Annotated in this window: 46 protein-coding genes and 1 tRNA gene; 22 read left to right on the top strand and 25 right to left on the bottom strand. The window is 35.1% G+C overall.

Annotation, left to right across the window (positions count from 1 at the left end; translation table 11 throughout):
• Together P8M54_RS03485 and P8M54_RS03480 are read left to right on the top strand one after the other, a co-directional pair.
• The coding region (locus P8M54_RS03485; RefSeq protein ID WP_300285219.1) for an alpha-amylase family glycosyl hydrolase at window positions 1-2,409 on the top strand (2,409 nt) is incomplete at its 5' end.
• A 60-nt stretch (window positions 2,410-2,469) separates the two neighbouring features.
• On the top strand, window positions 2,470-2,652 hold the full coding sequence (locus P8M54_RS03480; protein WP_300285216.1) for a hypothetical protein: 183 nt from the start codon (window positions 2,470-2,472) through the stop codon (window positions 2,650-2,652).
• A 393-nt stretch (window positions 2,653-3,045) separates the two neighbouring features.
• On the opposite strand, the gene P8M54_RS03475 is transcribed toward P8M54_RS03480, so the two are convergent.
• Window positions 3,046-3,121: transfer RNA gene (locus P8M54_RS03475), tRNA-Phe, on the bottom strand.
• 99 nt (window positions 3,122-3,220) lie between these two features.
• On the opposite strand from P8M54_RS03475, the gene P8M54_RS03470 reads away from it, so the two are divergent.
• The 9 genes from P8M54_RS03470 (at window position 3,221) to P8M54_RS03430 (ending at window position 10,962) form a co-directional block, all read left to right on the top strand.
• Entirely contained in the window at window positions 3,221-3,955 is a 735-nt protein-coding gene (locus P8M54_RS03470) for a type III pantothenate kinase (RefSeq protein WP_300285213.1), read from the top strand.
• The gene (locus tag P8M54_RS03465) at window positions 3,948-5,198 is read left to right on the top strand and encodes a hypothetical protein (RefSeq protein ID WP_300285210.1); all 1,251 of its coding nucleotides are present in this window, start codon (window positions 3,948-3,950) and stop codon (window positions 5,196-5,198) included. Before P8M54_RS03470 ends, P8M54_RS03465 begins: the two co-directional genes overlap by 8 nt.
• Window positions 5,199-5,288: 90 nt before the next feature.
• Window positions 5,289-5,804 carry an LPS export ABC transporter periplasmic protein LptC gene (gene lptC / locus P8M54_RS03460; protein ID WP_300285208.1) on the top strand — a complete coding sequence of 172 codons (516 nt, stop codon included), beginning with the start codon at window positions 5,289-5,291 and terminating at the stop codon, window positions 5,802-5,804.
• 19 nt (window positions 5,805-5,823) lie between these two features.
• Window positions 5,824-6,018, top strand: coding sequence for a hypothetical protein (locus P8M54_RS03455; protein WP_300285205.1), 195 nt, complete (start codon window positions 5,824-5,826; stop codon window positions 6,016-6,018).
• A gap of 3 nt (window positions 6,019-6,021) precedes the next feature.
• Entirely contained in the window at window positions 6,022-7,281 is a 1,260-nt protein-coding gene (locus P8M54_RS03450) for a hemolysin family protein (protein WP_300285202.1), read from the top strand.
• Between the two features lie 107 nt (window positions 7,282-7,388).
• Window positions 7,389-9,488, top strand: coding sequence for a peptidylprolyl isomerase (locus P8M54_RS03445; protein WP_300285199.1), 2,100 nt, complete (start codon window positions 7,389-7,391; stop codon window positions 9,486-9,488).
• 312 nt (window positions 9,489-9,800) lie between these two features.
• Window positions 9,801-10,097, top strand: coding sequence for a hypothetical protein (locus P8M54_RS03440; RefSeq protein WP_300285196.1), 297 nt, complete (start codon window positions 9,801-9,803; stop codon window positions 10,095-10,097).
• A 120-nt stretch (window positions 10,098-10,217) separates the two neighbouring features.
• Window positions 10,218-10,403 carry a hypothetical protein gene (locus tag P8M54_RS03435; RefSeq protein WP_300285193.1) on the top strand — a complete coding sequence of 62 codons (186 nt, stop codon included), beginning with the start codon at window positions 10,218-10,220 and terminating at the stop codon, window positions 10,401-10,403.
• A 142-nt stretch (window positions 10,404-10,545) separates the two neighbouring features.
• Complete coding sequence (locus P8M54_RS03430) at window positions 10,546-10,962, top strand: hypothetical protein (protein ID WP_300285190.1); 417 nt, start codon at window positions 10,546-10,548, stop codon at window positions 10,960-10,962.
• Between the two features lie 69 nt (window positions 10,963-11,031).
• Here P8M54_RS03430 and P8M54_RS03425 read toward each other — a convergent pair whose 3' ends face one another.
• Together P8M54_RS03425 and P8M54_RS03420 are read right to left on the bottom strand one after the other, a co-directional pair.
• Entirely contained in the window at window positions 11,032-11,952 is a 921-nt protein-coding gene (locus tag P8M54_RS03425) for a GYDIA family GHMP kinase (RefSeq protein WP_300285188.1), read from the bottom strand.
• Between the two features lie 147 nt (window positions 11,953-12,099).
• Entirely contained in the window at window positions 12,100-13,416 is a 1,317-nt protein-coding gene (locus P8M54_RS03420) for a hydroxymethylglutaryl-CoA reductase, degradative (RefSeq protein WP_300285185.1), read from the bottom strand.
• Between the two features lie 181 nt (window positions 13,417-13,597).
• Here P8M54_RS03420 and P8M54_RS03415 point away from each other — a divergent pair, with 181 nt between their 5' ends.
• The 4 genes from P8M54_RS03415 to P8M54_RS03400 all read left to right on the top strand — a co-directional run bounded on the left by P8M54_RS03415 (window position 13,598) and on the right by P8M54_RS03400 (window position 19,487).
• A complete protein-coding gene (locus tag P8M54_RS03415; protein ID WP_300285182.1) occupies window positions 13,598-15,766 on the top strand; it encodes a S9 family peptidase in 2,169 nt (722 codons plus the stop codon).
• A 92-nt stretch (window positions 15,767-15,858) separates the two neighbouring features.
• Window positions 15,859-17,373, top strand: a complete 1,515-nt coding sequence (locus P8M54_RS03410) for a peptide MFS transporter (RefSeq protein ID WP_300285179.1) — start codon at window positions 15,859-15,861, stop codon at window positions 17,371-17,373.
• A 30-nt stretch (window positions 17,374-17,403) separates the two neighbouring features.
• Window positions 17,404-18,945, top strand: coding sequence for a peptide MFS transporter (locus tag P8M54_RS03405; RefSeq protein WP_300285176.1), 1,542 nt, complete (start codon window positions 17,404-17,406; stop codon window positions 18,943-18,945).
• 89 nt (window positions 18,946-19,034) lie between these two features.
• Entirely contained in the window at window positions 19,035-19,487 is a 453-nt protein-coding gene (locus P8M54_RS03400; protein WP_300285221.1) for a thioredoxin family protein, read from the top strand.
• A 2-nt stretch (window positions 19,488-19,489) separates the two neighbouring features.
• Here P8M54_RS03400 and P8M54_RS03395 read toward each other — a convergent pair whose 3' ends face one another.
• From P8M54_RS03395 to surE, 5 genes are all read right to left on the bottom strand, one after another.
• Window positions 19,490-21,526 (bottom strand): ComEC/Rec2 family competence protein, encoded by a 2,037-nt coding sequence (locus tag P8M54_RS03395; protein ID WP_300285174.1) that lies wholly within the window; start codon window positions 21,524-21,526, stop codon window positions 19,490-19,492.
• Between the two features lie 39 nt (window positions 21,527-21,565).
• On the bottom strand, window positions 21,566-22,063 hold the full coding sequence (locus tag P8M54_RS03390) for a C40 family peptidase (RefSeq protein WP_300285171.1): 498 nt from the start codon (window positions 22,061-22,063) through the stop codon (window positions 21,566-21,568).
• 13 nt (window positions 22,064-22,076) lie between these two features.
• Entirely contained in the window at window positions 22,077-23,192 is a 1,116-nt protein-coding gene (lpxB, locus tag P8M54_RS03385; RefSeq protein WP_300285168.1) for a lipid-A-disaccharide synthase, read from the bottom strand.
• A gap of 80 nt (window positions 23,193-23,272) precedes the next feature.
• The gene (locus tag P8M54_RS03380) at window positions 23,273-23,545 is read right to left on the bottom strand and encodes a hypothetical protein (RefSeq protein ID WP_300285165.1); all 273 of its coding nucleotides are present in this window, start codon (window positions 23,543-23,545) and stop codon (window positions 23,273-23,275) included.
• A complete protein-coding gene (gene surE / locus P8M54_RS03375; RefSeq protein ID WP_300285162.1) occupies window positions 23,538-24,317 on the bottom strand; it encodes a 5'/3'-nucleotidase SurE in 780 nt (259 codons plus the stop codon). The genes P8M54_RS03380 and surE overlap by 8 nt, the downstream gene beginning before the upstream one ends.
• A gap of 177 nt (window positions 24,318-24,494) precedes the next feature.
• Between surE and P8M54_RS03370 the strand changes: the two genes are divergently transcribed.
• Together P8M54_RS03370 and P8M54_RS03365 are read left to right on the top strand one after the other, a co-directional pair.
• Entirely contained in the window at window positions 24,495-26,741 is a 2,247-nt protein-coding gene (locus P8M54_RS03370) for a carboxy terminal-processing peptidase (RefSeq protein ID WP_300285159.1), read from the top strand.
• 113 nt (window positions 26,742-26,854) lie between these two features.
• Window positions 26,855-27,688: a DNA/RNA non-specific endonuclease gene (locus P8M54_RS03365; protein ID WP_300285157.1), complete on the top strand. Its 834-nt coding sequence runs from the start codon at window positions 26,855-26,857 to the stop codon at window positions 27,686-27,688.
• A gap of 8 nt (window positions 27,689-27,696) precedes the next feature.
• Here the strand turns inward: P8M54_RS03365 and rodA are convergent, their stop codons facing one another.
• The 6 genes from rodA to purH all read right to left on the bottom strand — a co-directional run bounded on the left by rodA (window position 27,697) and on the right by purH (window position 34,906).
• The gene (gene rodA / locus P8M54_RS03360) at window positions 27,697-28,932 is read right to left on the bottom strand and encodes a rod shape-determining protein RodA (protein WP_300285155.1); all 1,236 of its coding nucleotides are present in this window, start codon (window positions 28,930-28,932) and stop codon (window positions 27,697-27,699) included.
• A gap of 12 nt (window positions 28,933-28,944) precedes the next feature.
• A complete protein-coding gene (gene mrdA / locus P8M54_RS03355; protein WP_300285153.1) occupies window positions 28,945-30,882 on the bottom strand; it encodes a penicillin-binding protein 2 in 1,938 nt (645 codons plus the stop codon).
• Window positions 30,879-31,385, bottom strand: a complete 507-nt coding sequence (locus tag P8M54_RS03350; protein WP_300285149.1) for a rod shape-determining protein MreD — start codon at window positions 31,383-31,385, stop codon at window positions 30,879-30,881. Before P8M54_RS03350 ends, mrdA begins: the two co-directional genes overlap by 4 nt.
• Entirely contained in the window at window positions 31,378-32,202 is an 825-nt protein-coding gene (gene mreC / locus P8M54_RS03345; RefSeq protein ID WP_300285145.1) for a rod shape-determining protein MreC, read from the bottom strand. The genes P8M54_RS03350 and mreC overlap by 8 nt, the downstream gene beginning before the upstream one ends.
• Before the next feature lie 94 nt (window positions 32,203-32,296).
• The gene (locus tag P8M54_RS03340; protein WP_300285142.1) at window positions 32,297-33,325 is read right to left on the bottom strand and encodes a rod shape-determining protein; all 1,029 of its coding nucleotides are present in this window, start codon (window positions 33,323-33,325) and stop codon (window positions 32,297-32,299) included.
• A gap of 54 nt (window positions 33,326-33,379) precedes the next feature.
• Window positions 33,380-34,906 (bottom strand): bifunctional phosphoribosylaminoimidazolecarboxamide formyltransferase/IMP cyclohydrolase, encoded by a 1,527-nt coding sequence (gene purH / locus P8M54_RS03335; protein WP_300285139.1) that lies wholly within the window; start codon window positions 34,904-34,906, stop codon window positions 33,380-33,382.
• A gap of 197 nt (window positions 34,907-35,103) precedes the next feature.
• Between purH and P8M54_RS03330 the strand changes: the two genes are divergently transcribed.
• On the top strand, window positions 35,104-36,354 hold the full coding sequence (locus P8M54_RS03330) for an ABC transporter permease (RefSeq protein WP_300285136.1): 1,251 nt from the start codon (window positions 35,104-35,106) through the stop codon (window positions 36,352-36,354).
• Between the two features lie 116 nt (window positions 36,355-36,470).
• Here P8M54_RS03330 and accD read toward each other — a convergent pair whose 3' ends face one another.
• The 3 genes from accD to P8M54_RS03315 all read right to left on the bottom strand — a co-directional run bounded on the left by accD (window position 36,471) and on the right by P8M54_RS03315 (window position 41,135).
• Entirely contained in the window at window positions 36,471-37,325 is an 855-nt protein-coding gene (gene accD, locus P8M54_RS03325; protein WP_300285133.1) for an acetyl-CoA carboxylase, carboxyltransferase subunit beta, read from the bottom strand.
• A gap of 111 nt (window positions 37,326-37,436) precedes the next feature.
• Entirely contained in the window at window positions 37,437-38,504 is a 1,068-nt protein-coding gene (gene fbaA / locus P8M54_RS03320) for a class II fructose-bisphosphate aldolase (RefSeq protein WP_300285130.1), read from the bottom strand.
• Window positions 38,505-38,570: 66 nt separating this feature from the next.
• Window positions 38,571-41,135, bottom strand: coding sequence for a BamA/TamA family outer membrane protein (locus tag P8M54_RS03315; protein ID WP_300285127.1), 2,565 nt, complete (start codon window positions 41,133-41,135; stop codon window positions 38,571-38,573).
• Window positions 41,136-41,172: 37 nt separating this feature from the next.
• Between P8M54_RS03315 and P8M54_RS03310 the strand changes: the two genes are divergently transcribed.
• Complete coding sequence (locus tag P8M54_RS03310; protein ID WP_300285125.1) at window positions 41,173-41,904, top strand: RNA methyltransferase; 732 nt, start codon at window positions 41,173-41,175, stop codon at window positions 41,902-41,904.
• A gap of 20 nt (window positions 41,905-41,924) precedes the next feature.
• Here the strand turns inward: P8M54_RS03310 and P8M54_RS03305 are convergent, their stop codons facing one another.
• From P8M54_RS03305 to P8M54_RS03290, 4 genes are all read right to left on the bottom strand, one after another.
• Complete coding sequence (locus P8M54_RS03305; protein ID WP_300285122.1) at window positions 41,925-42,626, bottom strand: porin family protein; 702 nt, start codon at window positions 42,624-42,626, stop codon at window positions 41,925-41,927.
• Window positions 42,627-42,643: 17 nt separating this feature from the next.
• Window positions 42,644-43,375 (bottom strand): bifunctional demethylmenaquinone methyltransferase/2-methoxy-6-polyprenyl-1,4-benzoquinol methylase UbiE, encoded by a 732-nt coding sequence (ubiE, locus tag P8M54_RS03300; protein ID WP_300285118.1) that lies wholly within the window; start codon window positions 43,373-43,375, stop codon window positions 42,644-42,646.
• A 573-nt stretch (window positions 43,376-43,948) separates the two neighbouring features.
• Window positions 43,949-44,431: a dihydrofolate reductase gene (locus P8M54_RS03295; protein WP_300285115.1), complete on the bottom strand. Its 483-nt coding sequence runs from the start codon at window positions 44,429-44,431 to the stop codon at window positions 43,949-43,951.
• 9 nt (window positions 44,432-44,440) lie between these two features.
• Window positions 44,441-44,776: a 2TM domain-containing protein gene (locus P8M54_RS03290; RefSeq protein ID WP_300285112.1), complete on the bottom strand. Its 336-nt coding sequence runs from the start codon at window positions 44,774-44,776 to the stop codon at window positions 44,441-44,443.
• A 236-nt stretch (window positions 44,777-45,012) separates the two neighbouring features.
• Here P8M54_RS03290 and P8M54_RS03285 point away from each other — a divergent pair, with 236 nt between their 5' ends.
• Window positions 45,013-45,309 (top strand): isoamylase early set domain-containing protein, encoded by a 297-nt coding sequence (locus P8M54_RS03285; RefSeq protein ID WP_300285109.1) that lies wholly within the window; start codon window positions 45,013-45,015, stop codon window positions 45,307-45,309.
• 6 nt (window positions 45,310-45,315) lie between these two features.
• On the opposite strand, the gene P8M54_RS03280 is transcribed toward P8M54_RS03285, so the two are convergent.
• The 4 genes from P8M54_RS03280 to P8M54_RS03265 form a co-directional block, all read right to left on the bottom strand.
• Window positions 45,316-46,140, bottom strand: a complete 825-nt coding sequence (locus tag P8M54_RS03280) for a thymidylate synthase (protein ID WP_300285106.1) — start codon at window positions 46,138-46,140, stop codon at window positions 45,316-45,318.
• A gap of 69 nt (window positions 46,141-46,209) precedes the next feature.
• On the bottom strand, window positions 46,210-46,836 hold the full coding sequence (locus P8M54_RS03275; RefSeq protein WP_300285104.1) for a bifunctional nuclease family protein: 627 nt from the start codon (window positions 46,834-46,836) through the stop codon (window positions 46,210-46,212).
• Window positions 46,837-47,000: 164 nt separating this feature from the next.
• Window positions 47,001-47,969: an electron transfer flavoprotein subunit alpha/FixB family protein gene (locus P8M54_RS03270; protein WP_300285100.1), complete on the bottom strand. Its 969-nt coding sequence runs from the start codon at window positions 47,967-47,969 to the stop codon at window positions 47,001-47,003.
• 98 nt (window positions 47,970-48,067) lie between these two features.
• The gene (locus P8M54_RS03265; protein ID WP_300285097.1) at window positions 48,068-48,814 is read right to left on the bottom strand and encodes an electron transfer flavoprotein subunit beta/FixA family protein; all 747 of its coding nucleotides are present in this window, start codon (window positions 48,812-48,814) and stop codon (window positions 48,068-48,070) included.
• Between the two features lie 268 nt (window positions 48,815-49,082).
• Between P8M54_RS03265 and P8M54_RS03260 the strand changes: the two genes are divergently transcribed.
• Together P8M54_RS03260 and P8M54_RS03255 are read left to right on the top strand one after the other, a co-directional pair.
• A complete protein-coding gene (locus P8M54_RS03260) occupies window positions 49,083-50,060 on the top strand; it encodes a pyruvate dehydrogenase complex E1 component subunit beta (protein ID WP_300285094.1) in 978 nt (325 codons plus the stop codon).
• 74 nt (window positions 50,061-50,134) lie between these two features.
• The coding region (locus P8M54_RS03255) for a DUF5686 family protein (protein ID WP_300285092.1) at window positions 50,135-52,593 on the top strand (2,459 nt) is incomplete at its 3' end.

The raw sequence follows: 52,593 nt of genomic DNA, 5'->3' as shown, positions 1-52,593 counted from the left end.
GTAGCATCAGGTGGGACTTTAAATATTGCTGCAACTAACAGTGGTGGAAATGCGAGTTACAATTTAAAAGCAAATGGTGTTAGCATTAATACCAACGCAAGTACTGCGAGCTATTCGTTTAATCATACTTCTATTCAAGGAAATCAAAATTACTCTCTTGAGGTAACTCAAGGATCAATTACCATAGTAAAAAAGTTTTCGGTTATTGTTAATCCCGGAACTTTAACTGCGGCCTTGCCGGTAGGTCTTTTAGATGGAATTAATTACAATTCTACTGATGCTACTAAAGCCACATTAGTATTAGATGCGCCGTTAAAAGATGTTGTATACGTGGCTGGAAGTTTTAATAATTGGCAGCCTACAACTGCTTATGCGATGAAAAAAGACCCTACGACGGGCAAGTTTTGGTTAGAGCTTACTGGTTTGGTTTCCGGGGTTAATTATAGTTATCAATATTGGGTTGGAGAAACAACACCGCTTGTCAACTCTCCTGCTTTAGTAAAAACAGCCGACCCTTATTCGACTTTAGTTTTGTCACCTTATGATGATCCTTTTATTCCAGCTGCTTCGTATCCTAATATGCCGGTTTATCCAGCTGGGCAGGAACGCGAGGTTACTGTTTTACAAACAGGACAAACACCTTATGCTTGGAGTGCAGCAACCACTAATTTTGTAAAGCCAAAAAAAGAAAAATTGGTAGTTTATGAACTTTTAGTTCGTGATTTTGATGCTAAGCGCACCTATCAAGACCTGATTAATAAGATGGACTATTTTAAAAATCTTAAAATTAACGCCATCGAGCTTATGCCAGTTATGGAATTTGAAGGAAATGAAAGTTGGGGTTACAATACGTCCTTTCATATGGCTTTGGATAAGTTTTATGGTCCATCAAATAAGTTGAAAGAATTTATTGATTTGTGTCATCAAAATGGGATTGCAGTGATTTTTGACGTGGCTTTAAACCACGCTTTTGGCAGAAACCCAATGGTTAGAATGTGGATGAACGATCCTGATGGTGATGGCTTTGGCTCACCTACAACCGAGAACCCTTATTTTAATACAGTGGCAAAACATAGTTATAATGTAGGTGAGGATTTTAATCATTCTGCTGCACTTACAAGAAATTATGTAAAAAGAGTGGTGAAGCAATGGATTCAAGAATACAAAATTGATGGATTGCGTTGGGATTTAACTAAAGGCTTTACGCAAAATTGTACTGCTAATGATGAAAATTGCACCAACAGCTATCAACAAGACAGAGTCGATGTTTTGAAAGAATATGCAGATTATTCTTGGAGTTTAGATCCAACTCACTATGCTATTTTTGAGCATTTAGGTGGTAATGTTGAGGAACAGCAATGGGCTAATTATAGAATTGCAGAAACACCAAGCAAAGGTGTAATGATGTGGGGCAAAATGACGGATAATTATAACGAATTATCGATGGGTTACCCATCAAATATATCTGGAATGACTAGTTCTAGTCGTGGTTTTACAGCGAATCGCTTGATGGGCTATGCTGAGAGTCATGATGAAGAGCGTTTGATGTACAAAAATCTTCAGTTTGGCAATAGTGCAAATTCATCGCATAACGTTAAAAATTTAAATGTAGCCCTGTCAAGAATGTCAGCAATAGGTGCGGTCTCTTTATTGATTCCTGGACCTAAAATGATTTGGCAATTTGGAGAGTTAGGCTGGGAGTATTCGATCTTTACCTGCAATAACGGTAGCGTAAATACACCCACTGACGCCATTGGTGGTGATTGTAAGTTAGATACGAAACCACAGTCGCAATGGACAAACAATTGGTTAGGAGTGACAGAAAGAAGTGCAGTTTACAATAACTGGGCTAAAATGATCACTATGAAACAAGTAGAACCTGTGTTTTCGGGTAGTGTTGTAGTCTCTAACACGAACTCTCTTTATCCCAATATTAAGATTACCAATAGTAATTTACAAGCAACCCAATTAAAGGACGTGCTAATCATTGCTAATTTTGATGTAAATACACAAAGTGTCAATACCGGTTTTCCCTATGCAGGAACTTGGTATAATTTGATGGATAATACGGCTATTACTGTGACAAATACAAGCAGTCCAATTTCTTTAGCAGCTGGTGAATACAGAATTTATGGAAATAAAACAGCTTCTCTGGCCATTGCTGATTTTGAAAAAAACAGTACCGAGGTTAGTTTATATCCTAATCCGGCACCCGGTTATTTCTTGCTTAATACTGCTGCTAAGCAAGTGCTGGTTTATAATTTAGCGGGTCAATTGATAAAAGAGTTTAAAGGTGATTTTAGCAGTAATCATACTTATGCGATAGATGATTTAACAACTGGGAATTATGTAGTTCAAGTTGTTGGTGATGATAATACGACGGCTTCTTTGAAGTTAATCAGAAAGTAGTTTTTTTAGTTATTTTTGAATGTTTAAAGGTCTTTTCAGTTGATGAAAGGGCCTTTTTTCATGCATTCAATTGGTTACTATTTAATCATTGATGTAGTCCGCTTGAGGCTTACAGGAGTTGTAGGGTCATTAGATCGCAATAGTAGCAAGATTAAACTCCTAACTATTGACTTTGGAATATCATCTTTTATAGCGCAAATTGCTGCCTTGAATTTGTTAAGAAGTCCTTTGGGTACCATTTAATTCTGAATGCCCTCATTGGGTTAGGATTTGGGCCAATTTAGGATTGATAGCGCTATTTGGATTGCAACTTTTCTATCATGAGCACTACATTGGTCTTTTTATATTCAAAAATTGGCATTTAGTCTCTATTTACTGTGTATTTAAACGAAAAACAAAACTTTAAAAATTCGATTGAAGTAGCGTTGATCTCATGTTGATAACAAGGAAGAGTCTGTTTTTTAGTTTGCTTTTTTCTGCAATAGTACAAAGTATCGGTATTCTTTTTTTTTAGATTTCAGCGATGGTTTTCTTTTTGTAAGAATTTTTTAAGATCATATTTATAATCACAAGGCTTCAGTCCGTTTTGTGGCTAGGGAGTAAAAACAAAAAACCCACTAATTGCTTAGTGGGTTTTGGTGGTACCTCCAGGGATCGAACCAGGGACACATGGATTTTCAGTCCATTGCTCTACCATCTGAGCTAAGGTACCGTGCTTGTTGCGGGTGCAAATATATAACCTTTTTTAGTTTGTGCAAAACATTTTTTAAAAAAAATTGATTCGTATCTTTGCCAAATCAAAAACCAATTTATGATTTTAACTATTGATGTTGGAAATACGAGAATTAAAGGTGCTGTATTTGAGGGCGCTACCGCTTTGGAATATTTTGTTTTTGATCCGGCAGCATTGGAAAAAAATATTTTAAATATTTTAAAAAAATATCAAAAAGTGGATTATTTGGTGGTTGCATCCGTTGGTATTTTAGAAAAGCAGTCCTTTTTGCAATTTGAAAAGGAAGTTAATGTACATTTTATATCCCATGATGATGTTTTTCCGTTTTGTAATTTATACGAAACACCTAAGACCTTAGGGATAGACCGAATGGTACTGGCGGCGGGAGCTGTGATTCAATATCCTAATTGCAATCGACTCGTTATTGATGCGGGAACCTGTGTTACCTACGATTTTATTGATGCAAATGATAATTATTTAGGCGGTGCCATAGCTCCTGGTTTGCGCTTACGCTATGAATCACTTCATGCCTTTACAGCCAAGCTTCCGTTATTGACGATTGCTGCATCTGCTGATTTAATAGGTAAGTCCACTGCGGGGTCAATTCACTCAGGAGTAATTAATGGTTTGGTCTATGAAATCGATGGTTTTATAGATGAATATAGGACGTTGGCTTCAAAATTTATAATAATTTTAACGGGCGGCGACACAGAATTTTTGGCTAAACGATTAAAAAATACCATATTTGCCAATTCAAATTTTCTTTTAGAGAGCTTGAACCAAACATTTCAATATAAAATCGACAATGATTAAAAAAATTAGTATCGCTGTTTGCTTGCTTTTGTCAGTAGTTTCATTTGCTCAGCAAGGAACTGCTTCGCCTTATTCGTATTATGGTATTGGTGACGTAAGATACAAAGGAACTGCTGAAATACGCTCTATGGCAGGTATAGCTGTTGAACAAGACAGTATTCACTTAAATATGGATAACCCGGCTAGTTATGCCAATTTAAAACTAACCACTTTTGCTGTTGGTGGTTCTTATTTAACTACCAAAATGAAAAACGCTAGTGTTACTGAAAACGCTAGGCGTACTGCAATTGACTATTTAGCTGTTGGTTTACCAATGGGGAAATTAGGAGTAGGTTTTGGATTGATTCCGTATTCTTCTGTAGGGTACCAAATTGAATCTTTGAATACTATCGATGGAGGTAGTAATAGTCGATATGATGGTAATGGTGGCCTTAATAAAGCCTTTTTAGGTGCAGCATATAAAATATCTCCTAAGTTTAGTTTTGGTGCCGATGTACATTATAACTTTGGTAAAATCGAAACTTCAGGATTGGTTTTCGTAACTGATGTGCCTGTTGGAACAAGAGAACTAAGTACAGCTAACTTGTCAGGAGTTGATTATTCGATTGGAGCGATGTACCAAACTAAAATCAGTAAGAAAATTAGTTTTTTTAGTAGCGTAAGCTATAAAATGGAGAGTAACTTAACATCTAATAATACAAGTAGTATTTCTGCAGTTAATTATAACGCCAATTTTAACTTCACTACTGTAGATTCCGAAGATGAAATAACCGACAAAAAGATATTAAAATTACCAAGTAAACTTTCCGTTGGAGCTGGCTTTGGGGAGGCACGTAAATGGATGATCGGTGCGCAAGCTGTGTTAGGGAGTGTAGGTGATTTAGTAAATACATATAATCAATCTAACGATGTTTCGTATGAGAAGTCTATGAAATATAGTTTGGGCGGATATTATGTGCCTAATTACAATTCCTTTACCAACTATGCGAAGCGTATTGTGTACCGAGCTGGTTTGAAATACGATAAAACGGGTCTTATGGTGAAATCAGAATCGATCAATGATATTGGATTTACGCTGGGATTAGGTTTGCCAATTACAGGTACATTCTCTAATGTGAACTTTGGTTTTGAAATGGGAAAAAGAGGAACGACTTCCGCAGGTTTAATCCAAGAGAATTATGCCAACTTTAGCATTGGATTATCTTTAAATGACCGATGGTTTGAAAAAAGAAAATTCCAATAATAGAAAAACAGGGATGGTTAGTTATTGCACTTAATTTGTCATTTTTGACCTATGATTTCATTTAATAAACATAAAACAGTTCAGATAGTCATGGCTCTTGCCGTGACTCTCTTTTTTGGGTGCGAAAGTAATTTTAAGGAAGTTCAAAAAATAAACTTTACAGAGTTTACTCCTAGCGGCGATGCAGACAAGGTTAATCTGAAATATACCGATTCAGGTTTGATTAAAGTTGTTTTGGTAAGTCCTAAAATGTTAGATTTTGCTACTGTCGACTTTCCTTTCACAGAATTCCCTAAAGGTGTTGATGTTACTTTGTACGATGATAAAGGAAAAAAAACAAGAGTAACTTCTAATTATGCAGTATCTTACAAAGGAACTGGAATTATTGATCTTCAAGGAAACGTGAAAATTGTTGCCGAAAATGGTCAGAAGCTAGAAACAGAACAGCTGTATTTTGACCAAAAAAACGAATGGTTTTATACCGAGAAAAAGTTTAAATTTACAGACCTTAAAGGAACATCTAACGGTCAAGGAATTGACTTTAGTAAAGATTTTAAAGTGATCAATTCGCAACGAATTATGGGCGAAATTGAATCGTCAGAATAAATATCAAATTACACTTATTATGAGTTATTTAAAATACACCCCTTTTTTATACCTAATTGTAGCCATCGCTTTTTTATATGATGCAATTAATAAATGGAACGATCCTGCTGCAACTCCTTACTTAAGCATTGCTTTTGCCGCAGTTTGTGTTTTCATGTTTTTCTTTAGGAGAAATTTTGCCAATAAACTGCATAACAGAAATAACAAATCCTAATCTATGGAAATTAGTATTATAATATTGTGTTTAATACTAAGTGCTTTTTTTTCTGGAATGGAAATAGCATTTATCTCTTCCAATAAAATCTATCTGGAAATAGAAAAAAAGCAAGACGGATTTATTTCTAAGATACTGACCAAACTTACTGAAAAGCCTTCTAAATTTATTGCTGCCATGCTTATTGGTAACAATATTGCGCTTGTTGTATACGGTTTTTTCATGGGTGACTTGCTTATGGTATTGATAGAGAGGTGTGGTTTTCATTTTTCTGAATTACTGAATTTGCTGGTGCAAACGGTTTTGTCAACTTTAATTGTTCTATTGACAGCGGAGTTTTTACCCAAGGTTTTTTTTCAAATTTATGCCAACTCCTTGATTAAGTTTTTTGCTATTCCGGCCTATTTTTTTTACGTTTTCTTCTATTTTATTTCTTCTTTTTTTATTTGGGTTTCGGATTTTATTTTGAGAAAATTTTTCGGAACAGCGGGAGACCAAACACAACTTTTTTTTAGCAAAGTAGAGTTAGGGAATTACATAACCGAGCAAATGAGTACTGTGGAGGATAATGAAGAGGTGGATTCTGAAATTCAAATGTTTCAAAATGCCTTGGAGTTCTCAGGTGTGAAGGCTAGGGATATTATGTCGCCGCGTACGGAGATCGTAGCAATTGATTTGTTTGATACGGTTGATGAATTGAAGGACTTGTTTGTTCGAACGGGCTATTCTAAAATAGTGGTATATGAAAACTCGCTAGATGATATTATAGGCTATGTGCATTCCTTTGATTTGTTTAAAAAACCTAAAAACATCAAGTCAGTAGTTATTCCGGTGGAGTTTGTTCCTGAGACCATATATATAAAAGACGTACTTGATTTACTTACTAAAAAAAGAAAAAGTGTAGCAGTGGTAATCGATGAGTACGGTGGTACGTCAGGTATTATTACTGTTGAAGATATTGTCGAAGAGCTTTTTGGAGAAATTGAGGATGAACACGATTCTAGTGAAACCTTGATTGAGGAAGAATTGGGTGAGGATACCTACTTGTTTTCGGCTCGATTTGATGTAGAGTATTTAAACCAATCGTATAAATTACAAATACCTGAAAGTGATTCCTATGGTACTTTAGGGGGATTTATAGTGGATTTCACAAATGACATTCCGTTAAAAGGAGAGGTTATTACCATCGGAATCTATCATTTTGTTATCGAAGAAGCCACAAATAAGAAGATTGAATTGGTTAGAATGACTGTGAAAGACTGATTTTTTTTCGAAAAAGTTTTTTTTTGCAAAATAAAACGCTACGAGTATAATTATTAATTAGATAATTGTATTTTCGCAAACTGAATATAAAATTAACAACAATAAAAATGGCAGTTTTATCAAAAATTAGACAACGTTCCGCTTTAATGATTGCAGTAATCGCATTTGCTTTATTCGCATTTATCATTGGTGATTTGTTCAAAAGTGGTAGTTTCAATAGTACATCTAAGGATGTAGGAAGCATCAATGGAAAAGATATCTCCTTTGAGGATTTTAGAATTAAAGTAAGTGAAGTTGAAAAAAGTGGTCAAGGGATCACGTCTACCGCAGCAGCGACTAGAGTTTGGGATCAAGAGGTTTCGATTGCTCTATTAAGTTCTGAATTTGAAAAACTAGGTTTAAGAGTTGGTGAGAAACACATTCTTGAAGTGCTTAAAGCAGATCAAAATATTGGAAAAAACCCAATGTTTTTAAATTCTGCAGGGATGTTTGATATTGCAAAATTCAAAGAATTTTTCAAGTCAAATCCAGCTCAAGCGCAATTCTTGAAAGACAGAGAGAAAGATGCTGAGCTTAACGCAAAGTATCAAATATACAATACATTAGTTAAGTCTGCGCTTTATACAACTGAAGCGGAAGGAAAATTACAGTATGAAATGGAAGCTAACAAAGTGAGTTTTGCCTATGTTGCTGGATTGTACTCTACAATAAAAGATAGTGATGTTAAGGTTTCAGATGCTGAGATCTTGGATTACATGAAGAAAAACGAGAAAAAATTCAAAACTGATGAAACTCGTGAAGTAGAATATGTTTTAATCGAAGACAAAGCTTCTAAAGAAGATGAGGCTGAGGTAAAATCTAAAATTAATCAGTTGTTGACTGGAAGTGTTGTTTACAACCAAGCAACTGGTAAAAATGATACTTTAGCTGGATTTAGAACCGCTAAGAATGTAGCTGAATTTGTGAATTCAAATTCTGATGTACCTTACGATTCTAGTTATGTAGCTAAAAAAGATTTACCAGCTGTTGATGCTGAGCAATTGTATAACTTAGCTCCAGGTCAAGTATATGGTCCTTATATTTTTGGAAACTACTACTGTATTTCTAAATCAATGGGTAAAAAATTAGGAGTGAATGCTAAAGCAAGTCATATCTTAATTAGTTACGAAGGGACTACAGTGCCAAATCAAAAAGAGAGCAGAACTAAAGAAGAAGCGAAGGCTAAGGCTGAATCTATCCTAGCGCAAGTAAACGCTAATCCAGAAAGTTTTTTAATGTTGGCTTTTCAAAATTCTGATGATTCATCTGCACAACAAGGTGGTGATTTAGGTTATTTTGGTCCAAACCAAATGGTAAAACCGTTTAATGATTTTGTTTTCAATAATGGAATTGGAAAAGTTGGTTTAGTTGAAACAGACTTTGGTTACCACATTATAAAGATTACAGATAAGCAAGACGGAATTCGTTTAGCTACTGTGGCTCAAAAATTAGAAGCTTCAGAAGCGACTGCTGATAGAGTATTTACACAAGCGACTAAGTTTGAAATGGGAGCAGTAGATAAAGATTTCAATGCTTTAGCAAAAGAAATGAAGCTAACTGTTTCTGGACCAGTAACAGTGGGAGTAATGCAAGAAAACTTTGGACCTTTAGGAAACCAAAGAACAATTGTAAGATGGGCTTTTGAAGACAATTCTAAAATTGGAGCTGTTAAAAGATTTGAAGTGGCTAATGTAGGTCACGTAATTGCAAGAGTTAAAAGTATTGACAATTCAGGATTGGTTGCTGTTTCTCAAGCAAGATCATATGTAGAGCCAATTCTTAAAAATAAAAAGAAAGCAGAATTAATCAAAGCTAAGATGACAGGTTCTTCTTTAGAAGCGATTGCTACTGCTACCGGATCAAAAGTAGAACAAGCAACTGATGTTACTCTTGCTAATTCAGTTTTAGCTGGTGGTGTAGGTATTGAGCCTAGAGTAGTAGGAAATGCATTTGCATTAGCTGCTAACAAATTATCAGCGCCAATCGAAGGTGCAACGGGTGTGTATGTAGTAAAAAATATCAGTACTACTAAAGCTCCTGCTGTTAAAGACGTAAGTCCTTATGTTGGAAAACTGAAAGGCCAAACAGCTGGTGATGTTAACAGAGTTTTACCTGCATTAAAAGATAAAGCTAAAATCGAAGACAATAGAAGACAATTTAACTACTAAGAATACCTAGTTAATTATTATTCACAAAAAAACTCGATACTTAGTATCGAGTTTTTTTATGCTTTTAAATGATATTAATTCTTGTAAGAAATATTCTTTGTAAAATTATTTTTATGTAATTTTAGCACTGTTAAGAACTGATGGATTTAGAGGAGTTTAGACTAGAAAATCTTTTGTTTATTGTGTTTCAGTACAACTGTATGTAATCAATACTCGTTTTATAAAGTATTTAGTATAAAAATGATTGTTTTTTATAAGCAAGATAATTATCAGTGTTAAAACAAATTCAATGTCTTTCAGAACCGTACAAGTATGAAATATTTAAAAATGCTCTTTTTGTTAATTCCCCTTGTATTTAGTTCGTGTAGTGTTCCACGTTATATGGTAGACAATACGGGACTAAATACGGGATTAGATTTCACAAAAGGAAAATGGTTACTCAATTTTGTTGATGCAACAGCAGGTACTCAAAATAAGATTACTACAATGGCAATTTCGCACTTTTCAAAAGTTTTAAACGAAAGGTTTGTCTACGTGGCAGACGGGATTGGCTTGCTGCTTCCTAAAAAAACCAACATGAATCCCACCCCATTGGTGATTAATGAGTAAAAAAGGGGAACTGGTTTTGATTATTTTATAAATATTAAAGCACAGGACACTAAGAAACAATTGGGTAGTATTGATTTATCTAATCATCGCTTTAATTTTGGAGGAGTCAATGAAAGTGAGGTGATGTTAGAAGTTTATGATCTTAACACTAGTGACATCATTTATTCGCAAAGAGTTATTGCTTTTGTGGCTAGAGGAAATGATAATGATGATATTCATTTTGCGAAATCAAATGATGCGTTAATTCTTGGAGCCTATAAAAGGATGATAAATGAACTCATGAAAAAATCAATTACAATCAAATAATATAAGAAATGAAAATGAATTTTTTTTTACGCTAATAATACTAGCTATTTGTCAAATAGGAACTGCGCAAAGTGCAGGTGTCGAAAAATCAGTTTATACTATTCAGACTGGTTTTCTTGGGATTTGGTTTAATCAAGAGGCTATGATCTCAAAAGAGGTTGTTGTAAGATCAGAAGTAGGATTTGATGGAGGTATTCGTGGAGGTGATTTGGTAGGGAAAACGCTCTTTGGTTTAGCACCAGTTTTAGCAGTCGAACCTAGATGGTACTACAATATCATTCAAAGAGAAGTTAATGGTAAAGAGAGTAAAAACAACAGTGCTAATTTTTTAGCCATAGGAATAGAGTACCATCCCGATTGGTTTGTAATAGGTAATAGTAATGATCTCAGTGTGGCTGAGCAAATTTCAGTAATTCCTAAATGGGGTATTAGAAGAGCAATTGCAAATAGTTCCTTTAATTATGAATTGGGTTTAGGCATTGGTAAACGATACTATACTGTTTTAAAAGAGTGGGAAACAGCAGCTGACTTGCATGTAAGAATAGGATATTCATTTTAAAAAAGCTGCAATTCTTTATTTTAAACTCCCAACTATTCAAATAGGAATATTTGGGAGTTTTTTATGCTTTTAGTTCCTTAAAATCATTTCATCATACGGCAGTATAATTTCATAACCCTTGCTTTTAAAATACGCTGTTGGATTTTCTTGAGATACAGCCATTACAAAGTCGCCACCCCAAGCGCCAAGGCTTTTTATTGCACCATCAAAATCCGAAAATAAGCTTTCTTTAACGGTATCCGTTTCTAGTGTGTAGCTCATGGTAGCCTCATGCTTTTCGATCGCTGTGGCGAATTGTTCCAGCGTTGTGGCGTGTAAAAATTCGGCGGTTATTTGATCTATAGCGGCCACTTTTTTTAGTAGTTCAGTTGTTTTGTTGGTCTGGTACGTATTGATTGCCGTTTTACTACTTTGTTTTTTATTGAGGTATACAAAGTAAATGTTTTTAGTAAAATCAGGAGCAAACGGAATCACCGTAACGGTGGGTTGGTTGTTTTCTAGCTGGTAAAGAATAGGCGTGTTGTTTTGTGCACAAGCAATATCATAACCGCTTCCGCCAAAGCTAGTGTTGAGTAGCGTAAAGGCATTAACTTGTGTCCACTGCGCAATATTATTGATTAGGGTAGACGAGGTGCCTAATCCCCATTTTCGTGGAAAGCTAAGCTTGGTGGCTACTTTAAAACCTTTGCTGTTGTTTAGGAAAGCCGGATTGAGCGTATACGCTTGGTGTAAAATGGTAATTAGAGTAGATTGAACCGTTTCGATGGTTGCTACTGTTGGTTTTTTGATGTCTGAAAACGGAATTGTTGCTTCAAACCATATTTTTGCATCACTGTCATAACTAATCCATTGGATTTCGTTATTCGAGCCCGGTTCTATTTGTAAACTTTGCCCAAATTTAGTTGGTAACGCGAATGCTTTTGCGCCATCAAGTACAAGATATTCTCCGGTGATTAATAGTTTTCCGTTACTGTAGAAGGTTTGTTTCATTATCGCTTAATTTGGTTTTGAAGCAGTTTTTTTAGCCCCGATAGTAGTGGAAATCCTTTTAAGACCTTGTTGTTGTAAAACAACAGGGTCTTAAAAGATTGGAGCGGATAGCGGGATTAGCTCCTGAAAAACAGGATAGTTATTGCTTTATTTTCTTAAGTTTTCGATTAAGTCCACCACCGCACTGTGCGACACGGCTTGGTCTTTAAAGTGATTCCTTATGGCTGTGCGCTCCACATCGGTAGCGTTGAACTGGTTTAAAATATTGTTTAAGTGCATTTTCATGTGGCCGTCTTGAATTCCAGTTGTCGTCAAGGAACGTAAAGCGGCAAAATTTTGAGCTAAACCAGCAATGGCAACAAACTGCATGAGTTCCTGTGCTGACGGTTTTTCAAGCATTTCTAGTGACAATTTAACCAAAGGATGCAGAGAAGTTAGTCCGCCTACGGTTCCTAAAGCTAAGGGTATTTCCATCCAAAAGTGGAAGTTTCCGTTTTCTATTTTGGCATGGGATAAACTGCTGTATTGGCCTGATCGAGCGGCATAAGCGTGTATTCCTGCCTCGACTGCACGAAAGTCATTTCCGGTAGCTAAAACCACCGCATCGATACCATTCATAATGCCTTTATTGTGTGTCACGGCTCTAAAAGGTTCTACTTCGGCAATTTGAACCGCTTGTACAAAGCGCTGGGCAAAGTCAAGAGGATTGTCAATGTGTTTTTCTTTAAGATCTTCAATTGGGCAAGTAACTTCGGCACGAACGATGCAATTGGGTACGTAATTAGAGAGGATGCTCATGATAACCTGAATCTCTTTCTCGGTTTCTGAAAAGAGTCCATAGTTTAGAGCTTCATCCTTTAAAGTCTTGGCAAATTGTTCTAGGCAAGAGTTGATGAAATTAGCTCCCATGCTGTCTTTAGTTTCAAAAGTAGCATGCAATTGATAATAATTAGGAAGTAAATTAGTCTTGTCCTCTAGCGTTATATCTAAGATTCCACCACCTCTTTTTTGCATGTTTTTAGTAATGTTCTCGGTATCGGTGAAGAATTTTTGTTTCGTTTCCACAAAAAACAAGGCCAATTTCGAAGGGTCGCCATGGTACATAAAGTGAACCTGACCTATTTTTTCGGTGTTGAGAACCGTTGCTTTGAAACCACCTCGGGTAGACCAAAATTTAGCTGACTTTGAAGCGGCAGCAACCACAGAACTTTCTTCAATTGCCATAGGAATGGTGCTGTATTTTCCGTTTATGAGGAAATTTGGAGCCACTCCAAGCGGAATATAGAAGTTGGTAATCGTATTTTCGATAAATTCATCGTGTAGTTTTTGGATTTTCTCGTCTGAATTCCAATAGTTTTTTAATAACTGTATCGCTTCATCGGGTGTGGAAAAGTATTCCTTAGCTATCCAATTTATTTTTTCTTCTTTAGATAATTTTGAAAATCCTGCAACGGCGTTATTCATTGTCAATAGATTATAGTATAATTAGTTGCAAAGATACATTTTTAGGTGTTTTCTTTTGCAATAAACCAAGTAGATTAAAGTGATTTTAAAGTTGCTGATTTTAATTTTTAACATAACAAATGTTAGATAATTGTAAAATTTTCACTAAAATTGGGCTACTTTTTACATATCAAACAATAATATGAAGTCAAAACATTTTTCGGTCTTATTTTTATTTTTATGTGTCAGTATTTTTGCACAGCAAAAAATTACTGTAGAACAAATTTATAATGGCACCTTTCGTGCACAAGGAATGGATGAATTGCAATCCTTGAAAAACTCCAATCAATATACGGTACTTAATTATGATCGTGCTTCTAGAAGTATGCAAATTGATTTGTATGATTTTGCAACCTTAAAAAAATCAGCTACGTTAATTGATACAAAAGACCATAAAGGACTGCCATCTATAGACGGATACACTTTTGACGCTAGTGAAAAGAAAATGCTTTTAGCTACTAATTCCAATCAAATTTTTCGCCACTCATTTACGGCCGATTACTATTTGTATGAGATAGGTTCGAAGCAGTTAACGAAACTGTTTGATTTTCAAATTCAAGAGCCTACTTTTTCTCCTGATGGAAGTAAAATTGCGTATGCCAGAGAAAACAACTTGTTTGTATATGATTTAGCAACTAAAAAAACAACGCAAATCACTACTGACGGAAAGAAAAATGCTGTTATCAATGGTATTACTGATTGGGTATATGAAGAAGAATTCGCTTTTGTGAAAGCTTTTGATTGGAGTGCTGATAGTAAGAAGTTAGCTTACATTCGTTTTGACGAAAGTGAAGTTCCAGAGTTCTCTATGTCGATGTTTCAAAAAAATCTTTATCCAACGGTAGAGACTTTTAAATATCCAAAAGCAGGAGAAAAAAATGCCGTGGTCTCTTTGCATTTAGTCGACATCAACACAAATGCAACAAAAAAAGTTGACTTAGGTAAATACAATGATTTTTATATTGCAAGAATGCAATGGACGAAGGATGCTAACGTGGTTTCGGCTCAGGTATTGAACCGCCATCAAGATAATTTAGATTTGCTTTTTATTGATGGAAATTCAGGAAAAGCTACTGTAGTTTTAAATGAGAAGGACAAAGCCTACGTTGATGTTACTGACAACCTTACTTTTTTAAAGGACAACAGTTTTATTTGGACTAGTGAGAAAGATGGTTTTAATCATATTTACTTATATGACAAATCAGGGAAACTTAAAAATCAAGTGACCAAAGGTAATTGGGAAGTTACTTCATACTATGGATTTGATGAAAAATCTAAAACTGTTTTTTATCAATCTACCGAAAATGGTTCAATTAATAGAGCTATTTATAGTATTGGCTTAGACGGGAAAAACAAAAAAGGACTTTCTACGAAAACAGGAACGAACGGAGCTACTTTTAGTCCTAACTTCCAATATTTTATCAATACTTTTTCAAGTGCTACCCAACCAACATTGTATACTTTAAATGCAGCAAAAGACGGAAAGCAATTGCAAGTTATTCAGGATAATGCAGCGTTAACAACTAAGTTAAAAGCATTTGACTTGCCTTCAAAGGAGTTTTTTGTACTTAAAACAGAAAAAGGAAATGAATTGAATGCTTGGATTATTAAGCCTAAAGATTTTGATCCTTCTAAAAAATATCCTGTATTTATGTTTCAATATTCAGGCCCAGGATCACAACAAGTTATGAATGCATGGTCTAGCTCTAACGACTATTGGTTTATGATGTTAACGCAACAAGGGTATATCGTTGCTTGTGTTGACGGTCGTGGAACGGGATACAAAGGAGCTGATTTCAAAAAAGTAACGCAATTAGAATTAGGGAAATACGAGGTAGAGGATCAAATTGATGCTGCTAAAGTTATTGGAAATTATCCTTATGTTGATAAAAGCAGAATTGGAATTTTCGGATGGTCTTACGGAGGTTTTATGGCTTCTAATTGCATCTTGAAAGGGAATGATGTGTTCAAAATGGCTATCGCCGTTGCGCCAGTGACGAATTGGAGATTTTACGATAGCATTTACACCGAGCGTTACATGCAAACGCCACAAGAAAATGCAAGTGGATACGACCAAAACTCTCCAATTAATCATGTCGATAAGCTGAAAGGGAAATACCTTTTAATTCACGGAAGTGGAGATGACAACGTGCATGTTCAAAATTCAATGCAAATGATGGAAGCCTTAATTCAGGCTAACAAACAATTTGACTCACAAATTTATCCAGATAAAAATCATGGAATTTATGGCGGAATGACCAGGATTCAGCTGTACACTAAAATGACAAACTTTATTAAAGACAATCTTTAATAAAAACACACCCTTATAGCCATAGTGTTTTACGCTATGGCTTTTCTTATTTTTTAAACAAAACTAAATTCAAACTAACCAAATTTAATATTATGTCGAAAACCGCTGTAGCTCCTAATAATTCCACTCTTTTTGGGCATCCAACAGGATTGTATATTTTATTCTTAACAGAGATGTGGGAACGATTTTCCTATTATGGAATGCGAGCACTGTTAGTCTTATATATTACAAGCTCAACACTAGGAGATGATCCAAGAGGTGCAGGATTAGGTTGGACAAGTCAAGAAGCCTTAGCGCTTTATGGCTGGTATACCATGTTGGTTTATTTGATGTCGATACCAGGAGGTATGATTGCGGATAAAATAATAGGGCAAAAAAAGGCGGTTTTAGTGGGTGCTATTGTTCTCTGTGTTGGACATGGCGTACTAGTGTTGACCCAAACTTGGGCATTTTACACCGGATTAGGACTAGTAGTGCTAGGAGTGGGACTGCTAAAACCTAATATTTCTACCATGGTAGGTGGTTTGTATGGTCAAGGGGATATTCGTAGGGATAAAGGATTTAGTATTTTTTACATTGGTATAAACACTGGGTCTCTTTTGGCTACAATGGTAATTGGTTTTGTAGTAGCACAATGGGGATGGCATGCTGGTTTTGGACTAGCAGGTATTGCAATGGTTTTAGGTTTGATTGTGTACTTATGGGGACAAAAATACTTAGTGCATGTTGGAAATTTTGTGAAGCAAGATGTAAATGACAAAGAACAAAGTTCATACGGACAGCTTTTTGGTGATTTAATGAAATCAACGAATCAATTAATGATTACCGGACTGTTCTTAGTTTTATCATTGTTTGGATGGTACAGTTTAGGATGGGGTTACGGATTGTTATTTTTGTTTCTAACAGTAATCATTGGGTTAATGATGATGATTTATAAGGAGCTTTCGACGCAGCAAGATAAAGACCGTTTCTTAGTATTGTTATTGTCATTTATCATGGTAATTATTTTTTGGGGTGCTTATGAGCAAGCGGGAGGATTAATGAATTTATATACCGATACTAAAACGGATAGAATACTTCTATGTTTCGAAATTCCAACAGTAATGTTCCAAAGTTTAAATGCTGGTTTTATCATACTTTTTGCTACCGTAGTAGCTGGATATTGGGCAACTCGTAAATTAAAAAGTAAAGAAGCATCGTCTATTTTCAAAATGGCAATTGGTATCATCATTATGGGCTTTGGGTTTTTATTCATGGTTTTTGCGGCTATGCAATTCGAAAAATCGGGGACTTCAAGTATGATTTGGTTAGTGCTAGCCTATTTATTTCACACGATTGGAGAGCTTTGTATTTCGCCAGTAGCATTGTCTTTTATAACTAAGTTAGCTCCCGTAAAATATGCTTCATTAATGATGGGAGTTTATTTTGCAGCAACAGGATTGGGGAATAAAGTAGCAGGTATTATTGGAGAATCGGCTAGTAGTTTAGGAGAATACACTGTTTTCTTAGGGATATTAATTTTTACGTTGTTGATTGGTGGCGTGTTTTTATTACTTTTGAAGCCACTTCAAAGGTTGACACACGGTGCAGAAGACAACGAGAAATAAAAAATAAATTTAATTATATATTACAATAGAATGAATCAAAACACAAACGACGATTTTTTTAAAACTAATGTTTTAGGACATCCAGCTGGACTTTTTGTATTGTTTTTTACCGAAATGTGGGAGCGTTTTTCGTATTACGGAATGCGTGCTTTATTGGTGCTTTTTCTAACCTCTAGTTTAGCCAAAGGGGGTTGGGCATGGACTATTGAAGATGCATTGGCATTGTACGGAACGTACACTATGGCTGTCTATTTTACTCCTGTGATTGGAGGATTACTAGCGGATCGTTTTTTAGGGTATCGTATGGCAGTTATCTTAGGTGCATTGGCAATGACTTTAGGTCATGCATCAATGGCAGTTGAAACACCTTTGTTTTTATACATTGGTATTGGTTTTTTAATGGTAGGAAACGGTTTGTTCAAACCAAACATGACTTCTATTATTTCGTATGCTTATGAAAAGCACCCTGAGAAAAAAGATGGTGCCTACTCGCTTTATTACATGGGTGTGAATGCAGGTGCGTTTTTAGGAATTATGTTGTGTGGTTACATTGGTGAGAAAATCTCTTGGAGCTGGGGATTTGGATTAGCTGGGATTTTTATGTTCTTTGGAATGTTACAATTCTATTTCACTCAAAACATTTTTGGAGAAATTGGTTTAAAGCCTTCGGCTGAATCTAAGTTAGCATCTAAAGCCAAAGCAGCTGCCGAAAACACAGCGCCTAATGTAGTTCGTGATCGTATCATTGCTGTTTTGATATTCTCGGTATTTACAGTGTTCTTTTGGGCAGCGTTTGAACAAGCTGGTGGGTCTATGACTATTTTTGCTGAAAAATACACCCAAAGAGAATTGTTTGGTTCTAGCGCTTCGGTATTTAAAATTGCAGATGCCTTGTTGACCATTATTCCACTTTTAGTGATCACCTATGTGTTGTTTAAATTGTTTAAGCAAACATTTAAAAAATACGCAACAGGTAATATAATTCTAGCGACTAGTTTTGTGATTATTTGGGGAATTGTCCTTTGGAAAGTAGGTAGAGAATTTGCTGCTACCGGTACTGAAGTTCCAGCAACTTGGTTTGGTATCTTAAACTCCCTATTCATTGTTTGTTTTGCTCCCGTTTTTTCTAAATGGTGGGAGAGTAAATACAACCTTTCTGGGCCAATGAAGTTTGGACTAGGAATGACTTTACTAGGTTTAGGTTTTGGTTTTCTAGCGTACGGAAGTATGGGAATCACTCCTGATTCTGTTGTACGTGTAAGCATGTTTTGGTTAATAGCCGCTTATTTGTTTCACACTCTTGGAGAATTATGTATCTCTCCTGTAGGGTTATCTTATGTGAGTAAGCTAGTTCCTGCAACTTGGATTGGAATAATGTTTGGAGTGTATTATTTATTCATTGGTATGGGTAACAAAATTGCTGGTTCGATGGGTGGTATGATTGAAACGATAAGTACACAATATAGCTTGTCTACTTTCTTTTTAATTTTTACCGTAGTATCAATTGGTATTGGGCTTATAATGATACTGTTAACTCCATTGATGAAGAAATTGATGCACGGCGTAAACTAAAAAAGATATGGTATCATTTTTGTTTCTTAAATGATCAATTTAAACTACTTATGAAAAAAATATTTTTTATTCTCGTCTTGTTCTGCAATATGTTGATGGTGCATTCGCAAAGTACAAGTAGTGCTAAACAAGAAGGTAATTCAATTTGGTATACCGACGTTAAGGAGGCTATGGTGGTAAGCGCCACCAAAAATAAACCATTGCTGCTCTTTTTTACCGGTAGTGATTGGTGCGGTTGGTGTATCAAACTTCAAACGGAAGTATTGAAAACTCCTGAATTTAAAAAGTGGGCTGCTGAAAATGTTGTTTTAGTAGAATTAGATTTCCCAAGAAAGAATCTTCAAACTCCTGAAATGCAAAACCAGAATGCTCAAATAATGCAAGCTTTTGGAGTGCAAGGTTTTCCAACCATTCACATCGCTAAAGCAGTGCAAAAAGAAGGTCAGGTAAATTTTCAAGGATTAGGTAGTACCGGTTATGTACCAGGTGGACCTACCGCTTTTTTAGAAGTAACTGATGGTATTATCCATACCAAGCAATAAAATCAATTTAACTTATAGAATCCCTTTTCGGCTGTAGCATGGAAAGGGATTTTTCTTTTGGCGCAAGTTCGTTCCCATTGTTTTTGTAAATTTAGATAATTAGAGTTGTCCGCTACCACGACCTTGGGTTCCATTTCTGATAATAATCTGTCTAGGTTAATTTTAGGGGAATGGGTCAACAGTACTACGTCTGGTTTTAGTTTTACATTATAAATGCCGGAGCTATCTATCATTAAAATCTTGGTGCTATTGAAATAAAGTAGGTTTGGTAGTTTCTTCTTGGTTACGAGTTGGCTAAAATTAGCTACCAAGTACGATTGTATTATTGTATTGCTATACTCCGTTTTTTTAAAATTATCATTGGTTAAAACAACCGCTTGGTCTCCCTGCCGTTCTAGTATAATGCTATTTTTTTTCGAATTTAGCACGATCCATTCTTGTTCGTTTTGAATTTGCCATTTGGTATAGAGCAGCATAGATTGAAAAGCGATCAGGAATGTAAAAGCGACAGCGATCCTTTGAAATGTTGGTTTTTTCAACCCCATAATTAAAGCTATTATTGAGGCATAAGATGTAATCAATAAGAGATAATTGAATGGGATATCCTTGATTAAAAATTGCTCAAATGAGGCTACGTAGTGAATGCTGTAATTAAGGGCATAAATACCCCATTCCAGTGGTTTAATTAAAAGAGGATGAGCAATTGCAAAAGCGGCTAAAAAAAGTACGATGATGCCCAATATCATAATGTAAGTCAGTAAGGGTGCGACTATTAGATTAGTTATAAAAAACAAACTAGGAAATTGATGGAAGTAGTATAAAGATAGTGGTAAGGTACCAAGTTGAGCCGCGAAAGAAACACTAAGAATTGTCCAACAGTTTTTAATTATTTTTGTTTTAGGTTTGAATGCATTTGCGATTGTCGGCTGTAACCACACAATAAAAAACAGTGCCAAATAGCTAAGTTGAAAACCAACATCAAATATAAAATACGGTTGAAATAGTAAAATCAAAAATGCTGATACTAATAGGGTATGATAAATGTTTACCGTTCTGCGTAAATGGTATCCAATAGCAACAAAGGAAAACATAACGACTGATCGCAAAACTGAGGGAGAAAGCCCTGCTAAAATAGCGAAAGCAGTCAGAATCAAAATCAGAATTACTAATTTAGTAATCGCTCCTTTTTTAGTGTTTGGAATAGGTTTTAAGAGAAAGGTTAAAAACAACATCAAGTAACCCACATGTAAACCTGAAACGGATAAGATGTGAATGGCTCCAGCATATTGATAATCTTGCATTACATCTGGCGAAACTTCCTGTTTTTGGCCCATTAGCAAAGCTATGGCTACATTGAGTTCCTTTGAATTAAAATTGTTTTTCTCTAAATTCGTCTTGATTGTCGATCGTAATTGGTCTGTGTAGTACCAAAGATCCTTTTTGATTTTAGTGCCAATTTGAATACCAGATGAAGTAGTGTAAACTTGCGCATACAATTGTTTTTTATCAAGGTAATTACCGTAATCAAATTGATTAGGGTTTGTAGTGGCACTATTTTTATACAGTTTTTCTTGTACTTTGATGTAACTCCCCGTTTTTAGCGTCGTATTCAAACTGTCCTTTGCTATATTCAGCACTATTTTCCCTGTGTACGATTCCTTATCTATATTTTGAATTAAAGCAATATAACGATCATTATTTTTTGAGCTTTTTAATTTCTCCCTGATGACGATTGTTATTTCGTGTAGATTGTTGAAGGCAGTGCTAAAATGGAGATAATTACTTTTTTGATTTGAATCAGTATTCAAAAACAGCGAGAAACCACCAAGGAAATAGGCAGCAAAACATACCGCAATACTAAAAAATAAGGATTTGTTGGGTGTAAGTACTTTGGAGATGAAAAAGGATGATAAAAGCAGTAGCGACAGACTTAATCCTACAATTAGGAAGGTTAAAGCTGGGTTCCAATAATAAGTGCTTACTATACCTAAAATAAAGGCTAGAGTAATCTTTGCTAGTGGGAACTGTAGTACTTTCATTACTCTAAAGTACTGAATTTTTATTAAAAACCTTTTTTCTTAGTTTAAAATTCTGTTGACTTGTACAAAAGTTCTTTTGTAGTATGGTTCTTTTGTCGATGAGATGATGACTCCTTTAGAAGTAGAGGTATGAATAAAGAGCACTTGATCGTCTCTTACCTCTGTTACGATTCCTACATGATTGATTTGAGACCTACTATTGGTTTTAAAGAAAATTAAATCTCCTTTTTTAGCTTCTTCTAACTTGGTGCCAAGCTGAATTCCCTGTTTGGATTGGTCAATTGAAGTACGGGGAAGTGCAATGTCGTATTTGGCAAAAGTAGAAAACACTAATCCAGAGCAGTCATAGCCGTTTTTAGTTACGCCTGCAGTTTTATATTTTACGCCTAAGTTTTCTGTTGCCGAATCAATTATGTTATCTACTATTTTCTGATTTTCTTTAGTTTCCTTGCGGTCTGTTTTTTTGGTTAAAACAGATGATGATTTGCAGGAAGCAAATAAAATGGTAAGTAGGAGAAGGGAGATAATTGATTTCAAAAGTGTTTTTATGTTAGTTTCTTAAATCGGATACGATTAATTGTGCAGTTATTTCGCTGGCACCAATTCCGCCTAATTTAGTTTCTAGGAGCTCGTACTTTTTAAGTAATTGTTCGCGATAGTTCGGTTCTAATAGTTTAGTTAACTCTGTTTTAATGTTTTTAGTATTTAAGTCTTCTTGAATTAATTCGGTTACAACCTCCTCATCCATAATTAAATTAACTAACGAAATGTACTTTAGGGTTATGATGCGTTTCGCAATTTGATAAGAAGCCCAGCTTCCTTTGTAACACACCACTTCAGGCACTTTAAATAGTGCCGTTTCTAAGGTTGCAGTTCCCGAAGTAACAAGTGCTGCTGTCGCTATCTTTAGTAAATCATAGGTTTTATTCGAAATGAACTTGATGTTGTTTGCGGTAATAAAAGTTTCGTAAAATGAAAAATCTTGACTTGGTGCCCCAGCAATTACAAATTGATAATCAGGAAAGTCATCGGCTACCGTTAGCATAATCGAAAGCATTTTAGTGATTTCTTGCTTTCTGCTTCCGGGAAGTAAAGCTATAATTGGTTTTTCTCCTAACTCATTTTGGTTTCTAAAGTCATTTGAGTCAATAGGAGGTTGGTTGTGAATAGCGTCTATCAACGGATGTCCAACAAAGGAAACGGGATAGTTGTGCTTTACTTCATAAAAATCTTTTTCGAAAGGTAAAATGACATACATTTTGTCCACATCTCGCTTAATTTCCTTAATTCGGTTTTCTTTCCATGCCCAAATTTGAGGTGAAATATAGTAATGCGTCTTCATCCCCAAAACCTTTGCCCATTTAGCGATGCGCATATTAAATCCGGGGTAATCAATAAAAATAATAACATCGGGTTGAAAAGCTAGGATGTCCTTTTTACAAACTTTGATATTTCCTAAGATGGTTTTTAGGTTAAAAACAACTTCAATAAATCCCATAAAGGCAAGTTCGCGGTAGTGCTTTACTAATGTTCCACCAGTTGCCTGCATTAGATCACCTCCCCAAAAACGAATGGTTGCTTCCGGATCTTCCTTGTACAACGCTTTCATCAAATTAGAGCCGTGTAAATCACCTGATGCTTCTCCTGCTATTATGTAATATTTCATTTTTAGGTTCTAAATGGATTAATGAGATTGTATTTCAAAATTAAGTATTGCACTTTTAGCAATCAAATAAAAGTCTTTGTTTAAATAAAGATGGTGAGTATTGCCATTACTATAACAGACAAAATTACGCCTCTTGCCATCATTTCTTGGTTTAATTTCAAAAGAACTCCAAAAAGGAGTAAGTTGATAACGGAACCTAACGTTATTAATTTGCCCAAAGCTCCTTGTGACTCTAAGATTGCGAAACCTGTTTTTATTTCATAGGTCGTAAAGAGAGAAAGGTACAGGATACATCCCAGAAAAGTACCTACAAACCCCAGTACCGCTCCTGCTGCGAATTGTTTTTTATTCATTCCATTTCCAGGTATTAAGTTGTTGCATGGCATGGTGAGCCGTAAGATCAAACTGAACGGGAACTACTGAAACATAGCCTTGTCCAAGAGCCCATTCGTCAGTATCCTCGCCGCTGTCTTGATTGACAAACTCTCCTGCGAGCCAATAATAGTCTTTTCCTTGGGGTGTTTGTCGTTTGTCGAATTTTTCCATCCAAAGTGCTTTCGCTTGACGACATATTTTAATTCCTTTGATGTCTGCTGTTTTTAATTTGGGGAAGTTAACGTTTAAAACAACATCTTTTGGAAGTTTGTTTTCGAGCACTTCAAGCGTTATTTTGCGAATAAAGGGCTTTATAGATTCAAAGTCGGCATTCCAATCATAGTCCAATAGCGAAAAACCAATTGCAGGAATTCCTTCTATACCAGCTTCTACAGCTGCACTCATTGTGCCAGAATAAATCACATTAATCGACGAGTTCGACCCGTGATTCACACCAGATACGCATAAGTCAGGTTTGCGATCTAGAATCTCATTTACAGCTATTTTTACACAATCAACAGGTGTGCCGGAGCAGCTATATTCAGTAATACTATCATGTATCTTAGATGTTTTATTCAAGTACAAGGTGCTGTTTATTGTGATGGCGTGGCCCATTGCGCTTTGCGGTTTATCGGGAGCAACTACCACTACTTCGCCAATTTCTGCCATGACTGCTATAAGTGCTCTAATTCCAGGAGCAGTGATTCCGTCATCATTTGTAATTAAGATCAGCGGTTTTACTTTTTTCATGTTTTTTTATCTTTAGGCTGTACTACAGTAGTAATTTATAACAAAGGAACTAAATTTTATTAACTTGATAGATTAATGCCAAAACAAAAAAACCAATTTCCTATCTTTAACAAAAATTTATGCGAGCCCTGCTGTAATTGGGATGGTTTTTGACGTAACTTAGTTTAAAAAATTTTGATGAATACTATTATCAACTATATGAAAAGAAATTATAAAATACTTCTTGCACTTGTTTTACTTTCAGTAACACTATTCGCCTTCAAGATGAAGTCCTCGAATGAGGGTGACCCTGATAAAGATAAATTACTATTAGAATTGCTAACATTTGTCATTGAAAAGGGACATTACAGTCCGACAACGATAGATGATAACTTTTCTAAAGGTGTTTACAAGGATTACATTAAAGCCTTAGATCCTTCCAAGAGGTTCTTCTTACAGTCGGATATTGATGAGTTTTCCAAATATGAATTAGAACTAGACGATCAGATTAAAAATAAAGACCTAACTTTTTTCAATCTTACTTTTGAAAGATTGATGAAAAGGATGGAGCAAAGCAAACTTATTTACCAAAATATACTAAGTACTCCTTTCAATTATAATACCAACGAGTTTTACAATACCGATTCTGAGAAAGCTCCATACGTAAAATCAGTAAATGAGTTGAAAGACAGATGGAGAAAGCAACTTAAGCTATCAACGTTATCCTCCCTGACCGATCGAATTAAAGTACAAGAGGAAAGAGAGAATGTTGCTACTATCGATACCATTTCAGTTACTAGTCAAGCTGAAGGTAAAGCATTGGGTAGAAAAAATGATGTTACTAGTAATGATAAAGTTAAGACATTTGCTCAGTTAGAAAAGGAAAATCGAGAAAGTGCAAAAAAAGCCTTAGATGAGTATTTTGGATTTATGCATGATTTGAATAGAAATGATTGGTTTTCGGTTTTTATTAATTCAATTACAGCTGGTTTTGATCCGCATACTAATTATTTTGCACCTGAAGAAAAAGAAAGATTTGATGTAAGTATTAGCGGTAAGTTGGAGGGTATTGGGGCACGATTACAAAAAAAGAATGATTTCACGGAAATATCAGAATTAATATCGGGTGGTCCAGCTTGGAGAGGCAAAGAACTTGAAGCAGGAGATGTAGTTATTAAGGTCGCTCAAGGAAATGCTCAAGCGGTTGATGTTGTTGGTATGCGTTTAGATGATGTAGTTAAAAAAATTAAAGGTCCTAAAGGTTCAGAAGTACGCTTAACCGTTAAAAAAGTTGATGGAACCATTAAAATTGTTTCGATCATTAGGGATATTGTTGAGATTGAAGAAACCTATGCTAAAACTAGTATTGTTACTAGAAATGGTTTAAAGTACGGTGTGATTTACTTACCAAAGTTCTATATCGATTTTGAAAATAAAGACGGTAGGGATGCTGGTAAAGACATTGCTTTGGAGGTTGAGAGATTGAAGCAGGCTCAAGTTGACGGAATCGTTTTAGATGTTCGTGATGATGGTGGAGGGTCTCTATCTACTGTGGTTGATATTGCGGGTCTTTTTATCGAACAAGGTCCCATTGTTCAAATTAAATCTGCAGGTAGAAAAAAAGAAGTGCTTTACGATCGTGATAAAAAAATTGAATACGATGGACCATTGGTAATCATGGTAAATAGCTTTTCAGCTTCTGCTTCTGAGATTTTAGCGGCAGCGATTCAAGATTACAAGCGCGGAATTATTATTGGTAGTAAACAAACTTATGGTAAAGGGACGGTGCAAAATGTAATAGATCTAAACCAATTTGTTCGAAATAGCGAGGTAGGTGATTTAGGAGCCTTAAAAACAACTACTCAAAAATTCTACCGTATCAATGGTGGTTCGACTCAATTAGAAGGAGTAAGCAGTGATGTTGTGATGCCAGATCGTTACGCTTATTTGAAAATGGGTGAGCGTGATGTTGAAAATGCAATGCCATGGGATAAGATTGACGCTGCAGATTATACCATTTGGGACAAGACAGCTAATTTTAACAAAGCTATTGTAAATAGTAAGAACAGAATTCAAAACAATGCACAATTCAAATTAATTGAAGAAAACGCAAAATGGATTGATAACCGTAGTAAAGAAAGTAATTATAGCTTAAATATTAATACTTTTAAGAAAGAACAAATGGCTATCGAAGAAACTGCAAAATTATTTAAACCTATAATGCAGTACCAAAATTCACTACAATTTACTTCTCTCCCATATGAATTGGAGCAAATGGCAAAAGATAATGTGCTAAAGGAAAAAAGAGATAGATGGCATGAAGGATTAGCTAAGGATATCTACGTAGAAGAAGCCTTGAATGTATTGGATGATTTACAAGCAAAGCCGGTGGTTAAAAAAACAATGACTACAACTATTAAAAAAGACAAGTTAGCAAAGTCGTAAAGTAGTGTTAGGCTATTGAATTAGATAGAAGTAACGCCTCAAAATTAGTCTTAATTTTGAGGCGTTTTCTTTAAGAGGTGTAGAAGTTTAAAAATGTAATAGGTGCTATTGAAATGAAATATAGAAATTCTTTTTTTACCGTTCTGTGCTTGTCAGTGTGTTTACTGTCTTGTAAACAGAACAATACAGCTGAGTTTGATAGTGTGGCAATAGGTAGTGGTGTAGAGCAAACTTCAGGGGAGTTTGACAAGGCTGGTGCTAGTAGGTCTAATTTAGATTTAGCGCCTACCTCAACAACAAAGCAAATCATTCAACATACTTATTACTCATTGTCTTATAACGAAGAGTACGAACAGGCCGAATGGGTCGCTTATGAATTAAAGAAAGAAAATCTAAAGAATAATGATTTCAAAAGACCCTATTTTATTGAGGATAATAAGGTTTCTACTGGTTCAGCCGATTGGAGAAATTATAAAAAATCAGGTTACGACAAGGGGCATTTAGTCCCTGCAGCTGATATGGAATTGAACCTAGATAGCTATAATGATACTTTTTTAACATCAAATATTTCTCCGCAAGATCATGAATTTAATGCAGGTATTTGGAATCGATTGGAGCAGAAGGTGCGATTTTGGGCTGAAAAGTACAATGGAGTTTACGTTGTAACCGGAGGTGTTTTAGAACCATCATTGCAAACCATTGGTAAAGATCATGTCGCAGTGCCTAAGGAATTTTATAAAATTATTTTATATCCATCAGGTAGTAACTATAAAATGATTGCTTTTTTAATTCCAAATAAGGCTAGTAACAAAGCTTTGTTTGATTATGCTGTTCCAGTAGATGTAATCGAAAAAAAGACGGGTATAGACTTCTTTCCAGCACTTGATGATGCTATTGAAAATAAACTAGAGAAAGAGGTAGATAAGCACCCTTGGTTTATTAGGTAGGTCGAAACCTACCATTCGTTTACCTTGTTGGCATCCATCTTTAAAAAGATAAATAACAAGATTGTGAATCCCCATAATCCTGATCCTCCATAGGAGAAAAATGGTAATGGCACACCTATAGTTGGGAATATACCAATCACCATCGCAATATTTACAAAAAAGTGAGTAAATAAAATACCGGCTACGCAATAGCCATATACGCGACTAAACTTTGTTTTTTGCCTTTCTGCAAGGTAAATTATTCTTAATAATAAAGTTACAAATAAGCCAATAACGATAATGGATCCAACAAAACCCCACTCCTCTCCAACAGTGGTAAAGATGTAATCGGTATGTTGTTCCGGCACAAATCCACCTTTAGTTTGTGTTCCTTCCAAGAAGCCTTTTCCGAACCATCCTCCTGATCCAATAGCGATTTCTGATTGATTGGTGTTGTATCCAATTCCTTTTAAATCAACTGTTTTCCCAAGAAGAATATTGAAACGGTCACGATGATGCTGTTTGAAGACATTCTCAAAAACGTAGTTTACAGACAGTACGAATCCAGAAATTAAAACGAGTAGTATTCCACTTAAAACAAGGTTTCTATCCGCTAGTCTTGATTTATAATGAACTAGTAACAAAACGATTAGTGCAATCAGAATTACGTATTGAGGTTCAATTAATAAGGTTAATACGAACAACGTGATGGCAATAAATCCAGTCCAAATATACCAAGAAGGCAAACCTTCACGATACAGAACGATCAAAAATATACTGTAGATCAATGCGCTTCCTGGATCGGGCTGAGGTAATATGAGTAAGACAGGTAAAAATACAATTGCCAAAGCTTGTATTTGTCTATTAACGTCTTTTAAATTAATTTGTGAGTCACTTAGATATTTAGATAGTGCTAAGGCTGTAGCTGCTTTTGCAAATTCCGAAGGTTGTATTGTGAAACTACCAATCGCGTACCAGCATCTTTGTCCCGCGATTGTTTTTCCAAAAAGGAATAAGCCTGCAAGTGTCAGTAAAGAGATTCCAAATATAATAGTAGCGTATTTTTCATAAAATTTGCTATCTACTGCAACAATGATAAATATTAATGGAATCGTTAGCAATATGAAAATAAATTGTTTTTCATAAGTGCCCTCCAGAGAGGATAACGAGGAGGAGTAGATGTTCAACCAACCCATTAAAACGAGAAGGCTGTAAATGATGACACAACTCCAGTCAATATTTTTCTTTATGCTTTGGTTTTTCATTGGAGTATTTGATTAGTTCTCTTTAGTGGTGTCAATTACGGTGCTAGTTCTCAATTTGGTTGGAGTCGTTTTTTTGATCGTATCTTTTGGCGTTGTTTCAATTGCACTTGCCTCTTTCATACCTCCTAATTTAGCGTAGCGATCTCTTAAACTTCTTTCTAAGATTCTTTTTTCTAAATCAGTTCGGGTAATTTTTTTACGTAGGTATTTTTCGATCATTAAACTCGCAATCGGACCTGCAATTGTCGCACCGTATCCTCCGTTTTCTACTAAAATAGCAATAGCAATCTTCGGATTGTCTTTTGGTGCAAAAGCTACAAATATAGAGTGATCTTCTAGTTTAGTTCTGACTCCATTGATTTTGGCAAAGTTTTCAGCGGTACCTGTTTTACCGCAAATATCGATTCCTTCTACTCTTAAAGCACTAGCGGTACCAAAGTTGTAGACATCAAATAAACCACTAATCATGGGTTTGAAATATTTTTTGTCGATCGTAGTTTCATGTTTTACAGTAAACTTAGGATCGATTTTTCCTCCTTTAATCTTTTTGATGATATGAGGAGTGTAGTAATATCCTTGATTAGCTACTGTTGCCATCATATTAGCTAATTGAATTGGAGTCATTAAAACTTCTCCTTGACCAATGGCATTAGATACAATTGTTGTGCTTCTCCATCCGCCGTTAGGATATATTTTTTTATAGGTCTTAGAAGAAGGAACATTTCCTCTTTTTCCCGTTGGCAAATCATAGCCCATGAAGTCACCTAATCCAAAACTTTTTACGTGATTGCTCCATACATCAACCGCATATCCTGGTTTTGAATATTTATTGATGGTTCGCATGTACACTTGCGCAAAATAAGTGTTGCACGAATTGTAAATTCCGTTATGTAAGGTATGCGGTCCAAAGCCGTGACATTTCATAAAGCGACCTCGAGCATAGCTAAATCCGTGGTGGCACATAAATGTCGTTTGTTCATCAACCACACCTTCTTGCAGTCCTATTAGACCTGTTAAAATTTTAAAGGGCGATCCCGGAGGATACTCTGCTAATAATCCTCTGTCGTATAGCGGTTTTGCAATTGAGTCGCGGTACAATAAGGTATAGTTTTTAGAGCGTTGTCTTCCCACTAAAATCGAAGGATCATAAGAAGGTGCAGTTACAAGTGCTAAAATCTCGCCCGTTCTTGGTTCGATGGCTACAATTCCGCCTCGTTTGTTAATCATCAACTGCTCACCATATCGCTGTAATTCGGCATCTAAAGTTAAGTTGATGTCTTCTCCTTGCACTGCAATGGTATCGTATTTCCCTTCTTTATACGAACCGATTTCTCTATTGTATTTGTCTTTTTGGATGTATTTAACTCCTTTTATTCCGCGTAAAATTTCCTCATAACTTTCTTCGACACCTTGGCGTCCAATCAAGTCTCCGCTGTTATAGTAAGGGTTTTTAGCGATAAGTTTGTCGTTTACTTGAGTAATGAATCCAAAAACATTGGCTCCAAAATCTACTTCATAATCACGTAAAGAACGTTTTTGAAAATAGAATCCCTCAAATTTTCTTATTTTTTCTTGAAATGCAGCAAATTCACTTTTGTTTAATTGTGGTAAAAAAACTGATGGAAGTCTTGGACTGTAAACTTTTGCTTTTGCTATTTTTTTGATGTAATCCTCCTTGGTGATATTTAGTAACTGACAAAATTCTAGCGTATCTATGTTTTTTAGGTCTTTGGGGATAACCATGATATCATAAGATGCTTGATTGGCAACTAGTAGTTTACCGTTTCTGTCGTAAATGTATCCTCGTTCAGGGTAATCATACTGTACTTTTATAGCATTGTTCTCCGATTTTAATTTGAAGGTATCATCGACAACTTGCAAATAAAAAATGCGAATAAGTAGCAAAGATGCTGCAATAATAATCAAAGAAGGCAGCAGAAGTTTTCTCATCTTTTGTTAGGCTTAATAAGGTATATTATAATTATACAACTAATGATTGTGAATACGGCGCTTAAAAGTGCTCGTATTAAAATATCCCAAAAGAAACTAATTTGAAAGGCTTCTAGGAGGAAAAGAATAAAATGATGACTGACAACTGAAAGCAGAATAAATGAAAATCGTTCAGGTGTTAGTACATCATTAAGTTTGATAGTTTGGTATTCATAACTAATTCCAAAGGAGAATTTAAAAATAGAAGGGCGCACGTAGGCTAATATTAAACAAGCTGTTGCATGGATTCCTCCTGAGTTTAAAAAAATATCCATAATTAATCCCAATGAAAAACTAGCTAAAAGTAATCCTGATTTGTTTCCGTTTACAGGATATAGTATGATAAATAATAGATAAGGTAAGGGCATTATAAAGCCCAAAAATGTCATATTATTAAAGATAACAATTTGAACGGCCAATAACAAAATAAACCGAAAAATATTGGATAACAACGTGCTATTCATCTGTGTTTCGTTTTTCTAAGTTAAGAAGCTCTTCGCGGTTTTTACTTTTTAGTATGTACACATGACCTAAGTTTGTCATGTCATTAAAGAGTTTTACGGTAATGGTATAGTAATGTGTTTGGTCATCTATTTCTACCTTATCAATCGTTCCAATGTTTATGTTCTCTGGAAATATTGCGGACTGTGCTCCAGTAACTATAGTGTCACCTTTTCTAATAGCCGCAAGTCTAGGTACGTCAACTAATTGCGCAAAACCAGTGCTCTTTCCATTCCAAATCAAAGAACCAAAGTGATTTGATTTTTTAATTTTAGCATTAATCCGAGATTTAACATTTAAAATACTGAGTACGGTTGCAAACTGAGGGGATGTGTTATCTACAATCCCAACGATGCCTAGGTCATTAATAACTCCCATATCTTGTTTAACCCCGTCATTAGAGCCAGAATTAAGGGTTAGGAAATTTTCATGAACATTGTAGGAGTTGCGTATAACTTTTGATACTAGAACATCATCAGCAGGAATTCCTTTGATTGAATCCATTCGCTTCAAATAAGAGGTGTCTTTGGTATTAAATAAAATGCTTTTCAATCGAGCGTTTTCAAGAGCTAATGCTTCGTTTTCGGTTCTTAGATTCAAATATTCACTAACATCGTTTATCTGTTGATACACTCCGCCGCTTAAAAAATTAGCCGAACTAATCATTTTACTCCTATGAAAAGAATGCGATTGGATTGTAAGTAAAAACGAAATGCATAATAACAGCAAAAACAGTAATCTATTACTGTTTTTGAATATGAAATTAAATATTTGCTGCATTCTCTTTTTTGATTTATTTTATCTTGATTATTAATAAGTCTTTGATTTAGTTGTGTTTAAAATTAAGGGGAAGTAATATTATTGGTGTAGTTTCTTATTTTATCAAGATACTTTTAAATTTTCCAATGTTTTTAAGTGCCATTCCAGTACCACGAACAACGGCTCTTAATGGATCCTCAGCAATGTACACAGGAAGATCTGTTTTCTGAGATATACGTCTGTCCAAACCTCTTAACATAGATCCTCCACCAGAAAGATAAATTCCAGTGTTGTATATATCTGCTGCTAATTCTGGTGGAGTTTGTGATAGGGTTTCCATTACAGCATCTTCGATACGTTGAATTGATTTGTCTAATGCTTTTGCTATTTCTCTGTATGAAACATCTACTTGCTTAGGTTTCCCAGTAAGTAAATCTCTTCCTTGTACTGACATGTCTTCAGGAGCTTCTTCTAGATCTTCGATTGCGGCGCCTATTTGAATTTTTATTTTCTCTGCAGTGCTTTCTCCAACAAATAAATTGTGCTGCGTACGCATGTAGTACACGATATCATTTGTGAAAACATCACCAGCGATTTTCACTGATTTATCACACACAATTCCACCTAATGCAATTACGGCAATTTCAGTTGTTCCACCACCTATATCAACAATCATGTTTCCTTTTGGTTGCATAATATCGATTCCTATACCAATTGCTGCAGCCATAGGTTCATGAATTAAGTATACTTCTTTTCCATTTACTCTCTCACATGATTCTTTTACCGCTCTCATTTCTACTTCAGTAATACCAGAAGGGATACAAACTACCATACGTAGGGCAGGAGTAAACATTCTTTTTTTCAAAGCAGGAATGCTTTTGATAAACATACTGATCATTTTTTCAGAAGCATCAAAGTCAGCAATTACACCATCTTTTAAAGGCCTTATGGTCTTGATGTTTTCATGTGTCTTACCCTGCATTAAGTTAGCTTCTTTACCAACAGCAATGATTTTACCTGAAATTCTATCTCGGGCAACTATTGAAGGGCTGTCAATGACTACTTTATCATTGTGAATGATTAAAGTGTTAGCGGTACCAAGATCTATCGCAATATCCTCGGTCATGAAATCAAAAAATCCCATATGTTTTTTAGGGGTTTAAAAGTTATAAAATAAGTGCCAACAAAGTTAAACAAATTAATGTTTAAAATGACGGGTTCCTGTAAATACCATTGCAAGTTTATTTTCATTGCAATAATCGATGCTCAATTGGTCTTTTATAGATCCACCTGGTTGTATTACTGCGGTTATACCTGCTTCTTTTGCTAGTTGAACACAATCAGGAAAGGGAAAAAATGCATCACTTGCCATTGATGCTCCTTTTAAGTCAAATCCAAAAGCTTTTGCTTTTTCAACTGCTTGTACTAATGCATCAACTCGCGAAGTTTGACCAGTTCCGGATGAGATAAGCGTTCCGTTTTTTGCGAAGACAATGGTGTTTGACTTTGTGTTTTTACACACTTTGGACGCAAAAATTAGGTCTTCAATTTCTTGTTCAGTAGGACTTGTTGTTGTAACGGTTTTTAAATCGGCTTTATTGTCTGTTACTGTGTTTCTTTCTTGAATTAAAAGGCCATTCAGGCAAGTACGAACCTGTTTGTTAGGTAGTTCGACTTCGTTTTGTATTAGTATAATTCTGTTTTTCTTTTCTTCTAATATCGCAATTGCTTTTTCTTCGTATTTTGGAGCGATTACCACTTCACAAAATAATTTATTGATTTCTAAAGCTGTGGCTACATCAATTGTAGTGTTTGAAATCAATACACCACCAAAAGCAGAAGTAGGATCACAAGCTAGGGCAGCTACGTACGCTTCGCTAATTGTTTTTCTTGAAGCTAAACCACAAGCGTTGTTGTGCTTTAATATGGCAAATGTTGGACCGTCATTTTTGAATTCATTAATCAAGTGAACAGCTGCATCAACATCTAGTAAGTTGTTGTATGATAATTCTTTTCCATGGATTTTGTTGAACATAGCATCAAATTTTCCAAAGAAAAATCCTTTTTGATGTGGGTTTTCGCCGTAACGAAGTACTTGGCCTTCAGCAATACTTGCTTTATATACCGTTTCATCAGTATTAAAGTAATTAAAGATGGCTGTGTCATAATGAGAAGAAACATGAAAAGCTTTGGTTGCAAAAAGTTTTCTATCTTCAAGAGTAGTTGCTCCGTTTTGTGCGGTTATGATTTCAAGTAGGCTACTGTATTCGTTTACCGAAGCCACTATAACGGTGTCTTTAAAGTTTTTGGCAGCAGCGCGGATTAATGAAATTCCACCAATATCAATTTTTTCGATGATGTCAGCTTCAGTAGCACCGGATGCCACTGTTTTTTCGAAAGGATATAAATCAACGATTACTAAATCAATTTGAGGAATATTGAATTCTTCCATTTGTTGTACATCGCTTGGATTGTCTTGGCGGTTTAGTATTCCTCCAAAAACTTTGGGATGTAATGTTTTAACGCGTCCTCCAAGAATAGAAGGATATGAAGTTACGTCTTCAACTGGAATAACAGGTATTCCTAGGTTTTTTATAAATTCTTCCGTTCCTCCTGTAGAATAAAGTGTAACATTTTGACTGTTTAGTAGTCTTACAATTGGTTCAAGACCTTCTTTAGAAAAAACTGAAATTAATGCAGATTGAATTGTTTTAGTTGTGCTCATGTGTAGTTATAGTTATGAAGTGCAAAAATAGTTTTTTAAAGTTAAAATTGAGCTATTAGAAAAAGAGATAATTTAGAAATATTCGGTTTTTTGTAAGAATAAATCTGAATTATAATTTGCTTTTAAAACTAATATCGAAGCCGTTAGGTTTTTGAACAATATTTATTGAATTTTACAATAACCCATATCAATATTTTATGATACTATATTTTCGATTATTGAAAGAGAGTTTTACGTTTGCTATGAATGCCTTGCGTAACAATAAATTAAGAACTTTACTGTCCTTGCTTGGGGTAACTATCGGGATTTTTTCAATCATTGCCGTTCTTGCTGCTGTTGATTCGTTAGATCAAAAAATCACTAAGGATTTAAGTTCATTAGATAAAAACACCATTTACTTAATGAAATTTTCATTTGGACCATCAGAAATTCCGCAATGGAAAAGAGAACAGTTTCCTAATGTGCAGTATGATGAGTATACCTACTTGAAAGGTGCAATGACAAATACGAAGCAATTGGCTTTTCAAATTTTTACTAAAAGAGAATCAATTAAGTACGATTCCAATGTGGTTTCAGATGTAAATATGGTTCCAGTATCCTATGAGTTCATCGATATTCAAGGACTTGAATTTGAAAAAGGTCGATTCTATAACGAATCAGAAGCTAACTCAGGAGCTAAGGTTATCGTTTTAGGAAATGAAATTGCTAATTCGTTATTTGACGGCATCGATCCTATTGGTAAAAGTGTTCGTGTTTATGGACAAAAGTTAACCGTTATTGGTGTTTTGAAAAAGGCTGGAGCAGGGCTTTTTGGTGATAGTGATGATACTTCAGCTTATTTGCCAGTAAACTTCATCCGTCAATCGTTTGGAGATAACAACACGTCTCTGACTAATGTTATTGTTTTTAAACCCAATAGTGGTGTAGATATGGAGGCTTATAAAGAAGAGATTTCCCAAAAGCTAAGAATGTATAGAGGAGTAAAAGCAGGTGAGATTGATAATTTCTTTATTAATGTTTTCTCAGGTTTTACCGATCTAATTGATGGAATAATATTAAATATGAAATTTGGTGGATGGATGATTAGTGGTTTTTCACTTTTGGTTGGTGGTTTTGGAATCGCTAACATCATGTTTGTTTCGGTAAAAGAGCGAACTAATTTAATTGGTATTCAAAAGTCATTAGGGGCAAAAAATAGGTTTATTTTATTTCAATTCTTGTTTGAGGCAATTATATTATCAGTTATTGGTGGGGTAATCGGACTGTTTTTAGTTTGGATAATAGCTTTTGTCTTAACTAAGGCACTAGACTTTGAATTTATACTCGGAATGGGTAATATTCTTTTAGGAACAAGTTTAGCTGCTTTAATTGGTTTGATTTCGGGTATTTTACCTGCTATTACTGCATCAAAATTAGATCCTGTTGAAGCAATTAGAACGGGGATGTAATATATAATCGACTTTTGTTGCAAAACAAATTGACTTTTTAAGTTTTTAGCTTAATATTCAAGCATAAAAAAGCCCAAGATACTTCTTGGGCTTTTTATATGGTATAAAAGTACTAATTATCTAACATCGTTATTTTGAATCAAATCGATGTACAAGTTAATTTTGTCCTTCAATTCTTTTCTTGGTGTAATAAAATCTAAGAAACCGTGCTCCAATAAAAATTCTGATGTTTGAAAACCTTCTGGTAAATCATTTCCAGTAGTGTCTTTAACAACTCTAGGCCCAGCAAAGCCAATTAACGCACCAGGTTCAGCGATATTGATATCTCCTAACATGGCATAAGAGGCTGTTGTTCCACCTGTTGTTGGATCAGTACATAAAGAGATATAAGGTAATTTAGCTTCAGCTAACTGCGCTAACTTAACAGAAGTTTTTGCTAACTGCATTAAAGAGTAAGCGGCTTCCATCATACGAGCTCCACCTGATTTTGAAATCATTACAAACGGAAGTTTGTGCTTGATTGCATGATCAATTCCTCTAGCAATTTTTTCTCCAACTACCGCTCCCATCGAACCACCAATAAAGGCGAAATCCATGCAGCAAATCACTACATCTTTTCCTTTGGATTTACCAACAGCTGTTCGCACTGCGTCTTTTAATTTGGTCTTCTCCATTACATCTTTCAAACGGTCTGCATACTTTTTAGTATCAACAAAATGCAAAGGATCTTTCGAGGTTAGGTTTTTGTCCAACTCTTTAAATTCGTTGTTGTCAAACAAAATTTCAAAATAAGTACTACTTCCAATTCTAACGTGAAAACCGTCCTCAGGACTTACAAATAAATTGCGTTCTAGTTCGTCAGCATCGATAATTTTACCTGTTGGAGATTTGTACCAAAGTCCCTTAGGAACGTCCATCTTGTCTTCGGTAGCAGTCGTAATTCCTTTTTCTTTTCTTTTAAACCAAGCCATTTTTCTAGTATTCAGTGTTCAGTAATCAATTGTTTAGTGTTTGTAATTAGTTGAAGTGTTCAGTGTAAATGATTTAAACTGTCTACTAGAAACTGCCTACTGTACACTATTTTATAATGTATTCACGTTGTTCAAGTCGGCAAACGCTTGCTCTAATCTAGTATTAAAAGTGATTTCGCTTTCACGCAACCATTTTCTTGGGTCGTAATATTTTTTGTTAGGCACATCAGCACCATCTGGGTTTCCAATTTGAGTTTTTAAGTACTCAAGATTTTTAACCATATAATCACGAATACCTTCTGTAAAAGCAAATTGTAAATCCGTGTCAATATTCATTTTTATTACTCCGTAGCTAATTCCTTCTCTAATTTCTTCAAGTGTAGATCCTGATCCTCCATGGAAAACAAAATCAACTGGATTGTGTCCTGTGTTGAATTTATTTTGAACGTAATCTTGAGAGTTTTTTAGGATTTTCGGAGTCAATTTTACGTTTCCTGGTTTGTACACGCCATGTACATTTCCAAAAGCAGCTGCAATTGTAAATTTTGGGCTTATTTTAGAAAGTTCTTCGTATGCATACGATACTTCTTCAGGTTGCGTGTATAATTTTGAACTGTCAACATCAGAGTTGTCTACACCATCTTCTTCACCACCTGTAATTCCAAGTTCGATTTCTAAGGTCATTCCCATTTTACTCATACGCTCCAAATATCCTTTGCAAATTTCGATATTTTCTTCGATTGGCTCTTCTGATAAGTCGATCATGTGAGAGCTAAAAAGTGGTTTTCCTGTAGCAGCGAAATGTTTTTCAGAGGCATCTAATAAACCGTCGATCCAAGGTAGTAATTTCTTAGCACAGTGATCAGTATGTAGTATTACAGTAGCTCCGTAGGCTTCTGCCAATGTATGAATGTGTAGGGCACCTGCGATTCCTCCAGCTATAGCTGCTTTTTCGTTTTCGTTAGACAATCCTTTTCCAGCGTTGAATTGTGCTCCTCCATTAGAAAATTGAATAATAACTGGTGCGTTTAACTTTGCTGCTGTTTCTAACACAGCGTTTACCGTATTAGATCCTGTTACATTTACTGCAGGTAGTGCAAAGCCTTTTTCTTTTGCATAATTAAAAATTTCCTGTACTTGATCTCCTGTGGCAACGCCCGGTTTGATATTGTGTCCCATTTTAATTTTTTTTAGTTGGTTCTTTTGTTTTTAGTTTCAGACAGCAAAAATAGGAATTAATTAGCATTAGAAAGGGTAATTTATTCCAAAATTTAAAACTGTGTTCGCAAAGTTGTACTGCCTAAACCATTTTTTTCCCGATTCATTGGCAGGATCATACGTTTTAAATCCAAAGTCAAATCGGACCACTAAAAAGGTCAAATCATACCGCAATCCAAATCCGGAACCAAGCGCTAAGTCTTTTAAACTACTAAATCCATTGAATGTTGATTTTGGATCCGTGACATTATCGCTAACGTTCCAAATATTACCCGCATCAGCAAATAAAGCCCCTTTTAGATCGCCAAATAATCGAAAGCGGAATTCCGAACTAAAAGCAATTTTCATATTAGCCTCGTTGAAATCATTTAGAGCTCCACTGCTTCCAGGTCCTAAACTGTAAGGTTGCCATGCGCGATTATCATTAGATCCACCTGAGAAATAACTTCGAGAAAAGGGTATATTATCAGAATTCCCGAAAGGAATTGCAATTCCAAAAAAGCTGCGTATCGCCAGAACTTTTTCCTTAGAAAGATCCCAATGTTTAATGTAGTCAAACTCAGTTTTAATATATTCCGAATATTCTAAATTGAATATTTCTCGATTCCCATTTGCATTTACAGATTGATTGGAAACATTAGCTATAAGTGAAAGTAGGGATCCAGCAGACTCAATTTTGGTTTTAAATTGATAGAATGACTTGTCTTGTAAATCCTTTTTGGTGGTTTTCGTAAAAGAAAAGCTTGTAGCTAATATGAAGTCATTCTCCGTCAATCGTATTCTTCTTTCCTCAATACTTTTTACGGACTGATACTCATCATCTCCTGATGTTAATGCTGTGGCATTGTTGAGTACGGCATTAGTGAACCCTGTCGTTCCTGATTGAATAATTAAGTTTCTATCAGTAGTATTGTCAAAATAATTGTTGTTCGTGTTGAATGTTTTTCCAATAGCATTTAAGGCATCGTACGAAGATCGATACACATTAAAATAATTATTTGGATTTAGGTTGCGTACGAATTGAGCATTAAGTAGGTCAAATCGAGCGGTATTGTTCTTTTTTGGATTCCAATTGTAAGAGATCGCACCTGTAAAATTTTCTTTGTCGAGACCTATGTTTGTTTGTCTTGCAATACCCAATGAAATTACTGATGAAGGAATCATACTCTTTGGAATGATTTTTTCGGTAGAGAAAGGCAGAAAAATTCTTGGTATATTTAAGGACAAGTCTACCCCGTATTCTGAAACATTAAAAAATTGATTGTTTGGATTGGCTAAATCTTTAGACGAACCTATATTAGCTCTTCCGGATAGTTGCAACGTTTCGGCACCATTGAAAACATTACGTACGGTCATGGAGGGACTAAAAGCGATTCCAATATCTTGAATGTTCGAGTGCGTTATGTCAAAAGAGGCTCCAAAACTATATTTTTTGCGGGGCGTTAAATAAATTTTAGCAATTAAGGAGCTGGCGGTTGAATCTCGACTATCGACCTCGTATTTAATTGTAGGGTAATTAAAAATTTTAAGATTATTTAAATACCTGCTCGTTAACACCGTTTTGTTGTCGGCAAATAAACTTCCTTTGCTAATAAATATAGCATCAGTAATGGCAGCAGGCTTGTATTTTAATTTGCTGTGGCTGTACAAATTAAAGTTCTTGTAACTTAGGCTATCTGTAATGCGTTGCGACTCTTTGTTCGAATTGTAATCAGTGTATATGTTTACGTCACTTATGGTATACAATTTAAAAGGAGTTGTTCGAGTGGAATCTTTGTCTTGGTAGGAATAATCATTAATGATTAAATTGACATCAGCCTTCTTTTTTTTACCAATAGTATCGATGTCAAAATTAACATAAGTGGGTTGGAAATAATAAGCTCCATTATTTCTAAATTGCGTCGCGATTCGTGTTCGCTCTTCTTCAAAATCTATAGTCCTATATTGATGCCCTGATTTCAAGGCCGAACTTTCTTTTTTAGATTGGAACAAGGAATCTAAAGCGGGTGTTGTAATTGTTGCTTTAATGGTATCCAGTAAATAAGCCGCTCCCGTGTTAACTAGATATTTTACAGCAGCTCGTTTAGGACTTGTTGTGTCTACTGAAGCTTTTGTGGCAACATCAAAATAGCCATCATTAAAGTAATAGTATTTAAGTCGCAGTAGTGATTTTGTAGTTTTTGCACTATCAATAATGACCGGAGGTTCGCCTGTTCTTTTTAAAAAGTCGTGAATGCCGTGGTACCAGAATGATTTTCCTAAACGGTCTACTTGTTTCGCTGATAACCACTTCGATTTTCTTTCATATTTACCTGGATTTTTGTCGAATTTAGCTTGATAAGTGGAATCCGGATTTAAATTGGCCAAGTTGTACAAATGAAGACGTAATTTGTATCCTAAAAATAAACTACTGTTTGGTTTTTGATACAGTTGATTAAATACGATTTCATCGTTGATTTTCTTGTCATTAACTAGAATTTCATTTTTAGTAAGAAGTCTTTTTTCGGCAGGGACTCTTTTTTCAGCGTCACATGCAGATATAATTATCCCTATTAGAATAAATAATGATATTTTTGTTAAGATTTTTTTCAAGTGTTCCAAAATATTTAATTCAAAAGTACATATTTTTATGGTTAGTAAAAACCAAATAAAACTAATAACTAGTTTACAGCAAAAAAAGTATCGCATTGCCAATCAAATGTTTTTTGCCGAAGGCATAAAAGTGATTCAGGAATTGGTACTATCTAACTTTGAGCTGATTCATTTGTACACTACCGAGAACGACTTTCCATCTGTTTCAAGTGATAAAAAAACAATAATCGATCAGGCTGATCTAAAAAAGATAACGGCTTTGGCTACCCCAAATACTTGCTTGGCAATTTTTAAGATGGGTAGTGAAAAACCGCTATCAAATACTGGTTTAATCGTAGCGCTAGATTCGATTAGAGATCCGGGAAACATGGGTACTATTTTACGCCTTTGTGACTGGTTTGGTATTCAACAAATAGTATGTTCAAAGGAAACGGTAGATGTTTACAATCCAAAAGTTGTACAAGCCACTATGGGATCTATTTCTCGGGTCAACGTAAGCTATTTAGATTTAAAAGACTATTTAGAAACAGCTAAATTAGAGGTGTTTGGTACCTTTATGGACGGCGAAACTATATACAAAACTACCTTACCTAAAGAAGGTATCATCGTAATGGGTAATGAAGCGAATGGAATTTCAAAAGAGATTGAAGCGATTGTGAGTCACCGTTTATCTATACCTCGCTTTGGCTCCATTCAAAAGACTGAAAGTTTAAATGTAGCCACCGCCACCGCAATTGTGTTGAGTGAATTTAAGAGAGCTTCCTTGTAATTACTTTCTGGAAAGTGAAATTAATGAAAGGTGAAATTGATTAAAATCGCTCTTGATTTTAGGGATTGAATGTTTCCAGTCCAAGGGCTGTTTGGGTCGTTATCTCGTATTAATTCATCATTAATTCCTATCAAACCTCGAATAGAAGGAGAGAAAATAAAGTATTCTGAAAAAATGTCGATTCCCAAGCCAACTTCATAATTAGTAGTCCAAGGTTTTACCCTAAATCGTTGTTGGGAGTTGTCGTCTATCGATTTAGAATTGCTAGATAAGTTTAATGTTGCCGAAACTCCGCCAACGAGGTAAGGCCTAATGTTACCCGTTCGTAAAGAAGAGAATTTTAGTAAAAGCGGAAAATGGATATAAGTACTATTCACCTCTCTAATTCGGTCAATTTCTCTTGAAAAATTGGGGTAGTTCAAATCTCTTTTTGTATAGTACAATCCCGGCTCAAAACGCAGATTAATATATTCTTGCAGTTTTAAATCTCCCACAATTCCAACGTTGAAACCTGTTGATTTTTTGGTTTGAATGTCCGGTCCTACAGTTTTATAATCTATTTTAAAATCAAAGGAGTTAAAGCCAAGGTAGTATCCAAAATACACTTTTTGTTTTTGAAAATTTTCTAAATTAACGATCGGATCCTTGCTGAACATGCCTTTTGTTTGACCATATCCGAAACTGCAGAGTAGTAGAACTAAAAAGACTGCTATTTTTTTCATTTTTGCGAAAGCTTTGTTTATTTTTTTGATGCAATATATATGGTGGCGACACCAAGCGTTTGTGGCATAGCAACTACATCTATAAACCCAACTTTTCTTAAAATATTGTTCAACGTCTCACCATAAGGAAATGCTGCAGCAGATTCGGATAGGTAACCGTAGGCCGCATTGTCTTTTGAAAACAGCTTACCAATTAGGGGAAGAATGTTTTTACTGTAAAACTGATACCCTTGTTTGTATGGAGTTTTATCCGGTACTGAGGTTTCTAAAATCACAAAAACACCCTCTGGCTTTAATACTCTTAGAATTTCGGTAAGTCCTTTTTCTAGATTTTCAAAGTTTCTTACTCCAAATGCAACAGTTACTGCATCGAAATAATCAGTATCAAAAGGCATGTTTTCAGAGTCACCTAAAACCATTTCTATCGTTTTTGATAAGTTCTTATCGGCTATTTTCTTAACACCAACCTCTAGCATACCTGCTGAAATATCTAACCCAATAATTTTTGGTGCTTTGGTTTCAGCCATTAATATAGCTAAATCTCCTGTTCCCGTAGCGATGTCTAAAATGGTTTTAGGTTTCGCATCGTTAACTATTTTGAGTACTTTTTTACGCCATTTGATGTCTATTCCAAATGAAATAACACGATTTAAATTATCATAATTTCCAGAAATAGTGTCAAACATTTGAGCAACTTGCTCTTTTTTTCCTAATCCTGAGTCTTTATATGGAGTAATATTTTTTGACATTTTTTATTTTTTTACAAAGATACTATAATCCAATATATTATTAAGCTAAAAGCGCTATTCACTACCAAAGCAATTTAAGGAAAAGTATCTAGGTAGTAATAATTGAAAATAAGAAAAATGAAAAATCACTAAAAGTGGGTATTGTGCATCTCTTTTATTATGTAGAATTTTACATAAATCAAAAAGTCAATGATTAATAGGGATTTAATGGGCCAAATCAAGTGGTTAGGTTTTGCGTTACTAATTTCACTTGTTCTGGTAACTAGTTTGGAAGGTACTGTTTTACAAAGCAGTTGCCTAAACTCAACGCGAAATACGTTCTTAGGATTAAATTTGTTTTTGGAAATTTTAATTTTCTTTGTCTTTAGTGCCTTTGTGGTATTTGGTATTAAAGGCTTCTTTGAGATGTACTCTCAAAAAACAGCAAATGCTATCATCTTTATCTCGGGGATATTGTTAGCATTTGTAATTCTCATTTTATGTTATCAAATAATGTTTCAAGAGTAGTTCGTTATTTCCCGTCATTGATTGATTTTGAATTAGAAAAAAAAACACCCTTGATTGGGTGTTTTTTTATTTGCGAACATAAGTTTGATAAGTGTAGTCGTATTGATGTTTGTCATCTTTTAAATGCCTCTCTGCTTGGTCTAACCTCCAGTCTTCTTCTTTTATTACAGGAAAAAAGGCATCGGCCTCAAAGGTTTCGTGGACTAAAGTTAGTTCAATTTTATCTGCCAAGGCTATTCCTAAAGTATAGATTTCACCTCCACCAATTATAAAAATGTCTTCTTCCTTAGGGCATGCAGCAAGAGCTTCTTTCATACTATTTACCACTATACAGCCTTCAGGAGCATAATCCTTTTGTCTGCTTATTACAATGTGGGTTCTGTTGGGTAAGGGTTTTGGAAAACTTTCAAATGTTTTTCGTCCCATTATAATATGATGACCAGAAGTTAAAGCTTTAAATCTTTTAAAGTCATTAGGTAAGTGCCAAACTAAATCATTGTTTTTGCCAAGCGCATTGTTTTCTGCGGCGGCTGCAATCATTATAATCATTTAATTGTTTTATTTAATAGTGGTTTCGTCTTCTACTTTTGCTTGTAATTCGGCTATTTTCTTTTTCTGTAAGTTGATCAAACGATCTAATTGTTCCCGCTCCCAATTTTTATTCATAAAGCGATCAGTGATAAAAACTTTTATAAAGTGCAATAGAAAAATAAAAAACCAGATAGTGATTATCCATATATACCAATTGGTTTCAGGATTAAAACTGAAAATTTTTGTAGCAATGAATAAAAATAAGCTGGCTAAAAAAAGCACGACGAAGTGAAAATATAATCTCTTTTTCTGTTTTAGCCTTTTTCGGGCATATTCATATAATTCGTGTTGGTCTTTTTCCATGGTTTGGTTTTTAGATTATAAAGATAAAATATAAATTGGAAAGTCGCTAAATGATAGTTGCGATATTTAGAGTGAAATAAATTTCTTTTTTAAATCCATAATTTTTCAGGGAAGTTTTTTAAGTATCGATTTAAATAGAGCAACAATTTTCGCATACTCTCAAAAGTGAAATGGATGCCTTGCGGTTTAATTTAATTTCTTTTACTTTGAATTATAAACCTATAAATTAAGCGGTTATGGCAATTAAAAAACAATTTGTAAAGACAAAACCAGTGTGCAAAGTAACTTTTTCAGTAGTTGCTAAAGAAGCTAAGTTAGCAGCGGTAGTTGGTGATTTTAATGGATGGAATCCTGAGGAAGGCGAACTTAATAAATTGAAAAACGGAACCTTTAAAGGTGTTTTTGATATCGATAAAGATGCTTCTTACGAGTTTAAATACCTTGTGGACGGCGCTTATGTAAACGAATCTGAAGCAGATGCTTACAAATACAATTCCTTTGCTGGTGCTGAAAACAGTGTTTTGGAATTATAGCACTAATTAAACGGCTACACTTCCTTTTATAGCATCGTGTGGTTCGTATCCAACGAGTGTAAAGTCTTCAAACTTAAAATCAAAAATATCCGTTATTTCTGGATTCAAGATCATTTTTGGTAATGGTTTTGGATTTCTAGATAGTTGTAATTCTAGTTGCTCAAAATGGTTGTTGTAAATATGTGCGTCACCAAAGGTGTGAATGAATTCACCAGGTTCGAAGCCGCAAACTTGGGCAATCATCATTGTTAACAAAGCATATGAAGCAATGTTAAAAGGAACACCTAAAAAGATGTCAGCGCTACGTTGGTACAACTGACAAGACAATTTGCCATCAGCAACATAAAATTGAAAGAATGCATGGCAAGGAGGCAAAGCAGCTTTATTGTTGGCTACATTTTCTTCAAACGATTTGCTGGTATCTGGCAGTACTGATGGATTCCATGCTGAAACAATCATACGGCGGCTATTAGGGTTGGTTTTTAGTTCGGTAATTAGATCTTTTATTTGATCAATTTCCTCACTATTCCAATTGCGCCATTGATGGCCGTAAACTGGTCCTAAGTCTCCATTGGAGTCGGCCCAAGCGTCCCAAATTTTCACACCGTTTTCTTGAAGGTAACCTGTGTTAGTATCTCCTTTTAAAAACCAAAGTAATTCATGAATAATAGATTTAAGGTGCAGTTTTTTGGTAGTTACCATAGGGAAACCTTCGCTTAAATCAAAACGCATTTGGTATCCAAATACACTTTTTGTTCCAGTTCCAGTGCGATCACCTTTTTGGCAACCGTTCTCCATAACGTGCTGTACTAAATCTAAATATTGTTTCATTTTTTAAGTATCAAGTTAATCGGTTTAGGGTTGTAACGATTGAATAGCTAACCGATTTTGAAATAAATTTTAGGATTCTCTCTTAGAAATTTCATCTCTAATTTGAGCTGCTTTCTCGTAGTCTTCTTGTGCTACGGCTTGCTCTAAAAGTTCGGTTAGTTCTTGTAAACTATGTTTAATGTAAATACGATCAGAATTGTGGTCGTCTTCTATTCCAAAGGTTTCAGGATTAGAAAGAATATCGTCAATATCTTGAGAATCTTTATCGCTATCCTGATTATTGGTCTTTAAGTAAATACCCGCTTTGTCCAAGATGTTTTTGTACGTAAAAATAGGAGCGCTAAATCGAAGTGCTAGTGCAATCGCATCTGATGTACGTGCATCGATAATTTCTTCTACATTATCACGCTCACAAATAATGCTAGAATAAAAAACACCATCAACTAATTTATGAATAATAACTTGTTTGACTACGATTTCAAAACGTTCGGCAAAATTCTTGAATAAGTCGTGCGTTAGAGGGCGAGGTGGTTTTATTTCTTTTTCTAAAGCGATGGCTATGGATTGCGCTTCGAATGCTCCAATTACGATAGGTAGCTTTCTTTCGCCATCGACTTCATTTAATATTAAAGCGTAGGCTCCGTTTTGTGTTTGGCTGTATGAAATTCCTTTTATAGATAATTTAACTAAGCTCATAATTGTTGTAATGAAAGGTAATAAATACCCTGTTTTGTTGATTTATTGTAGTTGTTAAATGGCGTACAATTTTAATGCAAAAATAGGACAAAAAAAACTGTCTGAAAACAAAGATACGATTATCTTGTTCTCAGACAGCTATTAATTAAATACAGAGGTTTAATTTATGATTGCTGACTTTTGAAAGCTTTCATTTTCTCTATTAATTGTGGTACAATTTCGAAGGCATCACCAACGATTCCGTAATCAGCCACTTTAAAAAACGGTGCTTCAGGATCAGAGTTGATTACTACTTTTACTTTAGACGAGTTGATACCTGCAATGTGCTGTATGGCTCCTGAGATTCCAATTGCAATATATAAGTTAGTAGCTACTGGTTTCCCTGTTTGTCCTACGTGTTCTCCGTGAGGTCTCCAACCTAAGTCAGATACTGGTTTAGAACAAGCAGTTGCTGCTCCCATAACGGTTGCTAGCTCTTCGATCATTCCCCAGTTTTCAGGTCCTTTTAGACCACGACCTGCAGATACTACAACTTCGGCATCAGCAATAGAAACTTTACCTGATACTTTCTCTACTGATTCTACTTTTACACCAAAGTCATTGTCACCAATAGTTGGACTAAAGTCTTCTTCAGTAGTTGAAGTTGGATTTTCAAAAATTCCGTAAGAGTTTTTAGCAAGACCTAATACTTTAACTTCTGTTTCGATTTCAGTAATATTGAAAGCTTTGTTTGAGAAAGCCGTTCTTTTTACTTGAAAAGGTGAAGTGCTTAAAGGAAGTCCTACTACATTAGAGGCATAACCTGCGTTAAGCCCAACAGCAGTAAGTGATGATAAGTAAATACTATCAGTAGTAGAAGAAAGTAAAACTAGTTTAGCACCTTCTTTTTCTGCTGCTTGCTTGATTACATCAGCATAAGCTTTAGCGGTAAAACCAGCTAATTTATCATTGCTAACTTTTAATACTTTATCTACTCCGTAAGTTGATAATTCAGAAACGTCTCCTGCATTGATTGTTAAAGCAGTAACGGTTGTTCCTAATGATTCAGCTACTTTTTTCGCATAAGAAGCTAATTCAAAAGCTACTTTCTTGAATTTCCCTTCAGCTGATTCTGCGTATATTAATATTGACATAATATTTTATTTTTTTAGTCTTAAAGTTTAAATGTCTAATGTCCGGCAGTAAATGGTATTTACTTTTCGACTTTCGACCTGTGGCTTATGACTGTTTATTAAATTACTTTAGCTTCGTTGTGTAGTAAGTTGATTAATTCATCCAAGTTGTCAGCATTAATCAGTTTTACTGCTGATTTTGGTGCTGGTTTTTCGAATTTCACCGCTTTTGTTGTTACAGATGCATCAACAGCTTCTATAACCGTTAAAGGTTTTGTACGAGCAGTCATGATTCCTCTCATGTTTGGGATGCGTAGGTCTTTTTCTTCTACTAATCCTTTTTGACCACCAATGATTAATGGTAATGAAGTAGAAACAGTTTCTTTACCACCATCGATTTCACGAACTGCAGTAGCAGCTGTTCCATCAACCGTTAGTTCAGTGCACGAGTTTAGGAAATTGTATCCTAAAATTCCAGCTACCATTCCCGGAACCATTCCACCATTATAGTCTAATGATTCTTTTCCTGCGATAATTAAATCGTATCCTCCGTTTTTAATTACTTCAGCTAATTGTTTTGCTACGAAGAAACCATCTGTTGGATTAGCGTTAATACGAATTGCTTCGTTAGCACCTATTGCAAGTGCTTTTCTTAAAGTTGGTTCGGTGTCAGGTCCACCAACATTTACAACAGTAACCGTTGCGCCTTGTTTTTCTTGGAACCAAATAGCACGTGTTAATCCAAATTCGTCATTAGGATTAATTACATATTGTACGCCATTAGTATCAAACTCTGAATCTCCATTAACAAAGTTAATTTTAGCGGTAGTATCAGGAACATGGCTTATGCAAACTAGTATTTTCATGATGTATATATTTAATTGTCATTCTTTTGTTTTACAAATTTAAAATAATAAATCGAATAATATACTATGCGTGCATAATATTTTTTTGTTAAACTATTACGATTTCGTAGCCCGGATAGGAACGGCATCCTTCTTGAGCCTTCTTTAGGCTCAAGAAGATAAAGTGAATAGCCGGAAAAAGCTCCTAGTAATTTTAGATAAAATTATGCTTGTAAATGGTTTTAAATATTTATTTTTGCTTTTCGAAAACTTGACTTACATAATATATATGAGAACGATACAATTTAGAGAGGCTATTTGCGAAGCGATGAGCGAAGAAATGCGTCAGGATGAGTCCATTTACTTAATGGGTGAAGAAGTTGCTGAATACAATGGTGCTTACAAGGCATCAAAAGGAATGCTTGCTGAGTTTGGAGCTAAAAGAGTGATTGATACTCCTATTGCTGAGCTTGGTTTTACGGGTATTGCTGTAGGTTCAGCCATGAACGGGAACCGTCCGATTGTGGAGTACATGACCTTCAACTTTTGTTTAGTTGGTATTGATCAAATTATAAATAATGCAGCTAAAATGCGTCAAATGACAGGTGGACAATTTAATGTTCCAATCGTTTTTCGTGGTCCAACTGCTTCGGCAGGACAATTAGGGGCAACACACTCTCAAGCTTTAGAAAACTGGTTTGCTAATACTCCGGGTCTAAAAGTGGTTGTTCCATCAACACCTTACGATGCTAAAGGTTTGTTGAAAGCCGCTATTCGTGATAATGATCCTGTAATTTTTATGGAATCAGAGCAAATGTATGGTGACAAAGGGGAAGTGCCAGATGGAGAATATACAATTCCGTTAGGTGTTGCTGATATCAAACGTGAAGGTACTGATGTAACCATCGTTTCGTTTGGTAAAATCATCAAAGAGGCTCACATTGCTGCTGAAGAGTTAGCGAAAGAAGGAATCTCATGCGAAATTATCGATTTAAGAACGGTACGTCCTATGGATTATGATGCAATTATTGCATCGGTTAAAAAAACAAACAGATTAGTTGTTCTTGAAGAAGCTTGGCCATTTGCTAGTGTTGCTTCGGAGATTACTTATATCGTTCAAGAGCGTGCATTTGATTTCTTAGATGCGCCAATACAAAGAATTACTACTGCTGATACACCAGCGCCATATTCTCCTGTTTTATTAAAGGAATGGTTGCCAAATGCTGATGATGTTATTAAGGCAGTAAAAAAGGTAATGTATAAATAATATATATTTTACTAGATACTATTGAAGCTTCATCTTACGTTAGTTCGATGAAGCTTTTTTTTAAATCAAATCCTATGAATAAGACGCTTTTATATTTTCTTTTATTAATGAGTTTTTCTTTTACCTCTTTGTTTGCACAAACAAAAGTAAGCGGAATCATCATTGATAAATTGAACCAACCAGTTCCGTATGCCAATGTGGTTTTTAAGGGTTCCAATGAAGGTGTTATGTCTAATGAAGACGGGCGCTTTTATTTGGAATCGAAAAATAATTACCAAGCCATAATTGTGACCTCAGTAGGTTTTTCAGATAAAGAACTTGTTTTGACCAAACTGGTAAATTATGATTTTAGAGTCCTTTTAAACGAGGCTGAAAGTTTGAAAGAGGTGGTAATTTTTACTGGAAAAACTTCTAAAAAGGATAATCCTGCACTTGAAATTTTGAGAAAAATTTGGGAACGCAAACGCAAGAATGGTTTGTCTCAATTCGATCAATACCAAATGGAAAAGTACGAGAAGGTAGAGTTTGATATGAATACCATTGATAGTGCTTTTATGAAAAGCAAGCTATTTAAAGGGATGGAATTTGTTTTTCAACATATTGATACTTCAGATGTAACTGGAAAAACCTATTTACCTATTTTCATCAATGAATCGTTGCTTGATGTGTACGGTGATAACAAGATTAAAAAGGTAAAGGAGAAATTAAAGGCAAACAAAAACTCGGGTTTTAGTAACAACCAGCAAATTTTATCTTTTGTAAAAGACTTGTATTCAGACTATGATATTTACAACAACCACCTTACTTTTTTTGATAAGAGTTTTACCAGTCCGTTGTCTAAAACTGGAATCGATGTCTACAACTATGTACTTCGAGACAGTGCTTATATCGATAAAAAGTGGTGTTACAATATCTTATTTTATCCTCGACGCAAAAACGAACTTACTTTTAAAGGGGATTTTTGGGTAAACGACAGCACATTTGCCATCAAGAAAATTAACATGGCCGTTACCAAAAGTGCTAATATTAACTGGGTAAAAGATATTTATATTGAGCAGGAGTTTGAAGTTCAAAACGATTCTGTTTTCTTGTTAACGAGAGATTATATGATGTCCGATTTTGCTTTTAACAAAAAGGAGGAGTCGAAAGGGATGTATGGCAAACGAACTACCTTGTATCAAAATCATCAGTTTAATATAGAGAAACCAGCTGCTTTTTATAAAGATGAGGTCAACTTTGTAGACAACGAAGTCTATAATAAAAGTGATGAATTTTGGGATGAAAACCGTTTCGAAAACCTGAATAAAGATGAAAAAGGTGTGTACCAAATGTTAGACACCTTGCAATCCGTGAAGAAGTTCAAGCAAATCTACAGTACGGTTACCATTTTAGGAAGTGGGTATGTTCCTATCGATAAGTTCGATTTTGGTCCTATTTTTTCCACTTTTGGTTACAACCAAGTAGAAGGAATTCGTTTGCGTGTAGGCGGAAGAACCTACTTTGGACGAAATGATCCATGGCGTATTCAAGGTTACACTGCTTATGGCTTTGATGATAATAAGTTTAAATACGGGCTTTCAGGAAAGTGGATGGTCGATAAGGAAAAGCGAATCATATTGTCTGCTGGAAATAGGAGAGATATAGAGCAAATAGGTGCTAGTTTAACGAGTACGAATGATGTACTTGGTAGGAGTTTCGCGTCCTCATCATTGTTCTCATCAGGTAGTAATGGTAAATTAACTAGTATTAATTTGACCAATGTAGGAATAGAGATTGAGCCGGTTAAAAATTTGACGTTTCAAACGGGATTTTCGTATCGCACATTGCAGTCGGCTTCAACAACTTTTAGTTTAGATTATTATACAGATGCGGCACAGACAATTACAAAAAGTGAGGTAAAGCAAGCTGAAATTAATTTTCAAGTAGAATTTACACCCAACCGCAAAACAAGTGGTTATGGTGTAGAGCGAGGGAATGTGGACAGCCCTTTTAGTCGCTTTTATGTTAATTACAGCCAAGGTTTTAAAGGGTTGCTAAATAGTGATTTTCAATACGAAAAGATTCAGTTGTATTATAAACAACCTATTGTTATCGGTCCGTTAGGTCGTTCGAATGTAATCGTCGAAGTAGGTAAAACCTTTGGTACAATACCACTAGGACTTATGAGTGTTATTCCCGGAAATCAAACGTATTTTACTATTGAAAACACCTTTAGCAACTTGAATTTTTACGAATTTGTTTCTGATCAATTTGCGACTTTGCAATGGGAACATAACTTTGGCGGACGCATATTTGGTAGAATTCCGTTTATGAGAAAACTGAATTGGAGGGAGATGATTGGTGTTCGATCGGTTTATGGAACGATCTCAGATGCTAATAGAGCCATTAATGCTTCGGGCTTGACCTATGTTGCTCCTGAGCGAGCGTACTGGGAGTACAGTGCTGGAGTTGGTAATATTTTTAAAGTACTTCGTCTTGATTTTGCATGGAGAGGAAATTACTTAAACAACCCCGATGCACAAAACTTCACTAT

The organism is Flavobacterium sp. (assembly GCF_029242675.1).
Classification (GTDB): domain Bacteria; phylum Bacteroidota; class Bacteroidia; order Flavobacteriales; family Flavobacteriaceae; genus Flavobacterium.
The sequence above is the reverse complement of the archived record's forward strand: the minus strand, read 5'-3'. Positions and strand labels throughout refer to the sequence as shown.

Excerpts from the sequence above, each read along its gene's own strand:
- P8M54_RS03480 (WP_300285216.1), top strand. The coding sequence starts at position 2,470 with ATGCATTCAATTGGTTACTATTTAATCATTGATGTAGTCCGCTTGAGG.
- P8M54_RS03470 (WP_300285213.1), top strand. The coding sequence starts at position 3,221 with ATGATTTTAACTATTGATGTTGGAAATACGAGAATTAAAGGTGCTGTA.
- P8M54_RS03465 (WP_300285210.1), top strand. The coding sequence starts at position 3,948 with ATGATTAAAAAAATTAGTATCGCTGTTTGCTTGCTTTTGTCAGTAGTT.
- lptC (WP_300285208.1), top strand. The coding sequence starts at position 5,289 with ATGGCTCTTGCCGTGACTCTCTTTTTTGGGTGCGAAAGTAATTTTAAG.
- P8M54_RS03455 (WP_300285205.1), top strand. The coding sequence starts at position 5,824 with ATGAGTTATTTAAAATACACCCCTTTTTTATACCTAATTGTAGCCATC.
- P8M54_RS03450 (WP_300285202.1), top strand. The coding sequence starts at position 6,022 with ATGGAAATTAGTATTATAATATTGTGTTTAATACTAAGTGCTTTTTTT.
- P8M54_RS03445 (WP_300285199.1), top strand. The coding sequence starts at position 7,389 with ATGGCAGTTTTATCAAAAATTAGACAACGTTCCGCTTTAATGATTGCA.
- P8M54_RS03440 (WP_300285196.1), top strand. The coding sequence starts at position 9,801 with ATGAAATATTTAAAAATGCTCTTTTTGTTAATTCCCCTTGTATTTAGT.
- P8M54_RS03430 (WP_300285190.1), top strand. The coding sequence starts at position 10,546 with ATGATCTCAAAAGAGGTTGTTGTAAGATCAGAAGTAGGATTTGATGGA.
- P8M54_RS03425 (WP_300285188.1), bottom strand. The coding sequence starts at position 11,952 with ATGAAACAAACCTTCTACAGTAACGGAAAACTATTAATCACCGGAGAA.
- P8M54_RS03420 (WP_300285185.1), bottom strand. The coding sequence starts at position 13,416 with ATGAATAACGCCGTTGCAGGATTTTCAAAATTATCTAAAGAAGAAAAA.
- P8M54_RS03415 (WP_300285182.1), top strand. The coding sequence starts at position 13,598 with ATGAAGTCAAAACATTTTTCGGTCTTATTTTTATTTTTATGTGTCAGT.
- P8M54_RS03410 (WP_300285179.1), top strand. The coding sequence starts at position 15,859 with ATGTCGAAAACCGCTGTAGCTCCTAATAATTCCACTCTTTTTGGGCAT.
- P8M54_RS03405 (WP_300285176.1), top strand. The coding sequence starts at position 17,404 with ATGAATCAAAACACAAACGACGATTTTTTTAAAACTAATGTTTTAGGA.
- P8M54_RS03400 (WP_300285221.1), top strand. The coding sequence starts at position 19,035 with ATGTTGATGGTGCATTCGCAAAGTACAAGTAGTGCTAAACAAGAAGGT.
- P8M54_RS03395 (WP_300285174.1), bottom strand. The coding sequence starts at position 21,526 with ATGAAAGTACTACAGTTCCCACTAGCAAAGATTACTCTAGCCTTTATT.
- lpxB (WP_300285168.1), bottom strand. The coding sequence starts at position 23,192 with ATGAAATATTACATAATAGCAGGAGAAGCATCAGGTGATTTACACGGC.
- P8M54_RS03380 (WP_300285165.1), bottom strand. The coding sequence starts at position 23,545 with ATGAATAAAAAACAATTCGCAGCAGGAGCGGTACTGGGGTTTGTAGGT.
- surE (WP_300285162.1), bottom strand. The coding sequence starts at position 24,317 with ATGAAAAAAGTAAAACCGCTGATCTTAATTACAAATGATGACGGAATC.
- P8M54_RS03370 (WP_300285159.1), top strand. The coding sequence starts at position 24,495 with ATGAATACTATTATCAACTATATGAAAAGAAATTATAAAATACTTCTT.
- P8M54_RS03365 (WP_300285157.1), top strand. The coding sequence starts at position 26,855 with ATGAAATATAGAAATTCTTTTTTTACCGTTCTGTGCTTGTCAGTGTGT.
- rodA (WP_300285155.1), bottom strand. The coding sequence starts at position 28,932 with ATGAAAAACCAAAGCATAAAGAAAAATATTGACTGGAGTTGTGTCATC.
- mrdA (WP_300285153.1), bottom strand. The coding sequence starts at position 30,882 with ATGAGAAAACTTCTGCTGCCTTCTTTGATTATTATTGCAGCATCTTTG.
- P8M54_RS03350 (WP_300285149.1), bottom strand. The coding sequence starts at position 31,385 with ATGAATAGCACGTTGTTATCCAATATTTTTCGGTTTATTTTGTTATTG.
- mreC (WP_300285145.1), bottom strand. The coding sequence starts at position 32,202 with ATGCAGCAAATATTTAATTTCATATTCAAAAACAGTAATAGATTACTG.
- P8M54_RS03340 (WP_300285142.1), bottom strand. The coding sequence starts at position 33,325 with ATGGGATTTTTTGATTTCATGACCGAGGATATTGCGATAGATCTTGGT.
- purH (WP_300285139.1), bottom strand. The coding sequence starts at position 34,906 with ATGAGCACAACTAAAACAATTCAATCTGCATTAATTTCAGTTTTTTCT.
- P8M54_RS03330 (WP_300285136.1), top strand. The coding sequence starts at position 35,104 with ATGATACTATATTTTCGATTATTGAAAGAGAGTTTTACGTTTGCTATG.
- accD (WP_300285133.1), bottom strand. The coding sequence starts at position 37,325 with ATGGCTTGGTTTAAAAGAAAAGAAAAAGGAATTACGACTGCTACCGAA.
- fbaA (WP_300285130.1), bottom strand. The coding sequence starts at position 38,504 with ATGGGACACAATATCAAACCGGGCGTTGCCACAGGAGATCAAGTACAG.
- P8M54_RS03310 (WP_300285125.1), top strand. The coding sequence starts at position 41,173 with ATGGTTAGTAAAAACCAAATAAAACTAATAACTAGTTTACAGCAAAAA.
- P8M54_RS03305 (WP_300285122.1), bottom strand. The coding sequence starts at position 42,626 with ATGAAAAAAATAGCAGTCTTTTTAGTTCTACTACTCTGCAGTTTCGGA.
- ubiE (WP_300285118.1), bottom strand. The coding sequence starts at position 43,375 with ATGTCAAAAAATATTACTCCATATAAAGACTCAGGATTAGGAAAAAAA.
- P8M54_RS03295 (WP_300285115.1), bottom strand. The coding sequence starts at position 44,431 with ATGATTATAATGATTGCAGCCGCCGCAGAAAACAATGCGCTTGGCAAA.
- P8M54_RS03290 (WP_300285112.1), bottom strand. The coding sequence starts at position 44,776 with ATGGAAAAAGACCAACACGAATTATATGAATATGCCCGAAAAAGGCTA.
- P8M54_RS03285 (WP_300285109.1), top strand. The coding sequence starts at position 45,013 with ATGGCAATTAAAAAACAATTTGTAAAGACAAAACCAGTGTGCAAAGTA.
- P8M54_RS03280 (WP_300285106.1), bottom strand. The coding sequence starts at position 46,140 with ATGAAACAATATTTAGATTTAGTACAGCACGTTATGGAGAACGGTTGC.
- P8M54_RS03275 (WP_300285104.1), bottom strand. The coding sequence starts at position 46,836 with ATGAGCTTAGTTAAATTATCTATAAAAGGAATTTCATACAGCCAAACA.
- P8M54_RS03270 (WP_300285100.1), bottom strand. The coding sequence starts at position 47,969 with ATGTCAATATTAATATACGCAGAATCAGCTGAAGGGAAATTCAAGAAA.
- P8M54_RS03265 (WP_300285097.1), bottom strand. The coding sequence starts at position 48,814 with ATGAAAATACTAGTTTGCATAAGCCATGTTCCTGATACTACCGCTAAA.
- P8M54_RS03260 (WP_300285094.1), top strand. The coding sequence starts at position 49,083 with ATGAGAACGATACAATTTAGAGAGGCTATTTGCGAAGCGATGAGCGAA.